Here is a 45780-nt window from a genome sequence, read left to right on the forward strand (position 1 = left end):
TTCGCAACACTCCGCCCCGCTGGATGAGATCCAGCAGGGCGGAATTAACCAACAGCGTCCGGCGGGCCCGGTCCAGGCCCTCCGCCAGCCAGGGCAGGCACTCCTCCAGCTCCCCGGCCTCGTAGCGGCCGATGGCCAGGTTGAACAGGGCCCGCAGCTCCACCGGCGCGTTGCCCGCCCGCCGGGCCAGCTCGCGGGCCTCCAGCAACCGCGCCCGGCCCTCGGGGGAGCGGCGGCCGGCCCCCTCCAGCAGGGCCAGCGAGATCAGCAAATCCGCCCGGGCGTCGGTGACCCTCAGCTCCTCGGCGACGTCCAGCGCCCGCCGGGCCACCCGCAACGCGGTGGCGGACTCGCCGATGTGACGCGCCGCCAGGACGTGCGTCGCCGCGGCCCACACCCACGTCGGTGACGGCGGATCGGCGGGGATCATCGCCAGCGCCTCGCTGCTGTAGCGGAAGGCGGCCGTGAGGCTGTCCACGCCGAGGAGGTTGCCGGCGAGCGTGTAGCGCACCCGCGCGGCGAGTTCGGAGTCGGCGTCCTGGTCGACCCCCGCGAGTGCCGCCTTGGTCAGCGCGACCGCGCGGTGCGCCTCCCCGGCGTGCGCGGCCGCCGCCGACGCGCGCAGCGTCAGCGCGATCCGGCCCGTGCACCCGCCCGACGGCCGGACGGACGCGTCCACCGCCTCCCACAGGTCCAGCACGGCCTCCAGATGCCGCAGCTCCTCCGCGGGCGCCCCGACCCGCTGGGCGTGGTCGGCGGCCTCCAGCGACGCCGCGAGGGCCTCGGCCGCGTCGTGGCTCTCGCGGTGGTGGTGGGCGCGCTCGGCCGCCGTCTCGGCACGTCGGCCCCGGCCGGCGAGCAGCCGCGCGAACGCGCCGTGCAGCCGGGCCCGTTCGCCGGGGAGGAGATCCGCGTACACCGCCTCCCGCGCGAGGGCGTGCCGGAAGGCGTAGGTGTCGCCGTCGCCGGGGACCAGCAGCTGCCGGCCGAGGGCCTCGCGCAGCGCCGACTCCAGCTCGTCCTCCGGCAGCCCGACCGCGTCCCGCAGCAGGTCGTGCTCCACGCGCCGGCCGGCGACGGCCGCGGTGCGCAGCACCTGCTGGGCGGTGTCGGACAACTGCTCCACCCGGATCAGCAGCACGTCGGCCAGTCCGCTGGGCACCCCGCCGGCCTCCGCGTCCGTCGCGGCGAGGAGTTCCTCGGCGTAGAAGGCGTTGCCCTCGGCGCGCTCCACGATCCGGCGCACCGTGGCCTCCGGCAGCGGACGGTCCTCCAGGGCGCGCACCAGACGGGTCACCTCGGCGTCCGCCAGGGGCCGCAGCTCCAGCCGCTCCACGCCCGGCAGCCGCACCAGTTCCGCGAGCAGCGGGCGCAGCGGATGCCGGCGGTGCAGGTCGTCCGCGCGGTAGGAGGCCAGCACCGCGAGGCGATGGGCGGGCGCGCCCCCCGCGGCCCGTTGCAGGACGCCCCGGGTGAGCAGGAAGCGCAGCAGGTCCCGCGAGGACTGGTCGGCCCAGTGCAGGTCCTCCAGCACGACCAGCAGCGGCGCGACGTCCGCCAGGTCGGCGAGCAGGGAGGCCATCCCCTCGAACAGCCTCAGCCGCCCGCCCACGTCCCGCGCCGCGTCGTCCGGGCCGCCGCCCAGCAGCCGGTCCACCCCGGGATGCGCCGCGAGGACCGCCGCGAACCGCTCGTCCCCGGCGAGCACCCCCAGGATCTCCGTGAACGGCAGATAAGGCAGCCCCACGTCACCGAGGTCGACGCAGTGGCCGGTGAGCACGGTCGTCCCCGCGGCCGCGGCCCGCGCCGCGACCTCGTCCAGCACCCGGGTCTTGCCCACCCCGGCGTCCCCGGCGACCAGCACCGCGCGCACCTCCCCGGGACGGGCGCGCCGCAACACGCCGCCCAGCCGGGCGACTTCCTGGTCCCGGCCGATGAACGCGGTGGCGAACGCTGTCTGTGACACGGCCCCATCCTGGCACGCGTCACCGGCAGCACGGCCCGCGACCAGGAGAGCGGCCGCGCCCGCGCGGGGCCTGCCGACAGCGGGCCGCCGTGCCCGCGTGGGTCTCAGCCGTGCAGTGAGCGCGCCCAGTCCGCCGGTACCCGGCCCGCCGGACCGGGGGCCGGCTGGTCCGCCGGGCGGCTGACCGGTGGGGCCAGCCGCGGTCCCGACTCGTACAGCTCGTCGCTGTCGTAGTCCCAGAACCACTCCTCGCCCGGTTCGAAGCTGCGCACCACCGGGTGGCCGGTGGCCTTCCAGTGCGCGGTGGCGTGCTGGGCGGGGGAGGAGTCGCAGCAGCCCACGTGGCCACAGGCCGCGCAGCGCCGCAGATGGAACCACCAGCCGCCGTCCGCGTCGCACGCGGCGCAGCCGGTACCGCTGGGCGGGACGCTCGGGTCGATGGCGGGGACGTCGGTCATACGGGCTCCTCGGCGGTGTCGGGTTCCGGAGCGGTCTCGGGGGCGGTCAGCGGCAGCAGGACCTGGAAGCGGGTGTCGCCGGGCGTGGACTCCACCTGGAGGCTGCCGTGGTGCTTGTTGACGACGATCCGCCAGGAGATGTCCAGGCCCAGGCCGGTGCCCTGACCCACCGGCTTCGTGGTGAAGAAGGGGTCGAAGATCCGGCCCCGGACGTCCGGCGGGATCCCCGGCCCCGTGTCCCGGAACTCCACCAGCAGCCGGTCGCCCTCCCGGGCGGTCCGCACGGTCAACGTGCCCTCCCCGCCGGTGCTGTTCATGGCGAAGACCGCGTTGTCGACGAGGTTCGTCCACACCTGGTTGAGCTCCGCCGGGTAGGCCGGCACGTCGGGCACCGTACGGTCGTAGTCCTTGACGACCTGGATGCGCTGCCCGATCTTCCCCGACAGCATCAGCAGCGTGCTGTCGAGGAGTTCGTGCACGTCGACGACCCGGTAGGGGGCGCGGTCGAGCTGCGAGTACTGCTTGGCGGCGTCCACGAGGTGCGAGACACGGGTGGTGGAGTCGTCGATCTCGTCCATCAACAGCTCGGTCTCGACCGTGTAGTTGAGCCACCCGATCGCCCCCGGCAGGATGTCGTCGGCGACGGACGCCGCGACCTGCTCCAGCCAGTCCACGTCCAGTCCGGCCTGCACGAACGTCGGCGCGAGCCGCCAGCCCTCCGGGATGCCGTGGTCGTCCAGCCAGTCGGTCAGCTCGTCCTCCCGGTCGGCGGCCTCCAGCGGGCTCAGCACCGTTGCCTTGCCGACCCGTTCGGCGGTGCGCTCCTGGATCTCGATGAGGTCCGCGAGGGCCTCCCGGGAATACGGGCCCTGGGCGATGACGGCCAGCTTGTGCCGCATCTTCGCCACCCGCTCCCGCAGCGTCGCCGTCGCCCGCACGGCAGCCGCCGCCGGATTGTTCAGCTCGTGCGTGAGCCCCGCCGACAACGAGCCCAGCGCCAGCAGCCGTTCCCGCTGCCCGATGGCCCGCTGGGCGTTCTTCGACCCGAAGAACAGCCCCTCCAGCAGATGGGCGGCCATCGGGAACCACTCCCGCATGATGTCCGAGAACGACTGCGCGGGCAGCACGAAGAACCGCGTCGGCTCGGTCACCCGCATCGAGTTGGTGTACACCTGCGGCACCCGGTCACCGAGGTACGCCTGCATGGCGCCCGCGTACACCCCGCGCTGCGAGGTCCGGCTGACCTCGATGTCGTCGCCGCCGACCCGGCGGTAGAGCACCACCGTGCCCTCCAGCATCACGTAGAAGCAGGTCGCCGGATCGCCCTCGGTGTACACCGGCCCCGGCTCGAACCGCTCCACCCGTCCCTCGGCGCACAGCCGCCCGAGCTGCTCGGGGGTGAGCTTCTCGAACAGGAACAGCGTGCTGATCTCCCGCGGGCTGCACGGCATCGGCCGCCCGCTCACGACTGCTCCAGATACCGGTGGACGAGCATCAGGGCCATGGCTCCCTCTCCGACGGCGGACGCGACCCGCTTGGCGGACTCGGCGCGGGCGTCGCCCGCCACGAACACACCCGGGATGTTGGTCTCGAGGTGGTACGGCGGCCGGTCCAGCTCCCAGCCGGCCGGCGGCCGACCGTCCGGGGTGAGATCGGGCCCGGCCAGGATGAAGCCGCGCTCGTCGCGCAGCACCGTGCCGTCGAGCCAGTCGGTCAGCGGGGCCGCGCCGATGAACACGAACATCCACTGGGCGTCGACGACATCGGTCTCCCCGTCGCGCACGTCCCGCAGCGTGAGCCGCTCCAGGCGCCCGTCGCCGTGCGCGGCCTCGACGACCGTGTGGCAGCGCACCGAGATGTTGGGCGCCTCCTCGATCTGCTGGATCAGGTAGTACGACATGGACGCCGACAGGTCCGCGCCGCGCACCAGCAGCGTCACCGACTTGGCGCCCCGCGCCAGGTACATCGCCGCCTGCCCGGCCGAGTTGGCACCGCCGACGATGTACACGTCCTGCCCCTGGCAGGAGGCCGCCTCGGTGAGCGCCGACCCGTAGAACACCCCGCAGCCGGTCAGGTCGTCGCAGCCGGGCGCCCCCAGCTGCCGGTACGACACCCCGGTCGCCAGGATCACGCTGTGCGCGGCGACCGCCGTACCGTCGGAGAACCGCACCACCCGCGCGGACCCGTTGACCTCCAGCCCGGTCACCTCCCGCGCGGTGAGGATCTCGGCGCCGAACTTGGCGGCCTGGCGCCGGGCCCGGTCGGTGAGCTGCGCGCCGGAGACACCGTCGGGGAAGCCCAGGTAGTTCTCGATCCGGGAGCTCTGCCCAGCCTGGCCGCCGGTCGCCGACCGCTCCACCAGCACCGTCCGCAGCCCCTCCGACGCCCCGTACACGGCCGCGCCGAGCCCGGCCGGGCCGCCGCCGATCACCACGAGGTCGTAGAAGTCCGCCGTGGGTGTCGTCGCCAGCCCCACCCGGGCCGCCAGCTCCGGCGCGTCCGGCTCCACCAGCGGCTCGCCCTGCGCGGTGATCACCAGCGGCAGCCGCTGCCCGTCCGCCCCGGCCGCGGCCAGCAGCCGCCGACCCTCGGGTTCGTCGGCGGAGTACCAGCGGTAGGGCACCTGGTTGCGGGCCAGGAACTCGCGCACCTGGGAGGAGCGCGCCGACCAGCGGTGCCCGACCACCTTCGTGCTGGGCACCGGCCGGTGGTCGCTCGTCCGCCACGCCGCCAGCAGGTCGTCCAGGACCGGGTAGAGCTTCTCCTCCGGCGGGTCCCACGGCTTGAGCAGGTAGTGGTCGAGGTCGACCACGTTGATCGCGTCGATGGCCGCGTGGGTGTCGGCGTACGCGGTCAGCAGCACGCGCCGCGCGCCCGGGTACACGTCCAGGGCCTGTTCGAGGAACTCGATGCCGTTCATCCGAGGCATGCGGTAGTCGGCCAGGATCACGGCCACCAGGTCGCCGCGCAGCTTCAGCTCGCGCAGCGCCTCCAGCGCCGACTCGCCGGATTCGGCGCGCACGATCCGGTACGAGGCGCCGTAGCGGCGCCGCAGGTCGCGGGCGACGGCGCGGGAGACCCCCGGGTCGTCGTCCACGGTCAGGATGACGGTCCGCGCTGTCTCGGCGGCCTGTGCCATACGTCTCCCACCCCGAGCGGTCAGGACTCGCGGCACGGCGGACCCGCGCCGGCTCCCGCCCATCGTAGGGTCGGCCGCCCCCGTGCGCGCCGTGACGGGGGGAACCGTGCGCCCCGGGTGCCGTCCCGGGCGCGCACGGGCAAGTCCGGCCGGCCGTCAGGCCTTGGGCGGGCTCAGCACACAGAACTCGTTGCCCTCGGGGTCGAGCAGTGTCACCCATGGATGCCCGCCCGGCCCCCCGTCCGCGTACCGCGCCCCCAGCGCCAGCAGACGCTCGACCTCCGCGCGCTGGTCGTCCGGGCGGAAGTCCGGATGAAGCCGGTTCTTGACCGTCTTGCCCTCCGGGACCGGTACGAACAGCAGGCCCGGGAGCCGGTCCGGCGACGGCCGGATCTCGTACTCGTCGGCCGTCTCGTGCACCACGACCCAGCCGAGGGCCCGCGCCCACCAACGTCCCAGCGCGACCGGGTCGGCCGCGTCGACGATCACCTGTTCCCATTCCAAGGTCATGTCGGGCAGCGTAGTGAAGACTGGGGGCGGCAAGGCACACGATGTTCAGGGAGGCGGCGGGATGACGGGCCCGATCACGGTGGGGGTCGACGGGACGGACGAGAGCCTCGCGGCGCTGGCCTGGGCGGCACGCGAGGCCGTCCGGCGGGATCTGGCGCTGCGGCTGGTGCGCGCCTGGCGGTTCCAGTCGGCAGCGGCGGCGGAGGTGGCGGACCGGGACGCCCAGGAGGGGTGGGTGCGCGACTCCGTACGGCAGGCCGTCGCACAGCTCGCCGAACGGCACCCGGGGCTGCCCGTGACCACCGACGTGCTGGAGGGGGATCCGGTCGGGACGCTGGCCGCCGCCGCGGCGGACGCGGAGATGCTGGTGCTGGGCTCGCGCGGACACGGCGCGGTCGTCGGGTTCCTGCTCGGCTCGGTCGGCCAGCAGGTGATCGCCGAGGCCGCCCGCCCGGTCGTGCTGGTCCGGGCGGGCGACAAGCCCAGCGACGAGGTGGCCGGGCACGAGATCGTCGTCGGCCAGCAGGGCGGCCCCGAGGACAGCGCCCCCGCCCTGCGGTTCGCCTTCGAGACGGCCGCCGCCCGCGGCGCCTCCGTGCGCGCGGTCCGCGCCTGGACGCTGCCGCCGGTGTTCTCCTACAGCCCCGCCTCGCTCAGGCTCCTCGACGAGGCGGGTGGTCTGGAGCCGTACGAGAAGAAGGCCCTGACGGCGGCCCTCCAGCCGTGGCGGGAGCGGTTCCCGGACGTGCCGGTGGTGGAGCACGTGGAGATCGGCAGCGCAGGACAGGTGCTGCTGTCGGTGTCCGGGCGGGCGCAGCTGATGGTCGTCGGGCGCCGCGCCCACCGCACCGCGGTCGGCGCCCGGATCGGCTCGGTGGCGCACGGCGTCCTGCACCACGCCGAATGCCCGGTCGCCGTGGTCCCGCACGCCTGACTCACTCGGGCGTGGTGGGCTCCAGGGTCTCCCGCGCCTTGGGCAGGATCTTCTCGATGTAGTCCTTGACGGCCATGTCGAGGCCGATGTCGTGCTGCGCCCGCTCCGACAGGTACCAGCGGTGTTCGAGCAGCTCGTGGTAGATCTCCGCCGGGTCCATGGAGCCGCGCAGCTCGAGGGGCACCGCCCGCACGGTGGGCCGGAACACGTCCCGCACCCAGCGGTGCGCGAGAACCTCCGGGCGGGCGGCGAGGGGGTCGCCGGGCGCGTAGTCGTCCTGGGTGGCCATCCAGCTCTCCAGGTCGTTCAGCAGCCGTCTCGCCTGGTTCTCCTCGGTGTCCAGTCCGGTCAGCCGCAGCAGCTGCCGCTGATGGTGGCCCGCGTCGACGACCTTCGGCACGAAGGTGACCGTGTCGCCGTTGGAGGAGTGCTCGATCTGCATCTCGGCCACGTCGAAGCCGAGGTCGTTGAGCCGGCGGATCCGGCGCTCGATGTAGTGGTACTTGCCCGCCGGGTAGACGGAGGTGCGGGTCAGCTCCTCCCACAGGGCCCCGTAGCGGGCGCAGATCTCCGTGCCGAACTCGATCGGGTCCACCGACGGGTGCAGCGCCCCCGACGCCTCCAGGTCGAGCAGTTCGCCGCTGATGTTGACCCGGGCCAGGTCGAGGTCGTACTCGCGCTGCCCCTTGCTCAGCCGTGGGTGCAGGTCGCCGGTCTCGGCGTCGACGAGGTAGGCGGCGTACGCGCCCGCGTCACGGCGGAAGAGCGTGTTCGACAGCGAGCAGTCGCCCCACGCGAACCCGGCCAGGTGCAGCCGCACCAGCAGCACCGCCAGGGCGTCCATCAGGCGGTGCATGGTCGCCGGGCGCATGGTCGTCTCGAACATCGACCGGTACGGCATCGAGCCGCCCAGATGCCGGGTGACCAGCACCGACTCCAGCGGTTCCGCCGTGTCGTCGGTGCGGCCGGTGACCACGGCCAGCGGGTCGACGGCCGGGATCCCGATCCGGTCCAGATCGCGCAGCAGTTCGTACTCGCGCAGCGCCGGCCGCTCGGCGAGTTCCTTGACGGCGATCACCTCGTCGCCGGCCCGGGCGTAGCGCACCACGTGCCGGGAGATACCGCGCGGCAGCGGCACGAGGACTTCCTCGGGCCACTGCTCCAGCGGCAGGTGCCAGGGCAGCTCCAGCAGGAGTGCCGGGTGCTCCGGGTTGGTGGCGCTGATCTGCAAAGCCATGGCCTGACCTTAGACGGCCCGTTCCCGCGCCCGCTGTGCGGCCTGACGTACCGAGCCCCGGTGCACCGGACCGTGACCGGGCAGCAGGACGTCCGCCTCCAGCTCTTCGATCACCTCCAGGGAGGCCACGGCGCGGGCGCGCTCGTGGTGGAACATGTCCGGCAATAGCTGCGGGCCCTGGATCCGGGAGGTGGCGTGGCCGCTGACCAGGGCGTCGCCCGAGACGACCACGCCGGTGTGCGGCAGGTGGAAGACGGTGTGGCCGTCCGTGTGCCCGGGGGTGTGCACGGGCACGGGCCGGCCGGGCAGGTCCAGCGGGCCGTCGGTGACCGGGAAGGCCTCGGGCGCGGTGACCGGGTGCTGCTCCGTGCCGCCCGAGCGCAGGGCGTGCACCATCCACGGCAGGACCCCGGGACGCCAGGCGTTCCTCAGTACCTCGCCGACGGTGACCTGCTGGAGGAAGTCCCGCCGCGCGTGCGGGACTTCCGCCTCGTGGAGGTGGACCGGGGTGCCGTATGTGGCCCGGAGGTGCTCGGCGGAGCCCAGATGGTCGTTGTGGGCGTGGGTGATCAGCACGGCCGCCACCGCCTCCGGTGAACCGCCCACCGCGGCAAGGGAGTCCAGGAGCTGCCGCCGGTCCGCCGGGTAGCCGGTGTCGATGAGGGTGAGGGCGTCGCCCTCGGTCAGGATCACCCAGTTGGTGTTGCTGCCGTGCACCAGGTAGATGCCGTCCGCCACTTGCCGTACGTCTGCCCGCATGTTCGTCCCGTGGGGGTGAGGTCCGTGCCCGACGGGGGACATCACATCAGATCGGGTGCGCGGCGCGGGCGGCGGGGCGGCGGTGGTCAGCCGGTCACGGTGACGGCCACGATGATCACGGCGAGCAGGGCGTCCAGCACGAGGCACAGCTCCGCGAACGGACGCACGACCACCCGGTCGGTCCGGTAGTGGTGGGCGTCCCAGATCGCGTGGCCGAACAGTCCGGCCGCCACCAGGTAGGCGCCCATGTCGTCGCCGGCGCCGAGCGCCAGGGCGGCCGCACCGCCGAAGGCGAGCAGCGCGGCCACCTGGAGGGGCGGCAGCCCGCCGCCGGCGCGCAGCGCGGCGGGCCGCAGCGCGTACGCCAGCAGCGGCAGGGCCAGGGCGAGCACGACCCAGGTCGGATCCACGTCACCGCCGCCCAGCAACTCGGTCGCGAAGATGACGACGAAAGACCCGAAGAACAGGGCCCACGCCGTGGCGGGCCGGCCCAGCGCGGCGGCGCCGAAGTAGACCAGCGCGGACGACGCCAGGGCGGGAGCCAGGTCGACGCCCTCGGACATGTCGAACGCGATGAGCGCGGTCAGCCCGACCGCCGCCCAGGCGGGCCAGTGGCGCAGGACGGCGGGGCGGGGCGCGACGGACGGGACGTGCTGCGGTGGATGCGTCATGGCGCCCAACGTACATACCCCAGAGGGGTATGTAAACGCGGAATGCCTGCCCCCTCTTCTGTGGTGCCGCCGCTGTGCCCACCCTGCTCCCGCGCCGGCCCTGCCGGCCGCCCTGGGGCTCGCTACTGCACGCCCCGTGGGCGGAACTGGATGCTGATCCGGGGTCCCGTGGCGCGCGTCGACTTCGGCACGGAGTGCTCCCAGGTCCGCTGGCAGGAGCCACCCATCACGATCAGGTCGCCGTGCCCGAGCGGGCGGCGCACGGTCTCGCCGCCGCCGTGCGCCGGACGCAGCAGCAGGTCGCGCGGGGAGCCCACGGAGACGATCGCGACCATCGTGTCCTCGCGGGCGCCCCGGCCGATCCGGTCGCCGTGCCAGGCGACGCTGTCCCGGCCGTCGCGGTAGTGGCACAGCCCGGCGGTGACGAAGGGTTCGCCCAGCTCGTCGGCGTAGTGCGCGCTCAGGGAGTCCCGGGCCTCCTCCAGCGCCGGGTGGGGCAGCCGTTCGCCCGGTCCGTAGAACGCCAGCAGCCGGGGGACGTCCACCACGTGGTCGTACATCTGCCGGCGCTCCGCGCGCCAGGGCACCGCGGTCACCAGGTGCTCGAACAGGGCGTCCGAGCCGCTGAGCCACCCGGGGAGGACGTCGATCCAGGCGCCCGAGCCCAGCGCGGTGCGCCGGATCCCGTCGAGGGGGCCGAGGCGCGTCTCGTCGGTCTGGTCGAAGAGGGAGCCCTGGAGGTGCCTGGTCATGGCTTCAGCCTACCCCTCAATCGAAAACTTGTTCATATATGTCGGCTCGACTCGCGGGGTCGTCCAAAGGCTTTCGATACATCGATGCATCCGATACATTCGCGTATCGAACGGAGGTCCGGCATGGGGACGCAGGAGCGAACCGGGCGCGTCACCCGACGACGCGTCCGCACCCGCGCGAACCTGCTCGACGCCGCCTTCGCGGTGTTCGCCGCGAAGGGCTTCGGCCGGGTCTCCATCGAGGAGGTCTGCGAGGCCGCCGGCTACAGCCGGGGCGCCTTCTACTCCAACTTCGCCAGCCTGGACGAACTGTTCTTCGCGCTCTACCGGCAGCGCGCCGACCTGATCGCCCGGCAGGTCGCCGACGCGCTCGCCGGCGACGGACCGGACCTGGACGTGCCCGCGTCCGTGGACCGGGTCACCGAGGTGCTCCTGCTCGACCTGGACTGGCTGCTGGTCAAGACGGACTTCCTGGTGCACGCCGCCCGCGACCCGGCCGTGGCGCGGGCCCTGCTCGAACACCGGGCCCGGCTGCGCGGCGCCATCGCCGACCGGCTCGCCCGGGCCCGCGGCCACACCGCACTGCCCGCCGTGCTCGGCGACGCCGACTCCGCCGCCCACGCGGTGGTCGCCGCGTACGACGGAGTCACCACCCGACTGCTGCTGGACAAGGACGTGGACGGAGCCCGCGCCTGGCTCAAGCAGCTGCTCACCGCGCTGCTGACCGACGGCAGCGGCACCCCCGTATGAGAAAGGGAACGGACGGCATGGACGCGGACGTCATCGTCGTCGGAGCGGGCCTCGCCGGCCTGGTCGCGGCGCACGAACTCACCAGCAGGGGCCGGCGGGTCGCCCTGGTCGACCAGGAGAACGCCGCCAACCTCGGCGGCCAGGCGTTCTGGTCCTTCGGCGGCCTGTTCCTCGTCGACTCGCCCGAGCAGCGGCGCCTCGGCATCAAGGACTCCCTCGACCTCGCCTGGAGCGACTGGCAGGGCAGCGCCCGGTTCGACCGCACCGACGACGAGGACTCCTGGGCGGTGCGCTGGGCACGCGCCTATGTGGAGTGGGCGGCGGGGGAGAAGCGCTCCTGGCTCGCCGGGCACGGGATCTCCTTCGTGCCGACCGTCGGCTGGGCCGAGCGCGGCGACCTGCGTGCCGACGGCCACGGCAACTCCGTCCCCCGCTTCCACGTCGCCTGGGGCACCGGCACCGGCGTCGTCGAACCCTTCGCCCGCTACGCCAAGCAGGCCGCCCGGGACGGACTGCTCACCTTCCACCACCGCCACCGCGTCGACGAAGTGGTCGTCGAGGACGGCGCCGCCCGCGGGGTGCGCGGCACGGTCCTCGCGCCCGACGACTCCCCGCGCGGTGTCGCCTCCAACCGCGACCCGATCGGCGACTTCGAACTGACCGCCCGGGCCGTGATCGTCACCAGCGGCGGCATCGGCGCCAACCACGACATGGTCCGCCGCTTCTGGCCCGAACGCCTCGGCACCCCGCCCGCCGAGATGATCACGGGCGTCCCCGCCTACGTCGACGGCCGCATGCTCGACATCAGCGCCGAAGCCGGGGCCCGCCTGGTCAACCGCGACCGCATGTGGCACTACACCGAGGGCGTCCAGAACTGGAACTCCATCTGGCCCGGCCACGGCATCCGCATCCTGCCCGGCCCGTCCTCGATGTGGTTCGACGCCCTCGGCCGCCGACTGCCCGACCCGTGCCTGCCGGGCTACGACACCCTCAACACCCTCAAGTACCTGCGCACCACCGACGACATCGCCGGACACGACCACTCCTGGTTCGTGCTCACCCGGAAGATCGTCGAGAAGGAGTTCGCGCTGTCGGGCTCCGAGCAGAACCCCGACATCACCGCCAAGGACCGCAAGGCCGTGCTGCGCGACCGGCTCCTGGGCAAGGGAGCGCCCGCACCCGTGCAGGCGTTCCTCGACAAGGGCGTGGACTTCGTCGTCGCCGACACCCTCGACCGGCTCGTCGAGAAGATGAACGCGCTGACCGACAAGCCCCTCCTCGACGCGGACACCCTGCGCCGCCAGATCCGGGCCCGCGACCTCCAGATCGCCAACCCGTACGCCAAGGACGCCCAGGTGCAGGGCATCCGCAACGCGCGCCGCTACATCGGCGACCGCCTCGGCCGGGTCGCCACCCCGCACCGCCTCCTCGACCCCGAGGCCGGACCGCTGATCGCCGTCAAGCTGCACGTCCTCACCCGCAAGACCCTCGGCGGCATCCAGACCGACCTCGACTCGCGCGCCCTCGGCACCGACGGCACCCCGGTCGAGGGCCTGTACGCGGCGGGCGAGGTGGCCGGCTTCGGCGGCGGAGGCGTCCACGGCTACAACGCCCTCGAGGGCACCTTCCTCGGCGGCTGCCTCTTCTCCGGGCGCGCGGCCGGCCGCGCCGCGGCCCGGCAGACCGGCTGAGCCCGCCTCAGCCCAGGAGCCGGAGCAGCACCGCCGCGTGACTGCGCTCCGGCTCCTTCGCCGAGGTCAACAGCGTCACCGGCCCCTTGCGGGCCGACTCACGGACCTCCTCCAGGAGTTCGGCCGCCTCCGGTTCGGCCAGCTCGGCCTCGTAGCGGCGGGCGAACTCCTCGTACGAGCCCTCACCCGCGTGGTACCAGCGGCGCAGCTCGGTGGACGGCGTGAGGGCCTTCGGCCACTCGTCGACCCGCGCCGCGTCCTTGGCCAGTCCGCGCGGCCACAGCCGGTCGACCAGCACCCGCACGCCGTCGTCCGGCTCGGGCGGTTCGTAGACACGGCGCACGCGGACACTCATGGGGCGGCCTCTCCACGCGGTGGGCGGATCGTGCCGAGCGTAAGCCCGCACCGCCCGCCCACGCTCCGGGAGGTGACCTGAACGAGGGGGCACGCGAGCGCGAAACCTGACGAGTTCCTCACACCTGTCCGCCAAGGTCGACCCATGATCAGGTACCGCACCCACGCCGCGCTGCTCGCCGCGTCCCTCGCGCTCACCGGATGCGGCGGCACGGCGGCCTCCTCCGCCCCGACGACGACCGCGACCCCGGCGTCGTCCGCGTCGCCGGGCGCACCGGCGCCCCGGACCTCCGCACCCGCGGCACCGCGCGAGATACCCGGCCTCGGACCGAGGACCCGGGCCGCCGTGCCGGCCGCCGCCCGCCAGGCGGTCGTGGTCACGGGCCGGGGACGCGACTCCCCGCTCTCCACCGTCGTGCTGTACCGGCGCACCGGCACCGGCTGGAGCGCCGGGCCGGCCTGGCCCGCGCACAACGCGCTGCGCGGCTGGACCGACCACCATGTGCTCGGCGACCTGCGCACCCCCATCGGCGTCTTCGGCCTCTCCGACGCCGGCGGCCGGCTGCGCGACCCCGGCACCCGCCTGCCGTACGACCGCTCCAGCGGATTCACCGCGCGCGGCACCGGATTCCGGGGCGAGCCACTGGCCGGGTCCTTCGACTACGTCATCGCCATCGACTACAACCGCCGGCCGGGCACCTCGCCGCTGGACTGGACCCGTCCGCTGGGCTCCGGGCGCGGTGGCGGCATCTGGCTCCACGTCGACCACGGCGGCCCCACCCAAGGATGCGTGAGCATCGCCGAACAGCACATGAAGGAACTGCTCCGCGCCCTCGACCCCGCCCTCCACCCGGTCGTCGTCATGGGCGACCATGCCTCTCTGGCCCGTTGACCGAAGGGGAACCACCGCGTGTGCGCACACGTACTCGTCGCCGAGGACGACGCGATGCAGGCCGAGCTCATCCGCCGCTCCCTGCTCGCCGAGGGCCACACCGCCACCGTCGTCCACGACGGCTCCGCCGCGCTGGACGCGGTCCGCAGGGAACGGCCGGACCTCGTGGTCCTCGACCTCATGCTGCCGGTCGTCGACGGCTTCGGCGTGTGCCGGGTCCTGCGCCGGGACGACGACATCCCCGTGCTGATGCTGACCGCCCGCGCCGCCGAGGACGACGTGCTGCTCGGCCTGGAACTGGGCGCCGACGACTACATGACCAAGCCGTACAGCCCGCGCGAGCTGATGGCACGCATCCGCACGGTCCTGCGGCGCAGCGGACGGGCGGGCGGCGAGCGCCGGGAGGACCCCGTCGTACGGGCCGCGGGGATCGCCGTCGACCCGCAGCGGCACGAGGTGCGGTGCGACGGGGCGGCCGTGGAGTGCACACCCGCCGAGTTCCAGATCCTGCTCGCCCTGGCCGGCGAACCCGAACGGGTCTTCACCCGGCGGCAGTTGCTCCAGTGCACCCGGGGCTTCGACCGCTCCTCCACCGAACGCGCCGTCGACGTGCACATCATGAACCTCCGCCGCAAGATCGAGGCCGATCCACGCAGGCCCGTACGGCTGCTGACCGTCTACGGCGTCGGCTACAAACTCAGCGGCGGCCGCGCGTGAACCGCGCCCGCATCCCCCTGCGCAAACGCCTGCTGGTGCGCCTCCTGATCGCCTCGGCACTGATCGCGGTCTGCTCGGTGGCCGCGACGGCCTGGCTCGCGGTGACGACCACCACCCGCGCGCTGCGCGAGGAACAGGGCCAGGCCCTCGCCGACGACATGGACATCCTCGCGCAACTCAGCGGCTACGCCGCCACCCACCCCGACTGGACGGGCGTCCAGGCCACCGTGCGCGCCCTGTCCGCGAAGACCGGCCGGCGCATCGCCCTGACCACCACCGACCGCACCCCGCTCGCCGACTCCGCCCCGCGCGGCACGTCCCTGCCCCCGCGCGCCGCCGCCACCGTCGACCCGCTGCGCACCGACACCTCCACCGAGCGCGGCGCCCAGCTCAGCGGCACCGACCCGCGCGTGGTCGGCCCCTACCGGCTCACGGCGGCGGAACGCGCCAGGCTCGACGCCCTGGCCCGCAAACGCCAGGGCTGCTTCGCCAGGCACGGGGTCGACACGACCGTTACCCGCACCCCGAGCGGTCGCCCGGTCGTCACCGCCGCAGGGGGCACCACCGAGCCCGGCTATGTGCCCGAGCCGTGCGCCGACGGGGCGCTCAACACCCCGACGCCGACGGAGGAGAGGGCACTCGCCGCGCTCCGGCAGGGGGCCCGCGGCTGCCTGACCCGGGCGGGGCTGGACCCCGCCACCCCGCTGTCCCTGGGCGTCGACCTCACCGGCGCGGACCCGCGCGGCCCCTCCGTCGCGCCCGGCTTCCTCATGAAGGGCGACGCCAAGACCGTGCGCGCGGCCCAGACCTGCCTGGCCGAGGCCCGGCGCGCCCAGCTCGACCCTTACGTCGCCCCCGTCGCCGAGCTGTTCCTCGGCGGCGGGGACCAGGGCGCCGCGCCCCGGTGGGACCTGTCCCCGGCCAACAAGGCCAAGGTCGTGGGCGCGGCCGGGCTGGTGCTCGCGGTCACCTTCGCCGTGACCGCCGTCGTCGCCACCCGCCTGGTCAGGCCGCTGCGCGCCCTCACCGAGGCCGCCCAGCAGCCCCCCGAGCGGCACGCGCGCGTGCCCGTCACCACCCGGGACGAGACCGGCATCCTGGCGGAGGCCTTCAACGACCTCGCCGAGCGCCGTGAGCGCCTGGAGGCCCAGCGCAAGGCCCTGGTCAGCGATGTCGCCCACGAGCTGCGCAGCCCGCTCACCAACATCCGCGGCTGGCTGGAGGTCACCCGCGACGGCCTCGTCGAGCCCGACACCGAGCTGCTCGCCGCCCTGCACGAGGAGGCCCTCGTCCTTCAGCGGGTCATCGACGACCTCCGCGACCTCGCGGCCGCCGACGCGGGCACCCTGCGCCTGCACCGCGAGCCGGTGGCCGCCGACGACCTGCTCGCCCAGGTCGCCGCCGCCCACCGTGTCGCCGCCGCCACCGCGGGCGTCACCCTGCGCACCGGGACCGACGGCACGCCATGGCTGGACGCCGACCCGGTGCGGCTGCGCCAGGCGCTCGGCAACCTCGTCACCAACGCCGTACGCCACACGCCGTCCGGCGGCGCGGTCACGCTGACCGCCCGGCGCGAGGGCGAGCAGGTCGTCCTGGAGGTCGCCGACACCGGCAGCGGCATCACGGCCGAGGACCTGCCGCACGTCTTCGAGCGGTTCTGGCGCGCCGAGAAGTCGCGCAGCCGCCGGACCGGCGGCAGCGGCCTCGGTCTGCCGATCGTCCGCCACCTGACGGCCGCGCACGGCGGCACGGCCGAGGCGGCGAGCACGCCCGGGGCGGGCAGCGTCTTCACCCTGCGGCTGCCCGCCGGCGCCGCACCGCGGGACGGCTGAGGCAGCAGGGGCTGATTCCGTCGCGGCGCTGCGGGTACCCCGTTGGCTTGACGGCGAAGAGGGAGGTCACGCCATGAGTTCGTCGGACGACCTGCCGGTAGCGCACGCCCTGACGGAACTGGCCGACCTGACCGAGCGGGAACAGGGTCTGTACGTCCGCTGGTCGCGCGGACCGGAGACCGACCTGGGCTCGGTGTCCAGCACGGACGACCTCACCGGCGTCCCCATGCCCGGCCTGTCGGCCAACTCCCTCGACATCGAGGACTGGTGGCAGGACCGCTCCCGCATCCTGTGGGTGGCCCGCCGGCTCTACGACTACGCGCACCTGCCGCACGACAAGGGCCCCGGGGTGCGCCCCTGGGTCCTCACGGGCCGGGAGACGGGCCGCGGCCCGGACAACGAGCCGCTCGTGGCCGACGTACGGCCGCTGTGCTGGATCGACCCGGAGGTGATCGAGGAGGCGCGGGCAGAGGTTGCCCGGCAGGAGGCGGAGTGGGGGCCGCTGCGGCGCGGAGGCCGGTGAGACACACCGGCCCCGCGCCGCTCGCGGATCCTGTTCCGGGTCACGAACTGTGTCGCGCCCTGATGCGCCGCTTCATCGCCCGTCGCTCGCTCTCACTCGTCCCGCCCCAGACCCCGAGGGTCTGGTCGGTCTCCATCGCCCATTCCAGGCACGGTTCCCGCACCGGGCAGCGACGGCAGACCGCCTTCGCCTGTTCCGTCTGCATCAGTGCCGGCCCGGAGGTACCGATCGGGAAGAAGAGTTCCGGGTCCTCGTGGCGGCACGCGGCGCGCTGTCGCCAGTCGTCCATCGAAGTCACCTGCGATCGAAGTCGTACGTGCTTTTCCGGATGAGTTGCTCCCGGTCGGGTCACCGGAGGGACGGCGGTGAAACCGCCCCGGACAGGACTGCGTTCACTGCTCCCGCATCCCCCCGCCGGCCACCCCGCGCCCCGGCCGGCTCGGCCGGGCGGGTGGTCACCAGGGGCGCAGGTTTTCGGCCGCGGTCGCCGTCACGGCCGCGGCGACCGCGGCCAGGGCCGGGGAGTCGAGCTTCCACTGCTGCCAGTACAGGGGGACGTCCAGGGGGCGATCCGGCGCCAGGGACACCAGGCGTCCGTCCGCCAGCAGCGGTCCCGCCTGCACCTCCGGCACCATGCCCCAGCCGAGCCCGGCGGCGACGGCGTCGAGGAAGCCCTCCGAGGCCGGGACGGCATGGCGCACCGGGCCGGCGCCGGCCTTGTCCTGCCGCAGCCCGCGCACGAAGGCGTCCTGGAGGTCGTCCTTGCGGTCGAAGGTCACCAAGGGGGCGCGGGTGAGGGACTCCGGCAGCGGGTCGTCGTCGAGATGGCGGGCGACGAAGGTGGGGCTCGCCGCGGCGAGGTAGCGCATCCTGCCCAGGGGACGCAACGAGCACCCCGTCACCGCGTCGGGCGAGGAGGTGACGGCTGCCATCACCAGCCCCTCCCGCAGCAGTTCCGCCGTTCGCGTCTCGTCCTCGCGGTGCAGCTCGAAGGCGAGCATCGGCTCCTGCGGGACGCGGGTCAGGGCCGGCAGGAACCACGTGGCCAGCGAGTCCGCGTTCACCGCGACGGTCACGCGGGTCGGTTCGTCGGCGCCGCTCATGCCCAGCTCGGACCGCGTGTCGCGCTCCAGCCGCAGCAGCTGCCGGGCGAACCGCACGACGATCTCCCCGGACTCCGTCGGCCGCACCGGCTTGGTGCGCAGCAGCAGGACCCGGCCGGTGCGCAGTTCCAGCGCCTTCACCCGCTGGCTGACCGCCGACGGCGTCACATGCAGGGCGGCCGCCGCCGCGTCGAAGGTGCCCTCGTCGACCACCGCCAGAAGGGTGCGGACATGGTCGAGCGGCAGATCAGTCATCACGAAAGCTAATGATACTTAAGAATCTTTAGCTGTACGCGCGGTGATCGGTTCCCTAGCGTGGACGGCATGTCGAACGCCCTCGCCGCCGCGGCCGCCGGATTCGGTACCGGCCTGTCACTCATCGTCGCCATCGGAGCCCAGAACGCCTTCGTCCTGCGTCAGGGGATCCGCCGGGACGCCGTCCTCGCCGTCGTCGGCATCTGCGCCCTGTCCGACGCGGCGCTCATCGCCCTCGGCGTGGGCGGAGTCGGCGCGCTGGTGGTCGCGTGGCCGGACGTGCTGACCGCGGTCGGCTGGATCGGCGGCGCCTTCCTGCTGGGCTACGGCGCGCTCGCCGCCCGCCGGGTGCTGCGGCCGGGCGAGGAAGCGCTGCGGACGGACGGCGAGGCGGCGGGGTCACTGCGGCGGGCCGTGCTCACCTGCCTGGCGCTGACCTGGCTCAACCCGCACGTCTACCTCGACACCGTCTTCCTGCTCGGTTCCATCGCCGCCGACCGCGGCCCGCTGCGCTGGACCTTCGGTCTCGGCGCGGCCTTCGCGAGCCTGTGCTGGTTCGCCGCGCTGGGCTTCGGGGCCCGGCTGCTCGGGCGGTTCCTGACCCGGCCGGCCGCCTGGCGCGTGCTGGACGGATTGGTCGCCGTCACCATGATCGCCCTCGGCGTCATGCTCATCGTGGGGGCCTGAGTGTCCGAAGACTGAGACGGAGTGTCCATCGGGGCCGCGAGACCGCAGGGGGTGCTGCGATAGTGACCCCCGGACACGAAAGATGTAACGAGCAACCAGGAACCCCGTGGACACCAGCGAGAGCAGCACCGCATCCGAGGCCGACGCCGATCCGAGCCCGCCCGGGCGCCCCCGGCGCGGCTGGCGCCGCTGGGCGATGGACACCCGCCCGTTGCGCCGGCCCGCCTACCGGCGCCTGTGGTCGTCGACGATCGTCACGGCCGTCGGCAGCCAGCTCACCGCCGTCGCGGTGCCCAAACAGGTCTACGACATCACCGGCTCCTCCGCCTGGGTCGGCTACGCCAGCCTCGCCGGACTGCTGCCGATGGTGGTGTTCGCGCTGTGGGGCGGCGCGGTCGCCGACACCATGGACCGGCGCCGGCTGCTGTTGATCACCAACAGCGGCATCGCCGTCACCTCGGTGCTGTTCTGGCTCCAGGCCGCCGCCGGGCTCGACTCGGTGCCCGTGCTGATGGTGCTGCTGGCGACCCAACAGGCCTTCTTCGGTCTGAACGCGCCCGCCCGCAACGCCTCCGTGGCCCGGCTCGTCCCCGCGGAGGAACTGGCCGCGGCCGGTGCCCTCGGTTCCACCGTCATGCAGACCGGCCTGGTCGCGGGACCGCTGCTCGCGGGCGCCCTGATCCCGGTGGTGGGCCTGCCCGAGCTGTACCTCATCGACGCGCTCGCCCTGTGCGTGACCCTGTGGGCCGTCGTCCGTCTGCCCCCGCTGCCGCCGTCGGCCGGCACGGGCGTCCGCCGCGCCGGGGTGCGGCAGATCGCGGAGGGTTTCCGCTACATCGCCGGACACAAAGTGCTGCTGCTGTCCCTCCTCGCCGACATCATCGCCATGGTCCTCGGCATGCCCCGGGCCCTCTTCCCGCAGCTCGCCGCCGAGACCTACGCCCCCTACGGCGAAGGGCTCGCCCTCGGCCTGCTGTTCGCGGCGATCCCCATCGGCGCGGTGCTGGGCGGGCTGTTCTCCGGCACGTTCTCCCGGGCCCGCCGGCACGGCTGGATGGTGATCGGCGCGGTCGTCGCCTGGGGCGCGGCGATCACCGGATTCGGGCTGAGCACCAGCCTGTGGCTCGCCGTCGTCTTCCTCGTGGCCGCCGGGGTCGCCGACATGGTCTCCATGGTCTTCCGCGGCGCGATACTGCTCTCCGCCGCCACCGACGAGATGCGCGGCCGCATGCAGGGGGTGTTCACCGTCGTCGTCGCCGGCGGCCCGCGCCTGGCCGACGCCCTCCACGGCACGGCGGGCGCCGCCTTCGGCCCCCGTACGGCGGTCGCGGGCGGCGGGCTCCTGGTCGTCGCGGCGATGCTGGCCCTGGCGGCGGCGGTCCCGGCGCTGCGACGCTACACCGTGGACTCCGCCCGGGCGGGCGGCTAGATCGCCCCGCGCCGGTTCACGCCGTACTGCTCCAGCAGTCTCACCCGGGTCGTCTCCAGCCGGTGGGCGAGGATCTCGGCCACGATGCGGACCAGGGAGAGGCCCAGCGCCGGGTCCTCCTCGCAGAGCTTGAGCACCGGCTGCGCTTCGAACTCGTAGGCGCGTACGGGGCTGAAGGCCTCCGCGCCGAAGTCCCACTGGTACGGCGGGAACAGCCAGGACCAGCCGAGCATGTCACCGGCGCCGAGGCCGGCGACGGTGACCCGCCGCACGGCGGTGACCTGCTGGGTGAGCGAGACCGCCCCGGAGCGGATGACCCAGAAGCGGTCGGCCGTGCCACCGGCCTCGAAGATCCGGGTGTCCTCCGGGAAGGCCACCTCCCGGGCGAGAGTCATCAGACGCTGGCGCTGGGGCGGGGGCAGGGCGGTCAGCAGTTTCGTCGCTCTGGTCATGGCGCGGGGCTCCTCGCCGGCGAAGGTTCCCAGGTTTTCCCTATGCCCATTTCAGCCGCTGCGGGCCGCCCGGGCACCTCGGCGGACGGAAATTCCCGTGACGGCATGAGAAAGCCCTGGCTGGACGGGGGAAGCCAGCCAGGGCCGCTCAAGTGGTGCGCGGGGGAGCAGGCTCGACCCCGCCACCACGTATGAATGAATCGTAAACCATTCCCGGAGTTTCAGTGTGGTCGAAACGTGGTCACGTGACCAGTTTCACGCCGATGCCGGCCTCGGCCGCCCGGCTCACTCCGCCTCCCGTGTCACGACCCTGATCGTCCGGAACTCCGGATCGGTCACGTCGGGCAGGTTCATCCCGGCCTCCAGACCGCTGCGCAGATACCGCAGCACCGGCTCGGTCAGCCGCTCGCCCGGCAGCACCGCGGGAATCCCCGGCGGATACGGCGTGACCATCTCGGCGGCCACCCGTCCGCCCGCCTCGGCCACCGGCACATGCTCGGCCGGACCGAAGAACGCGTCCCGCGGCAGCAGCCCCTGCGCCATCCGCAGCTCGGCGGGCGCGGGCACCTCCATCCGCGGCGTCGGCCGCAGACCGGGCGCGGCGTGCGCGAGGTCCTTGAGCGCGGCGAGCAGCTCCCCGGTCGTCTCCCGGTCGTCCCCGTGGGTGATCTGGGCGCCGATGCGGCGATGGTCGGACAGATGCATGTCGATCGCCCGGTGCTCCCGCAGCCAGTCGGCGGCCCGGAAACCCGAGACGCCCAGCCCGTCGAGGTCGATGACGACCGGCAGCGGGTCGAAGTCGTCGGCGAGACCCGGCCCGCAGAAGTCGTCCCGGTCGTCGACGTGCATCCCGTCGATCTGCTCGATGGCGGCCCGCGCCTCGGCCGCCAGCTCCAGGGCGCCTCCCATCAGCTCCCGGCCGTGCAGCGCCATCTGCCGCCGCCAGCCGTCCAGCCCCGCGTACAGCAGCACCGAGGGGCTGGTGGTGCTCAGCAGGTCCGAGCGCATCTTCAGCAGCTCCGCCGGAACCAGGTCCCCCTGGAGGTGGAAGACGGAACCCTGCTCCAGGCCGCTGCCCATCTTGTGGATGCTCGTCACACAGATGTCGGCGCCCGCGTCCATCGCCCAGGACGGCAGGTCCGGATGGAAGGGCAGATGCGCCCCCCACGCCTCGTCCACGATGAGCGGCACCGAGCGGCGGTGGCAGACCTCGGCGATCGCCCGCAGGTCCGCGCAGGCCCCGTACGGCGTCGGACTCGTCACCAGCGCGCCCTTGGCGTCGGGATGGACCTCGAAGGCCTTCTCGAACTTCTCCGCCGACGGGGGATGGGCCAGATGCCGCTCGGTGTCCCACCGCGGCTCCACCCAGACCGGCTCGATCCCGGACAGGATCAGCCCCGACACCACCGACTTGTGCGCGTCCCGCCCGATCAGCAGCTTCTCGTGCGGTCCGGCCACCGCCAGCATCGCCGCCTTGACCGACAGGGAACTCCCGCACGTCGAGAAGAAGGTGTGGTCCGCGTGGACCGCGGCCGCCATCAGCTCCTCGGCGCGCTCCAGGACCCGCCCCCGGGTGAGCCGGTCGTCCAGCCCGCCCGACGCCAGCACGTCCCCCAAGAAGACCGCGTCGCCCAGCACCGCCCGCACCTCGGGATCGGCGCCGCGCGCCTGCTTGTGCCCCGGCGGCGAGAAGGCCAGCCGCCCCTGGCGGTGATGGTCGACGAGGGCTTCGAGCACGGGTGCGCTGGTGTGATCGACTGACATGGCACCCCGGGTTCCCCGCGAGCCCGCCCGCATTCCGGTCCGTGGCGACGGGCCTGGTCAGGACGGTTCCGTGCGGTGGCCCGGCGTCACGATCTCGTCCAGCACCCCGAGCACCGCCTCGTACGCCAGGCCCCGTACATGCGCCTCCCGCGCCGCGTCCGGGTCGGTCCGGGTCAGGTCCTCGCTCTTCCTCCGCCAGGTGCGCAGCTCCTCGCGCGCGCAGGCCCTGGCGCGCTGGATCCGGCGCAGCAGTTCGTCCGAGTCCACGACATCCGTCATGTCCTCCGCGTACCCCGGTGCGCGCCGATGACCCTCGGTGCCCGACGGCAGGTTTGGCCCGGTTCCAGAGGGCCAGCCGGACTGTAGGAAGGCCGCGCCGTCCGGCAGGGGAGAGGGCCGGGCGCGGCGGCGGAGCCGGCTGCCGCCGGCCCCACATATCGTCCGCACAGCCGGGAGACGGCCGGCCGGGGAGACACCCGCCGGGCGGCCTCTCGGCGCCCGACCGGCTGCGAACGCCAGGGGAGCGAAAGGATGCGTACCAATCACTCGACCCACGCCATGGGCGCGCCGGACCACCGGACCCGCAGCGGGGCAGGGCCGTGCCGCCCGGCCGACGTGCGGGGCGCGGTCCGGCGCGCGGTGGCCGGGCGCTGCGGCGCTACCGGCTGTCCGTACGACGAGGACGCCCTCTCCGACGCCCTCCTCGTCGCCTCGGAGCTCACCACCAACGCCATCCTCCACGGCGGCGGCGTCACCGGGTTCGACGTCGACGTCGAGGGACGGGCCGTCCGGGTCTCCGTCAGCGACCGCAGCGACCGGATGCCGGTGGCCGCCGACCCGCTGGACGCGGAGGGACGGCAGCGGACCGGTGGCCGGGGCTGGCCGATCGTGTGCCGGCTCTCCCGTGACGTGCGGGTGTCCGACCTTCCCTCGGGCGGGAAGCGGATCACCGCCGTCGTGCCCGTGTTCTGAGACCTCTCGCACCACCTGCCCGAAGCTCCGCGCGGACGGCTCCCGCGGGCCTGCGAGCACCCCGGGCCGGATGGTCCGCATGGCTTTCCGGCAGGCGGAGTTTGTTCCTCCGGGCGCAGGGCAGACGGAGGTTCGTGCTTCGGACCGGAGGCGCGCCAGCGGGAGACGTGTGACCGACCGCTCCGGGCGCTCCCGATGCCCCGGACGGCGGTGAACCTCCCGAGGTCAGTCCCTGAAACCACCGTTCAGGAGCGATTCCGCATGCTCATCGACATGTCGACAAGCCGTTCTGTCTCCTCTGCCCCCGCCACTGCGCAGTCGCGACGGACCCACGACGACGCTCCCGACACCGCCAGTCTGTTCGTCCGGCTCTCCACCCTGGAGGAAGGACCCGAGCGTGACGCCGTGCGCGACGAGATCGTCACGGCCTGGCTGCCCATGGCCCACCGCATCGCCGGCCGGTTCCGCGACCGGGGCGAGGCGATCGAGGACCTTCGGCAGGTCGCGGCCCTCGGCCTGGTGAAGGCCGTCGACCGCTTCGACCCCGAACGCGGGGCCTTCGAGAGCTACGCCGTGCCCACCATCACCGGCGAGATCAAGCGGCACTTCCGGGACCGGATGTGGGCCCTGCGCGTGCCCCGCCGGGTGCAGGAACTGCGCAACAAGGTGCGGGTCGCCCGCCGCGAGCTCGCCCAGAGCCCGGGCGCCCCCGAACCCTCAGTCGCCGACATCGCCGCCCACGCGGGACTCACCGAGGACGAGGTCAGCGCCGGCCTGGAGGCCCTGGAGAGCTTCAGCACCCTCTCGCTGGACGCCGAGCTACCGGCCGGCGACGACGGCTACAGCCTCGTGGACACCCTCGGCGGCCCCGACGCCTCCTACGACGTCGTCGTCGACCGCGAGTCCGCCAAGGAAAGCCTGCGCCGGCTGCCGGAACGCGAGCGGGCCATCCTCTACATGCGCTTCTTCGAGGACATGACACAGAGCCGCATCGCCGACCGCCTGGGCATCTCCCAGATGCACGTCTCCCGGCTGATCAGCCGTAGCTGCGCCCAGGTGCGCGAGGAGGCCCTCGGACGCCAGGACGGCCGCCGCTGAGCCGGCACCGGCGATCCGCGCACGCACCCATCCCGTTACGGACAAGGAGCAGACCGCATGCTGATGCCCCACCCCGCCGTCCTGCGCACCCTCGTCGACGAGTACGAGGCGGTGACGAGCACCGGCTCCGTCGCGGAGAGCGCGCGGGCGCAGGACCTCGCCTACACGCTGTGTGTCTCCACCGGGACCCGCGAGGTCACGCTCGCCCTGGAGACGGCACGCCGCTGGCTCGCCGCCGCCTCGGCCGCCGACGCGGGCACAGGTGGCGCTGCGCGCCCGCGCAGCGGTGAGGGGCCGCACGTCTACGCGTGACGGCCGGCGCGCGGCGGCGGTCCGCGACACCACCACGGCGCAGCCCGGGACGCCCGGGCTGCGCCCGCGTGTGCGGGGCCGCGGCCGGGGCATCCGGATGGCCGGAGCTCCGGACGTCGAAGCCCCGCATCCCCAAGTCCCCAAGTCCCCAATCACCGAAGCCTTATGGAGGTCGAGATGGACGCAGGCGCTGTGGTGCGCCACGGCAGGGTCGGGGCCGAGCGCGCGGCACGCGGTTCGGCCACCCAGGGGGCCGCGCGGGCCGGGCTGGCCGCACGCGGGGTCATCTACCTGCTCGTCGGGGCGCTGGCCCTGCAGATCGCCTTCGGCGAGAACAAGAACCAGCAGGCGGACCGGCAGGGCGCGCTCGCCGAGCTCTCCGACAAGCCCTTCGGCTCCGTCCTGCTGTGGGCCCTCGGCATCGGTCTGGTCGGCATGGCGCTGTGGCGGCTGTCCGAGGTCGTCTTCGGCTCGGTCGGACCCGAGGGCCGCTCGGCCCGCAAACGGCTGCTGGCGCTGGCCCGGTGCGCCTTCTACGGCTTCGTCGCCTACTCCGTCCTCGCGTTCGCCGCCGGCTCCGGCGGTGGGGGCGGGTCGAGCGACGAACAGTCCCGGGACGTCACCGCCCGTCTGCTGGAGATGCCCGCCGGGCAGTGGATCGTCGGCGCGGCCGGCGCGGCGGTCGTCGTCGCGGGCGTGTGGATCGGTGCCCGGGCACTGCTGCGCAAGTACCGCGACAAGATGCGGATGGGGGAGATGTCGCCGGCCGTCCGCCGGCTGGTGGACGTCACCGGCGTGGCCGGCGGCGCGGCCCGCGGACTGGTGTTCGCCGCCGCGGGCGCCTTCGCGGTGCGCGCCGCGGTCGACTACCAGCCCGACCAGGCCAAGGGCCTCGACGACACCCTGCGGTCCTTCGCCGACACCCCCGTCGGACCGGGCCTGCTGGCCTGCGTCGCGGCCGGGCTCGTCCTCTTCGGGGTGTTCTCCTTCGCCATGGCCCGCTGGCGCAAGGTCTGAATCCCCGGCGGCCGGGGAACCCGGGGGGAATGAACGAATCCGAGTTCCCGCCGGACGGACGGCCCGTGGACATGTACCTCGACCTCCTGCGCGTCCGCATGGACAGCGAGGACTTCGAGATGCTGCTCAAGGTCGTCGCGCCAGCCCTGCGCGCCCTCGACGAACAAGCCCCCGACACCCTCGACTTCGCACTGGATCCGCAGGACACCGAGGACCTGCCCCAGGAGATCCGCGACGAGGCCGCCCTGGTCATCGCCACCGCGGTCACCGGCCGGCTGGACAACCAGCTGGTGGAGATCAACGTCGACGGAACCGGTCCGGTGCGGGTGGTGACCGACGCGGTCACCGCCTCCGACCCGGCGCGGCTGGCCGAGATCGCCGGCTGTATCCGCCGCCGCCAGAGCGACACCGAGGAGCTGCGCGGCATCGCCGCCGCGAGCGGCCTGCCGACGGACTTCTGACCACACCGCCGCCGGACGGCCGACCCCGCAGCGCGCCGCCGCCGGACGGCCGACCCCGCAGCGCGGCGCCGCCGGACGGCCGACCCCGCAGCGCGACGAACGCGTACGGCCTTGCCGCGCGGCGATCGTGGCACGGTCGGCCTGGCCGGCGGCGGACGCGGTACGGCGGGCCTCGTGGTGCGGCGATCGTGGCACGGCCGGCCTGGCCGGCGGCTGACGCGGTAGGGCGGGCTTCGCCACGCGGCGAACGCGGTACGGCGGGCCTCGCGGTGTGGCGAGCGTGGCACGGCCGGCGGCGCGCGGGGTACGGCGGGCCTCGCGGGGCTGACGCGGTACAACGGGCCTCGCGGTACGACGGGCCTCGCCGCACGGCGAACACGGCATGGTCGGCCCCGCGATGCGGCGATCTTGGCACGGCTGGCCTCGCCCGGCGAACACGGCACGGTCGGCCCCGCGCCGCGGTGAGTGCGGCACGGTCGGCCCCGCCGCGCAGCGGATCTGGCACGGCCGTCCCCGTCGGCGGTGAACGCGGTACGGCCGCTCCCGCCGCGCGACCAAGCGCGGAGTGTCACCGCCCCGCCGCGCGACGAGCGAGGGGACGTCACTGCCCCGGCGGTGCCACCGCGACCCCCAGCGGCCGTGCCAGGCCGACCACCGCCTCGTCGAGACGTTGCAGGTGGCGCAGCACCCGGTCGGTCACCCGGCCGTAGCGGGGGGTGCCGGGTACTCCCGGCTTCAGTTGGGCGGCGATGCTCGGGCCGGTCAGTACCCGGGCCTCGGCAGCCTCGTCCTGGACGCGCGCGGCGATGGCGCCGACATTGTGCAGGATGCGCCGGCCCGCTCCGCGCAGCCGGGGGTCCGCCGCGATCGACGGGTGCGTGGGCAGCAGCTCCGCCGTCGCCGCCAGGGACCGCGCGTGGTAGGCGCAGGTCTCCAGCAGTGCGACGACATAGCGGGCCGTGTCCCGCCGGGTCCGCAGCGGCGTGACCGGATGCGTCAGCGGCTGCGTGGCCGCCCTCAGGTCGGCCAGCGCCTGGTCCAGGTCGCGGGCCCGGTCCAGCAGATCGGCCGGCGGACCGCCGCTGAGCTGTTCCACGGCCCCTTCGGTGACATCGGTCAGCCGGTCCAGCACGGTCGTCAGCAGCTCGTTGGTCCGGCGGTCCGTCCCCACCGGCAGCACCAGCGCCGCCGCGACCACCCCGCACGCCGCCCCCAGCGCCGTCTCCTCCACCCGCAGCACCAGCACCGACAGGCTGTAGGTGTGCAGCAACGTGTACAGCACACCCAGCGCGGCGGTCACGAAGAACGACATCAGCGTGTACGACAACGGCGCCGTGTAGAACATCGCGAACACGCACAGCAGCACCACCGCGAACGCCGTCCACGTGTGGTGCCCGACCAGCCCCGCCAGCGCGATGCCCGCGATCACCCCGAGCACCGTGCCCAGCAGCCGCCGGTACCCCTTCACCAGGATCTCCCCGGTCGACGCGGTGTTCAGGAACACGATCCAGCAGGTCAGCACCGCCCAGTACCAGCGGTGCTCGGAGAGCAGCTCCCCGCCGACGATCGCCAGCGACGACCCGACCGCGACCTGCACGGCCGCCCGGGTGGTCGGCCGGCGCAGCCCGGTGGCCTCCTCCGCCTCGTCCCCCTCCTCCTGCGCCCCGCCGATGGCGGCGTCCTCCGCGTCCAGCTCCTCCCGGGACCGGGCCGTCTCGGGGCTGTCGTCCGACTCGTCCTGCGGGCCGTCGAGCGCGATCCGCAGCCCCAGCACCGCGCGCGCCGCCTCACCGATACCGCGGAACACCTCCTGCGCGGCGGGCGAGGCCCGCGGCAGGTTCTCCTCCTCCCGGTACCCCAGCAGCCGGTTGCGGACCTGCGCCGGCCCGGTCCCCGTCACCTCGGCGACGGGAAGCCGTACCAGCAGCCGGAGCGCGCCCAGGTCGCGGCGCAGGGTGTCCGTCGCCTCGTCGTGCACCGGCAGGCGCCCGGACCCGGGGACCGTGGCGCCCGGCAGATGCAGGGCCAGCGTGTCCGCCCGCTCGGCGCTGCGCGCCGTCAGCACCAGCAAACCCAGCCGCTCGGCGGTGATCTCCGCGTCCGCGATCCGGCGCTGCACCAGCCGGGCCGTCGACTCGTCCGGGGTGCCCTCCTCCAGCCGGCTCTGGATCATCATCGCCGTCTCGTGCAGCCGCGCGGTGCCCTCCCGGACCTGCGCGAGCGCCTTCTCCGCGTCGTCCGGGCCGGCGTCGAGCAGCTCCAGCTGGGCGCCCAGCAGCTGCGCGAGCCGCGCGCGGAAGGCCACCCGCAGCCGGTGCAGGATCCCCGCCGGCGTCTGCGGCACCAGCACGAACCGCGCCACCGCCGCGCACCCGAACGCCACGGCGATCGCCGCGCACAGGCCCGGCAGGGCGGCGCTCGTCGCCCCGACGAACAGGGACAGGAAGTAGACCTGGAAGCCGATCAGACCGAGCGCGGTGCCCCGGTCGCCGAACCGGCGGCCGTAGACGGCGCAGAAGATCAGGGCGACGAAGAAGAGGTCACCCGCCACCCGGTGGGAGCTGAGCAGCGACGCCACGGACACCGAGGCCAGGGCGACCGGCAGCCCCAGTGCCAGCGTCACCGCCTGTTTCCCGCGCTGCTTCTCGCGGACCGCGAAGGTCGCGACCATCGCCGCGACGGCCCCCGCCACCAGATGCTTCACGTCCGCGCCCAGCGGCGAGAGCACGGCCAGCGTCAGAGCGATCGCGCCGACCGTCCGCAGCCCCGCGGCCAGCCGCAGCAGCCCCGGGTCGGACGCCGCGACCCGATCCCGCCACCGCGTCCCCCACGACCGTGCCCGCGCTCCCACGCCGCCGTGCTCTCTCCCGTCTCACCTCACGCGGACCCGGGGCCCGCGTCGTCCGCAGCTCCCGCGCCGCCCTCCACGCGCGCCCGCACCTGCTCCGGCGTCAGATAGCTGTCGGTGTACTCGAAGTCCTTCAGCTTGGCGGCCCGGCGCGCCTGGAAGCCGGTGCGCACGAAGTCGTCGCCCGCGAGCGCGTTCAGCGTCCAGTTCGTCAGCACCCGGGCCTTGGCCACCCCGGTACGCAGCGCCGACCAGTGGTAGCCGCGCGCCACCGCCTGCGCGGGCAGACCGCGCAGCTCGACGCCCAGCGGCTTGGACACGGCGTCCGTGCCGCCGAGATCGACGACCAGCCCCAGGTCCTTGTGCACATACGGCTTCATCGGCTGCCCCCGCAGCGTCGCCAGCACGTTGTCCGCGACGGCCTTGCCCTGCCGCATCGCGTGCTGGGCGGTCGGCGGGCAGACCGCGCCCTCCTCGCCCTTGGCCTCGTCCGGCACGGCGGCGGCGTCACCGAGCGCGAACACCCCGTCGTGGCCCGGCAGGCACATCTCGGAGGTGACGGCCAGCCGCCCGCGCACCGTCTCCGCGCCGAGCGTGCCGATCAGCGGGCTCGCCACCACGCCGGCGGTCCAGATCAGCGTGCGGGTCGGCACCACCCGCCCGTCGGTGAAGGTGACCTCGTCCGGGCCCGCCTTGGCGATGGACACCCCGAGCGAGATGTCGATCCCGCGCCGGCGCAGTACCTCCTGCGCGCTGCGGCCGAGCTTCTCGCCCAGCTCCGGCATCAGCTTCGGCGCGATGTCGATCAGATGCCACTTGATCAGGTTCGGGTCGAGCCGGGGGTAGCGCTTGACCGCGTTGTGCGTGAGCAGTTGCAGACAGGCGGCGGTCTCCGTGCCGGCGTATCCGCCGCCGACCACCACGAACTGCAGCCGCGCGGCCCGCTCGGCGGGGTCGTGGCTGGCGTCGGCGAGGTCGAGCTGGGAGATGACGTGGTCGCGGATGTAGGCGGCCTCGGCGAGCGTCTTCATGCCGAAGGCGTGATCGGTCAGCCCGGGGATGTCGAAGGTCCGGGTGACGCTGCCGGGCGCCAGCACGATGTAGTCGTACGGTTCGTCGACGATCTCGTCGGTGATGGTCCGGATGACGCAGACCTTCGCCTTCAGGTCCACGCCGATGGCGCCGCCGGGGATGATCCGCGTGCGGTACTTGCGGCTGCGGCGCAACGACAGGGCGATCGACTGGGGCGTCAGCACCCCGGAGGCGACCTGCGGCAGCAGCGGCAGATAGAGCTGGTAGCTGAACGGCGTCACCAGGGTGATCTCGGCCTCGCCGGGGGAGAGCTTGCGTTCCAGACGGCGCACGCACCCCACTCCCGCGAAGCCCGCGCCCACCACCAGGATCCTGGGTCGTGTCACGATGTCCATCCCTTTCTGCGGCTCCAGGCGGTCTGCCTCGACGTCATGCGCGTGCCCGCCGAACGGCTCTTCGCACCTCATCGATCCCACCGCGCGCCCAGCGGTTCCGCCAGTCGGGCGGCGCGTCAGACGAACGTTTCTCCTGTTTCTCCTGAGGCCGGCTTTTCTCCTGAGGCCACGGTCGTACCCGCCCGACGGCCCGTGTACGCCCGGGTCCTTCGGGTAGGCCGACGTACATGACAAGTGTGGTGGCCGGAGAGTAAGGACGTGGTGTGCGCGGAGGGCTCCGACGACGGCCGGCGGGAGGGCCGGGAGGCGACGGCCCGACGGGTCGCGGACGCGGTGGAGAGCCTGGTGACCTGCTGGCTGGCGGCGGCCGAGGAGACCGCACCCCGGTTGCCCGCCCGGCAGCTGCTCGCCCTGCGGACCGTGCGCCACCGTCCGCGGCTCAACCTCACTGCCCTCGCCGACCATCTCGGCGTCGGCCTGCCCACCGCGAGCCGGCTCTGCGACCGGCTGGAGGCCGCCGGGCTGCTGGAGCGGACCGTCCAGCCCCGCAACCGGCGTGAGGTGCAGCTCCTCCTCACCGCCGACGGGCGGCGCGTCCTCGCCGAGGTCACCGACCGGCGCGTGCACCGGCTGGCGGCCGTGCTGGAGACCATGACCCCGCGGCAGCGCACCGCCCTGGAAGAGGGCCTCTTCGGCTTCCTCCAGGCAACGCACACGACGGCCACCGGACGCACCGGCCGACACGATTGACGCGGCCCCGCGCCTACGGCCACCGCCGGCGGCACCGGCCCGGACGACCGACCGCGGCCGGGAGGCCGGCGTCCGCACCGGCCCCGACCGCTGACGGTGGCCCGGGGCCGGCGTACCGCCACCGCCGGACGCGCCGCGCGGACGACCGACCGTCGGTCAGGACACCGGTGTACCGCTGTCGACATGGCACAGCAGCAGGCAGACGTCGTCGTCGCGCTCGGAGTCGCTCAGCATCGGGTCCAGGATGGCCTCCGCCGAACCGTCCAGGTCGCCGTCCAGCTCCTCGGTGCGGAACGCGCCGAGCGCCGCCGCGAGCCGCTCGATGCCCGGGTCTATCCCCTGGGCCCGCCGCTCGACCAGACCGTCCGTGTACAGCGCCAGCGTCGAACCGGGCTCCAGGGGCACCGTGTGGTCGGCGATCTGCTGACGCAGCGGGATGCCGAGCATCGCCCCCGGCTTGGCGTCCAGAGTGCGCACCCGCCCGTCCGGGCCCCGCAGCACCGGCGGCGGATGCCCGGCGGCCGCCCACGTCAGCACCGGCTCGCCCGGCTGGAAGCGGGCGATCACGGCCGTCGCGTACAGGTCGGGCTGGAGGTGGTGCAGGAAGGTGTGCAGCCGGGTCAGCAGCACCCCCGGACTGCCGCCGTCGACCGCGTACGCGCGCAGCGCCGTGCGCAGCTGGCTCATCATCACCGCCGCGTGCAGCCCGTGCCCGGTCACGTCACCGACGACGGTGATCAGGCTGCCGTCGGGCTGGCGGAAGGCGTCGTACCAGTCGCCGCCGATGTTCAGCCCGTACGTCGCCGGCAGATAGCGGGCGGCCAGGTTCAGGCCCGGCGGAGTCGGCAGGTCGGTCAGCAGGGCCCGCTGGAGGGTCTCGGCGATGTCCCGGTTGTGCTCGAACCGCCGTGCGTTGTCCAGGGCGATGCTCGCCCGCCGGGTCAGCTCGATCAGCATGACCGCGTCGTCCGGGTCCCAGCGCTCGCCGGGCGGGGCCAGCGTCAGCACGCCCAGTGACGCGCGCCGCGTCGACAGCGGCACGCACAGCAGCGGCCGGGTCGGGTGGAGCGCCGACAGGGGGTGGTCGTCCACGCCCGGGAGCCCGCCGGGATGGTCGGCCGCGTACTGGGGCCGCCCGGTGCGCGCGGCGACCACCGCGGCCGCCGGGTGGGGCGCGGGCGGACGCCGGTCGTCGTCGGCTTCGAAGAGCCAGACGTCGACCGTGCGGGCGTACTCCGGCACCAGCAGCTCGGGCAGCCGGCGCACGATCTCCTCGTGGTTCAGGGACGCCGTCAGCACCGCGCTGGCGTCGGCCAGGAACGTCAGCCGGCGCCGGGCGCTCTCCGCCTCCTGCCGGGCCGCCCGTTCCGCCGCGAAGGCCTCCCGCTGGGCCCGCCCGGCCGCGTCCAGCTCGGCGTGCAGCGCCAGGACGCCCTGGTTGGTCTGGTGCAGCTCCTCCCGGTGGAAGGCGACCAGCTCCTCCTGCTCGGCGAGCTTGTCCAGGACGAGGGCGGTGTCCTCGTCGGCGCCGAGCAGGGCTTCCGCGAGGAGCCCCGGCTCGTCGGCCACCGCGGCGAGGGCGGCGGCGTCCGCCGGCTCGGGACAGGGCACGGCGACGCGCCACGGCGGTTCCGCGGCGCCGGGGGAGGGCGCCACCTCGGTGTGCAGGTGCCCGTCGGCCGTCTCCAGGGTGAGCCGCCAGGTGCCGCCCTTCGTCAGGCACTGACGCAGCCGCCCGCTGAGGGCGCTCGCCAGCCGCGTCCGCTCCAGCGGCGCGACGCCGTACGCGGCGGCCAGCCGGGCGGTGGCGATCCGGGCGCCCGCCGCTTCGGTGACGGTGGTGATCTGCCAGGTGCGCTTCATGGGCGGTCCGGCGGGGTCGGGGACAGGACGGCGACGGTGGTGTCGTCACGCACCGGGCGCGCGGGACTGCTGGTGTCGCGCACGGTCACGGCGGCCGTGACCGCCGGGTCGGACCCCGGCAGCCGGGGGTCGGCGGGCGGCACCCAGCGGCTGGGCAGACCGTCGCTGTGCAGCACCAGCAGACGGTCCGGCCCCCACGGCAGCACGGTCTCGGGAAGCGAGGCGGGCCGGTGCACGCCCACTATGCCGGGCCGCGACAGCAGATGACGCCAGGAGTCGCCCTCGCGCAGCCGCGCCCCCACGTTCCCCACCCCGATGAACAGCAGCTGTTCGGCCCGTATGTCGAGCTGCGCCAGCGCGACCGCCGCGCCCCGGGTGCCGCGCAGCACGCCGTCCAGACGGCGCAGGATGTCGGCGGGCCGCAGCCGCGCCGAGCGGTGCACCTCCTCGACGGCCGCGGTCGAGGCACGGGCCGCCTCCGGGCCGTGGCCGAGGCCGTCGGCCAGCATCAGCGTCATCCGGTCCTCGGCGCGGACCCAGGTCCACACGTCCCCGGAGACGTCGGCGCCCGCGAACGGGATGTTCACCCCGCCGGCCCGCGCGGGCGCCGGAGCCGCCGGACCGGCCGACCCGGGCGCGCCGACGCGGGCCAGGGCGACCGTGCCGCGCCCGGGCACGCTGTGCAGGCCGAAGTCGTCGGCGACCCGCCGGCAGGTGCCGAGCCCGGCGCCGAGCGAGCCGGCCGTGGAGAACCCGTCGCCCAGCGCGGCCGTGACGTCGGCCATGCCCGGACCGTGGTCGACGGCGGCGATCTGCACCACCGGCGGCCCCGGCCGCCCGGACGGCGGGGCGACCGCCTCCACCAGGAGCTGGCCGCCGCGCGCGTGCTTGAGGAGGTTGGTGGCCAGTTCCGTCGCCACCAGCGCGGCGGCCGCCGTACGCGACGCGTCGAGGCCCGCGAGCGCCGCGGCCTCCTCCGCGGCCACGCGCGCGTCGCGCACCCGCGTCGAGTCGTGCACCGGGACGTCCCACACGCGCGGCATCAGGACTCCTCACGCTGGCGGGGCGGCCGGGCCGCCCACGAGGTCACCCGGACCGTCGTCCCCTGCCCGGGCGTGCTGTCGATGACGAAGTCGTGCACCAGCCGCCGGGCCCCGCCCAGCCCCATCCCCAGCCCGTCGCCGGAGGTGTAGCCGTCGCACAGCGCCTGCTCCACGTCGGCGATGCCCGGCCCCTGGTTGGTGAAGGTCAGCCGCAGCCCCTGCGTCCGTCCCTCGGACACGCGCGCGGTCTCCACCTCCCCGCCGCCGCCGTACACGAGTGTGTTGCGGGCCAGTTCGCTGGCCGCGGTGACCAGCTTCGTCTGCTCCACCAGGCCGAACCCGAGGGCGGCGGCCGCCTGGCGCACATGCTGGCGCACCCACACCAGGTCCAGCTCGGAGCGGATCGGCAGGCGGGCCTCGACGCCCGCGGCCGTCCCGCTCACCGCGGCTCCCGGCGTGGGCCGCGGGGGGTCGTGTCCGGCTGTCCGAGGAGTCGCAGGGCCGCCTCGGTGCTCAGCGCGGTCCGCAGCCCCGGCAGCGTCAGCCCCAGCTCCACCAGGGTGATCGCCACCGCCGGCCGCATGCCGGCCACCACGGTCTGCGCGGCCAGCAGCCGGGCGTTCGCCGCGATCTCGGCCAGCACACGTCCGAGGAAGGAGTCCACGATCTCCACCCCGGAGATGTCGATGACCACCCCGGTGACCCGGCTGTGGGCGATCGCCTCCACGATGTCCTGCTGGAGCTGTTCCGCCGTGCCGTCGTGCAGGTCGCCCTGCAAGGTGACCAGCAGCACCTCGCCCAGCCTGAGCACCGGCACGGGAGCGGCCCCGCCGGTGAAGGAGAAGTCGTCGTTCACCGTGGACCCGCACCGCCGGGCGTCGCCTGGACGATGTCGGTGCCCAGCCCCTGGAGGGCGTACGCCAGGGCGTCGGCGAGGCCGGCCCGGGTGACCACGGTGCCCAGGTCCAGACCGAGGTGCACGATGGTCTGCGCGATCGCCGGCCGGATGCCCGAGACGACGCACTCCGCGCCCATCAGCCGGACGGCCGCGACGGTCTTCATCAGGTGCTGCGCGACCAGCGAGTCGACGGTCGGCACGCCGGTGATGTCCAGGATCGCGTACTGGGCCTGCTGGTCGACGACCGCCTGGAGCAGCGTCTCCATCACGACCTGGCTGCGGGCGCTGTCGAGGGTCCCGATGAGCGGCACCGCGACGACGCCGTCCCACAGTTTGATGACGGGTGTGGCGACCTCCAGCAGCTGCATCTGCTGCCGGTCGATGAGGGCCTGCACCTCGCTCAGCGCGGTCTCCATGACCACCAGCCGCAGGGTGCCCATCAGGACCGCCAGCGTCGTCGTGCACTCCCTGACGTGATCGGGCGGCGCGTCCGGCAGGTCGGCGACCAGCAGGTTGACCACGGGCGCCCGCAGGGCGTCCACCTCGCTGGAGACCTGAGCGGTGCTCAGACCGGAACGGGAGCGGGCGGCCGTCATCCGGGCCAACTGCTCGCGCACCACGGTGAATCCGGCGCTGTCGGAGTCCTCCACCCGTCCGGAGGCGGCGACTTGGGCGAGGGCGTCCACGACGCTGCGGCCCGCCTCCACCGCCTCGTCCCGCGAGACGGTGAACACCGAGCGGAACAGGGGGTCGTCGGCCCACCGCTGGGCGATCTGCTCACGACGGCGGCTCAGGAAGGCCCCGACCTCGTCCGTCGGTGCTGTGGGCTGCGCGGCCGCTTCGTGCTCCGGCACTGCTTTCACTCCTCCATCTGCGTCCTGCGCCGTGACCCCGCCGCGGGTGGCGGGACGGCTCTGTGACCCTTGCCGGTCGACAACCCTAACCACGGGCCGATCTCGGACGACACCCCGCTTCGCACGGGCAACCCGCTCGTGCGGCCGCCTGGGGACGGGTGTCCGAAGCGGCGACCGGTGTTCGACTCCCGGCCTCCCGGACCGGCGTTCCGGGGCTGAGTCTGCCCGCGGGCGGCTGGGCCGTGAGGAACGCACGGTTGTCGAACGGCAAGTGTCAGGCCGCCGCCGGCGGCCCCTCCGCGTCGTCCCCGCGGGGCGCGGCGAAGGCGCCGGTCAGGCCTCCTCGTCCTGCGGCGCCCGCTGCGGACGGTCGATGAGCGCCAGGGCCTCGTCGACCTTCTCGGAGACCGGCACGGTGATGCTGACTCCGGTGAGGTCGAGGACCCGGCGCACGGCGGGCGTCGGATTGATGACGTGCACGCTGCCGGGCAGACCACGGGCCTCCTGATACACCCGCAGGATGATGTTCATACCGGAGGAGTCCATGAAGGGCACCGCCGAGAGGTCCAGGAGGAAGTGCCGCCTGCCGTGATGGAGCTGGTTCGCCAGATGGGCCTGGAACTCGGTCGCGGTGTCGAGGTCCAGATGACCCTCGACCGTGACGAGGGCCACGTCCTCACGGGGCAGGGTGACCTCGACGGACAGCGGGTTCTGGGCGATGGACACGGATACCTCCGAAGACTGACGGTCCGGGCTGCGTTCCCCGGCGGGCGGCTGCGGCGGGAGGCGGGAGCGGCTCAACGCGGGGGCGTCCGACCGGCCCCGATCCTGCGACGCCCCCTTTCACCTGCGGTTCCCGGCCTCGCGCCGCGCCCCCCGGATACCCCCCGACCCGCACTCCATGCACACCGGCCCCGGGCCGTCGCGGCGCGGGCGGAGCAGCCCGCGGTCCACGCGCCCCGAGGCTCGGCCGGCCGGCGGCCTGACACGGACGCAACTCCCCGGCCGATCACGCCAGTTCGACCCGTCGGCGCCATACGTGGAAGGCCCTGGGCCGCATGCGGGCGTGGCGGCAGGGTATGCGTGCTGGGGACGGGAGAAGGGAGCAGCGTGACCACCGACGGAATCTGGTCCTACGCGCCGCACAGCGGACACGCCGAAGGGCAGGACCTGACGGGGTACACGGTCGTGGCGGCGGACCGCACCATCGGCCATGTCGAACGCGAGGCCGGTCACCACGGGATGCGGCACCTGGTCGTCGACACCGGCGTCTGGCTGTTCGGTCGCAGTGCCGTCGTCCCGGTGGGTGTCGTCACCGCCGTCGACGTGGCGGACCGCAAGGTGTCCCTGAGCTGCACCGGCGACGAGGTCAAGGAGGCCCCCCGGTTCCGCACCGACAGCGAGACGAGGGACCCGGCGTACCTCACGGCCGTCGGCGAGCACTACCGCCGGCTCATCCCTGGCGGGACCACGACGGCCTGAGCGGCCGGCCGCGGTCACCGGAGCGGCCTGGGACGGGGCGTCACCAGGGCAGGAAGACGTGCACCTCCTTGCCGTCGTCGTGCCGGACCACGCTGACCTGGGTGCACAAAGTGTGGATCAGGTGCCAGCCGATGCCCCCGCCCCCGCTGTCGGGGCGGAAGGGGCGCGGTGACGGCACCGTGGTGCTGGTGTCGTGCAGCGTGACGTGCACCCCGTCGAAAGTGGGCCGCAGACGCAGCTCGAAGGGGCCCGGCGCGTACTGGACCGCGTTGGAGGACAGCTCCGTGACGATCAGCACGATGTCGTGCCAGCACTCCGGAGCAGAGGGCGGTGACGCCCGGGTGAGGTCGCGGAGGAACTCCTCCGCGGCCAGGCGCGCACCCGTCACATCCTGCGGTTCGCCCGCGAACCGGGCGGTGCGGCTCGGAATCGCCCAGGAGGCCAGTGAGTCGTTACCACGGGGCTCGGTTGCCATGTCGTCGTGCGGCCCGCCTGGGCCGTCGTCCTTTCTCGTGCGGCTCTCTCGCGTCGCCACTCTCCAGGGTTCCCGGGGCCGCGCGGCCTACGCGTCCGGTCTGCCGAGGTCACAGGGCGGATACGCCGAGTAGTCGTCGAGTGACGGAAGGTGTCCGGGTCGGCCCGTACCGTCAAGGGCGGCGGGACGGGCCGCCGCCCCGCTCCTCACCGGAACACGTCGTCCGCGTCGTCCCAGCTCAGCACCTCGTCCGGGGTGCCCTGCCGCGGCAGCCGCGCCCGGGACTGGTACATGGCGTCGATCTCGGCCGCGTAGTGCGCCACGATCGAGTCGCGGCGCAGCTTCATCGACGGCGTCAGCAACCCGTTGGCCTGGTCGAACGGCTCCGGCACCACGCGGAAGACCCGGATGGACTCCGAACGGGACACCGCGCTGTTGGCCGCGGCCACCGCCCGCCCGATCTCCTCCCGCAGCGCGTTCTCCTCACGCATCTCCCGACTCGGTGTGTCGCCCTGGATGGACAGACCGCCGCGCCAGTGCGTCAGGAAGTCGGGGTCCAGCGTGATCAGCGCGCCCACGCAGGGCCGGTTGTCGCCCACCACCACCGCCTGGTGGACCAGCGGATGCAACCGCAGCCGCTGCTCCAGACCGTACGGCGCCACGCTCTTGCCGCTGCTGGTGATGATGACGTCCTTCTTGCGGCCCGTGAGGGTGAGGTAGCCGTCGGAGTCGAGGGACCCGAGGTCGCCCGTGGCCAGCCAGCCGCCCCGCAGCGCGGCCCGGGTGGCGGCGTCGTCGTTGACGTAGCCCTGGAACACCGACGGGCCGCGCACCAGGATCTCCCCGTCGTCCGCCACCTGGATCTCCGTGCCCGGCAGGGCCCGCCCGACGGTGCCCGACTTCTCCCGGCCCAGCGGCTGCATGGTCACACCGCCGCCGGTCTCCGTCAGCCCGTACCCGTCGTGCACGTAGATGCCGATGCCCTCGAAGAACAGGGACAGGTCACGGTGGAGCGGTGAGCCGCCCGAGGTGGCGCGGTGCACCCGCCCGCCCAGGGAGGCCCGCAGCTTGCGGTACACCGTGCGCTCGAACAGGGCGTGCTGGAGCCGCAGGTCGAAACCGGGCCCCGACCCCCGGCCCAGCCGCCGGCGTTCGACGGCCGCCGCGAAGTCCCGGGCCGTCTCCGCGGCCCGCTCGAACAGCGCGCCCCGGCCCGCCTCCTGGGCCGCGCGCAGGAAGTTCTTGTAGATCTTCTCGAACACCGACGGCACCGCGTAGAGGTACGTCGGCCGGAAGGACCGCAGGGCCTCGGCGAGCGCGGTCGCCCCGAGGTCGGGCTGATGGCCCATGAGGATGCCGCCCCGCAGGCACAGGCCCTGGATCATCAGGCCGTACACATGGGAGAACGGCAGGAAGGCGAGGACCGACGGCTGCTGTCCGGGCGGAGCGGCCGTGTGGCCCCAGCCGGCCAGCAGGGTGTCACAGGGGGAGGCCAGGCTGCGGTGGCTCAGGGCGCAGCCCAGCGGCCGGCCCGAGGTGCCCGAGGTGTAGGCGATCACCGCGGTCGAGTCCGGCAGCACGATCCGGCGCAGCGAGTCCACCGTGGTGACCGGCACCGACTCGCCGAGGTGCGCGAGGTCCTCCAGCGCCCCGGCGTCCAGCTGCCAGACGTGCCGCAGCGCCGGCAGGCTCGCGCACACCGAGCCGACCGTCATGACGCTCTGCTCGTCCTCCACGACCACGCCCACACAGCCCGAGTCCCGCAGGATCCACTCGACCTGGTCGCGCGAGGACGTCGGATAGACGGGGACCACCTCGGCGCCCACCGCCCACAGCGCGTAGCACAGGACGGTCCACTCGTAGCGGGTGCGTGCCATGATCGCCACCCGGTGACCGGGCGAGACCCCGGACGCCACCAGCCCCTTGGCGAGATCGACGACCTCGTCGCGCAGCTCGACGGCCGTCACCTCCTCCCAGGCGCCGGAGCCGGCGCTCCGACGGGCGAGGGCCGGACGGGTGGGGGTGCGGGCGGCTGTCTCGAAGACGCTGTCGGCGAGCCCTCCGGTCAGGGGCGATGCGGCTGGGGGAGCGAAGGCGACATCGCGCATGCGCTGCTCCTGACATGTACGGGGTGTGACTCCGCCGATGAGAACTGTTATCGACGGTGGTCGAATGTAGCCCAGGTGAGACCGGTTGGGGCCGCGAACGGTCAAGGAAGTCCGTGCCGATGATCTCGGAAGTCCGTGCGGATGATCTCGGCGGGATTGTTGCGGTCCTCGGCGGGAGGGGGACTCGGGGGACATGAGCCACATCAACCCCGACCCCGAACCTGAACGCAGTACCGGTCTGGAACCGGGCGGCGGCGTTCCGCCCGGCGAGACCCCGCCGGCGGAGAGCAGCATGCCCGGGGCCGGACCTCAGGAGACCCACAATCCTCCCAAGGGCTGGGCCAAGGGCCCGCTCACCCTGATCATCCTCCTCACCGTGCTGGTCGCGGCCTTCTTCCTGGTGTACGCCCTGGTCCTCCTGCTCTGAGCGGGAGGGCGGGGGCTCAGCTCTGGGTGTGCCGCACACAGGCGGTGACGACCTCGCGCAGACTTCCGGTGCGCTCCCACACCTCCCGCTGCACCCGGGCCCCGTTGCCGTCGCGCAGCAGCTCGGCACAGGAGGTGCGGGCCCGCTCCAGGTCACCGTTGTCGGCCAGCGCGTCGCGCACATGGTCGAGCAGGGCCCGCACCACCGTCCCGACCGGAGCGCGCCGCATGGTCGCCGGGTGCAGCAGCTCCCCGGTCAGCCCGGAGCGGGCGGCCTGCCAGTCGGCCAGCCGCAGCAGGCTCACACTGTGGTCCACCGGCTCCTCGCCCGCCTTCCACTCCCGGGCGGCCGTCTCGACGAGCCCGCGCACGAGCGTGGCGACGAGGACGGCGGTGTCCGCGTGCAGACACACGTCCGCGACCCGCACCTCCACCGTCGGATACCGTGCGGACAGCCGGGCGTCGAAGTAGACCATGGCCTCGTCGAGGATGGTGCCCGTGGCCACCATGTCCGCCACCCGCTGGTGGTAGCGCTCGGCCGAACCGAACAGCTCGGTCGGACCGGCCGACGGCCAGCGCTGCCACACCCGGCTGCGGTAACTGTCGTATCCCGTCTCCTTGCCCTGCCAGAACGGTGAGTTGGCGCTCAGCGCCGACAGCACCGGCAGCCAGGGGCGGATCCGGTCGACGACCCCGACGCCCTCCTCGTCCGACTCCACGGACACATGCACATGACACCCGCACACCAGCTGCTCACGGGTCGCGATGCCGTAGTGCTCCGCCATCCACTGGTAGCGCCGGTTCATGCCGACCGAGGGCCGCACCGGCAGCGGGGAGGTGGCGAGCGCCGCGACCGTGCACCCGATCTCCCCGGCGTGCCGGGCCGCCTGCCCACGGATGCGGACGATCTCCTCGGCGAGCTCGTCCATGCCCGACTGCGGGTGGGTGGCGAACTCCAGCATCTGGTTGTGCAGTTCCTTCTCGAAGACGTCCTGGTCGGCCGGTTCCCGCGTGGCGCGGGCGAGAACCGCGGCGGACAGTGCCCTCGGCTCCCCGGTCTCCGGGTCGACCAGGAGGAGTTCCTCCTCCACTCCGACGGTGCGCACGGTATGCAGCCTTTCTCTGGCAGGTGGTACGCACCCGACTGCCCCGTCGGGCCTTCTTCACACGGAGTAAGGCGTCAGCCACACCGTGGCCAGCGGCGGCAGGGTGAAGGCGATCTCGCCGTTCTCCGGTTTGACCGCCTCCGGCAGGGTGACGTCGCCGCCGCCGTAGCGGGCGGCGTCGGTGTTGAGCGCCTCGTACCAGACGGGGACGTCGTCGGGGACGCCGAGGCGGTAGTCCTGGCGGACGACCGGGGAGAAGTTGCTGACGGCGAGGAGGGGTGTGCCGTGGGCGTCGTACCGCAGGAACGCGAAGACGTTGTCGTCGGCGGCGTCACAGAGCACCCACCGGAAGCCGGCCGGGTCGCTGTCGCGCTGCCACAGGGCGGGGGTCGCCCGGTAGCGGGCGTTGAGGTCGCGGACCAGGTCCTGCACGCCCCGGTGGTCGGCCGCGGCGCAGTAACCGGGGTCCAGCAGCCACCACTCCGGGCCGTGCGCCTCCGACCACTCCGCGCCCTGTGCGAACTCCTGTCCCATGAACAGCAGTTGCTTGCCGGGGTGGGCCCACATGAACCCGAGGTAGGCGCGATGGTTGGCGCGCCGCTGCCACCAGTCGCCCGGCATCTTCGACACCAGCGCCCGCTTGCCGTGCACGACCTCGTCGTGGGAGATCGGCAGGACGTAGTTCTCGCTGTAGGCGTAGATCATCGAGAACGTCATCTCGTGGTGGTGGTACTTGCGGTGCACCGGCTCCTTGGCGATGTACTCCAGCGAGTCGTGCATCCAGCCCATGTTCCACTTCAGCCCGAACCCCAGACCGCCGCAGTCGGTCGGCCGGGTCACCCCGCCCCAGGCCGTCGACTCCTCCGCGATGGTGACCACTCCCGGGTTCCTGCGGTACACGGTCGCGTTCATCTCCTGGAGGAACGCCATCGCGGCCAGGTCCTCCCGGCCGCCGTACGCGTTCGGCGACCACTGGCCGGACTCCCGCGAGTAGTCGAGGTACAGCATCGAGGCCACGGCGTCCACCCGCAGCCCGTCGATGTGGAACTCCTCGCACCAGTACACGGCGTTGGCGACGAGGAAGTTGCGCACTTCGGTCCGCCCGTAGTCGAACTCGAACGTCCCCCAGTCGGGGTGCTCGGCCCGCTGGGAGTTCCCGGGTTCGTACAGCGGGTCCCCGTCGAACCGGGCCAACGCCCAGTCGTCCTTGGGGAAGTGGGCCGGAACCCAGTCCATGATCACGCCGATCCCGGCCCGGTGCAGGCGGTCCACGAGGTACTTGAAATCATCAGGGGTGCCGAGTCGCGAGGTCGGAGCGTAGAAACCGGTGATCTGATAACCCCAGGAGCCCGCGAAGGGGTGCTGGGCGACCGGCATGAACTCCACGTGGGTGAAGCCCAGGTCGGCGACATAGGCCGGCAGCTCCTCGGCCAACTGGCGGTACGTCAGCCCGGGCCGCCAGGAGGGCAGATGCACCTCGTACACCGAGAACGGCGCCACGTGCACGGGAACGTCACCCCGCCGCGCCATCCACTCCTGGTCGCCCCACTCGTAGTGCGAGGCGTGCACGATCGACGCCGTGTCCGGCGGGACCTCCGCGTACCGCGCCATCGGGTCCGCCTTGAGGAAACGGTGGCCGTAGCGGGAGGTGATCTCGAACTTGTACCGGGTGCCCTCGCCGACCCCGGGCAGGAACAGCTCCCACACCCCGGACGCGCCGAGCGAACGCATCGGGAAGGCGGTCCCGTCCCAGTACGTGAAGTCAGCGGCCAGACGCACCCCCTGGGCGTTCGGCGCCCACACCGTGAAGCGGGTGCCGGTCACGCCCTGGTGGGTCATCGGCTCGGCGCCGAGCGCCTTCCACAGCTCCTCGTGCCGCCCCTCCCGGATCAGGTGCAGATCGAGCTCGCCCAGGGCGGGCAGGAAGCGGTACGGGTCGTGCACCTCCCGCTCGTCCGCCCCGTCGTCCTCGTACGCCACCGTCAGGGTGTAGGCGGGGATCGCGTCGAGCGGCAGGACGGTCGAGAAGAGGCCGTCGCCCTCCGACCCGAGCGGGGTGCGCTCGCCGTCCACCACGACGGCGACCGACCGGGCGAAGGGGCGCAGCGCCCGGAAGGCGACCCCGCCCGGCACCGGGTGCGTCCCCAGCAGGGCGTGCGGGTCGTGGTGGGTGCCCGCCAGCAGACGCCCGCGGTCGGCCGGGTCGAGCGGGGGCGCCACGGGCGGGCGGGGACCGGCCGACTCGGGCAGAGGGGTGTCGCGCAGAGCCATGGGTCAGCCTCCTCGGACGGCGAGTCGTTCGATCGCCGCCATCGGTACGGGGAGCCAGTCGGGTCGGTGCCGTGCCTCGTACAGCACCTCGTAGACGGCCCGGTCGGTTTCGTAGGCACGCAGCAGCGCGTGCTTCTTGCGGGGGTCCCAGCCGGCCCCGGCCGCGTAGCCGGCGCAGAACGCCTCCCGGCAGCGGCGCGCCCACTCCGGGCGCCAGGGCCGCCGCTGGCGGGCGGCGTAGTCGAAGGACCGCAGCATGCCGGCGATGTCACGGACCGGGGAGTGCGCACTGCACCGCTCGGCCAGCGGGCGGGAGGGCTCGCCCTCGAAGTCGATGACGAACCATTCCCGTCCGGCGCGCAGCACTTGCCCCAGGTGCAGGTCGCCGTGGATGCGCTGGGCGGACGGGCCCGGATCGCAGGCCGCGAGCGCGTCGAAGGCGGTGGTCAGGCCCGGGACGTACGGGCGCAGGGCCGCCACATGGTGCGCGGCGGCCTCCAGTCGCTCGGTCATGGCGGCCGCGGTCCGCGTGTTGTCGGCGCGCGGGGCGGCCGGGAAGGCCGCGGCGAGCGCCGTGTGCACCTCGGCGGTGGCCCGGCCCAGCGCCTCGGCCTCCACCGTGAAGTCGTCCCCGTGGGCCAGGGCCTCCAACGCCAGGGTCCAGCCGTCCGAGGCGTCGGGCAGGAACGGCTGGAGCACGCCGAGCGTCGCCTGCTGGGGATGGGTCGTGCTGAACCAGGCCACCGGGGCCGGCACCCGGCCGCAGCCCTGCCCGGCCAGCGCGACCGGGACCTCCAGATCGGGGTTCACCCCGGGCTGGATGCGCCGGAACACCTTCAGGATGAAGGCGTCGCCGTACACGAGGGACGTGTTGGACTGCTCCGCCTCCAGCAGCCGCGGCGCGAGGCCGGCCGGTACCGGCACGGACGGGTCGGACGCGAAGCACAGCGGCCCGAGCGTGCCCGGATGCCGCATGCGCTCCAGCAGCAGATGGGCCGAGCGGGGGTCCTGCAACGCGTCGTGCACCGCGAGACCGGCAAGCGGCCCCTCCTCCACCCTGCCGATCAGAGCCCGGCCCAGCCGCGGCGACAGATGCTTCTGGATGCCGAGGAGCAGCTGGTAGCAGTCGCCGGGCGGGGGAGTGCCGCCGGGTGCGGGCACGCCGTTCTGGCCGGTCTGCACCAGCAGGTGCAGACAGCCCGGATACAGCTCCGTCATCGACAGCAGACGCAGGTCGTTCAGGGGCCGGTCCTTGCCCGCGAACCAGCGCTGCCGCGGCAGCCACTCGCGCAGCAGCGCGCCGAGCGTCCCGCCGGAGCGGACGCCGACGGCACTGCCCGGGCTCAGAGATGCGGTCTTCGGCATGGTGACGCGTCCTTTCCTCGGCGCACGCTCACAGGCGCCGGCCGACGCGGGATGCGGCTCGGGCGAGCCGGAACCAGTAGAAACCGTGGCCTGCGAGGGTGAGCAGGTAGGGCAGTTCGCCGATCGCGG

The 45780-nt window shown here is 73.7% G+C and carries 45 protein-coding genes; 17 read left to right on the forward strand and 28 right to left on the reverse strand.

The annotated features are described in order from the left end of the window. The 5 genes from ALMP_RS10780 to ALMP_RS10800 all read right to left on the reverse strand — a co-directional run. On the reverse strand, positions 1–1966 hold a 1966-nt coding region (locus ALMP_RS10780; RefSeq protein ID WP_264926410.1), incomplete at its 3' end, for an AAA family ATPase. A gap of 104 nt (positions 1967–2070) precedes the next feature. After that, the gene (locus ALMP_RS10785; RefSeq protein WP_264926412.1) at positions 2071–2424 is read right to left on the reverse strand and encodes a UBP-type zinc finger domain-containing protein; all 354 of its coding nucleotides are present in this window, start codon (positions 2422–2424) and stop codon (positions 2071–2073) included. Then, positions 2421–3875 (reverse strand): ATP-binding protein, encoded by a 1455-nt coding sequence (locus tag ALMP_RS10790; RefSeq protein WP_375803468.1) that lies wholly within the window; start codon positions 3873–3875, stop codon positions 2421–2423. The genes ALMP_RS10785 and ALMP_RS10790 overlap by 4 nt, the downstream gene beginning before the upstream one ends. An 11-nt stretch (positions 3876–3886) precedes the next feature. Beyond that, on the reverse strand, positions 3887–5563 hold the full coding sequence (locus tag ALMP_RS10795; protein ID WP_264926414.1) for an FAD-dependent oxidoreductase: 1677 nt from the start codon (positions 5561–5563) through the stop codon (positions 3887–3889). Positions 5564–5719: 156 nt separating this feature from the next. Beyond that, positions 5720–6073 (reverse strand): VOC family protein, encoded by a 354-nt coding sequence (locus ALMP_RS10800; RefSeq protein WP_264926415.1) that lies wholly within the window; start codon positions 6071–6073, stop codon positions 5720–5722. Positions 6074–6134: 61 nt separating this feature from the next. On the opposite strand from ALMP_RS10800, the gene ALMP_RS10805 reads away from it, so the two are divergent. Further along, positions 6135–7007, forward strand: coding sequence for a universal stress protein (locus tag ALMP_RS10805; RefSeq protein ID WP_264926417.1), 873 nt, complete (start codon positions 6135–6137; stop codon positions 7005–7007). 1 nt (position 7008) lies between these two features. On the opposite strand, the gene ALMP_RS10810 is transcribed toward ALMP_RS10805, so the two are convergent. The 4 genes from ALMP_RS10810 to ALMP_RS10825 form a co-directional block, all read right to left on the reverse strand. Then, positions 7009–8244, reverse strand: coding sequence for a DUF4032 domain-containing protein (locus tag ALMP_RS10810; RefSeq protein ID WP_264926419.1), 1236 nt, complete (start codon positions 8242–8244; stop codon positions 7009–7011). A 9-nt stretch (positions 8245–8253) separates the two neighbouring features. After that, a complete protein-coding gene (locus tag ALMP_RS10815; RefSeq protein ID WP_264926421.1) occupies positions 8254–9003 on the reverse strand; it encodes an MBL fold metallo-hydrolase in 750 nt (249 codons plus the stop codon). 86 nt (positions 9004–9089) lie between these two features. After that, a complete protein-coding gene (locus ALMP_RS10820; RefSeq protein ID WP_264926423.1) occupies positions 9090–9674 on the reverse strand; it encodes a hypothetical protein in 585 nt (194 codons plus the stop codon). 122 nt (positions 9675–9796) lie between these two features. Continuing rightward, on the reverse strand, positions 9797–10426 hold the full coding sequence (locus tag ALMP_RS10825) for an alpha-ketoglutarate-dependent dioxygenase AlkB (protein ID WP_264926425.1): 630 nt from the start codon (positions 10424–10426) through the stop codon (positions 9797–9799). 123 nt (positions 10427–10549) lie between these two features. On the opposite strand from ALMP_RS10825, the gene ALMP_RS10830 reads away from it, so the two are divergent. Together ALMP_RS10830 and ALMP_RS10835 are read left to right on the forward strand one after the other, a co-directional pair. Continuing rightward, positions 10550–11176, forward strand: coding sequence for a TetR/AcrR family transcriptional regulator (locus tag ALMP_RS10830; protein ID WP_264926427.1), 627 nt, complete (start codon positions 10550–10552; stop codon positions 11174–11176). Between the two features lie 17 nt (positions 11177–11193). Beyond that, positions 11194–12867, forward strand: a complete 1674-nt coding sequence (locus ALMP_RS10835) for an FAD-binding dehydrogenase (RefSeq protein WP_264926429.1) — start codon at positions 11194–11196, stop codon at positions 12865–12867. A gap of 7 nt (positions 12868–12874) precedes the next feature. Here ALMP_RS10835 and ALMP_RS10840 read toward each other — a convergent pair whose 3' ends face one another. Continuing rightward, positions 12875–13222 carry a DUF488 domain-containing protein gene (locus tag ALMP_RS10840; RefSeq protein ID WP_264926431.1) on the reverse strand — a complete coding sequence of 116 codons (348 nt, stop codon included), beginning with the start codon at positions 13220–13222 and terminating at the stop codon, positions 12875–12877. 144 nt (positions 13223–13366) lie between these two features. On the opposite strand from ALMP_RS10840, the gene ALMP_RS10845 reads away from it, so the two are divergent. From ALMP_RS10845 to ALMP_RS10860, 4 genes are all read left to right on the forward strand, one after another. Beyond that, on the forward strand, positions 13367–14113 hold the full coding sequence (locus tag ALMP_RS10845; RefSeq protein ID WP_264926433.1) for a L,D-transpeptidase family protein: 747 nt from the start codon (positions 13367–13369) through the stop codon (positions 14111–14113). Between the two features lie 18 nt (positions 14114–14131). After that, positions 14132–14830: a response regulator transcription factor gene (locus tag ALMP_RS10850; protein WP_264926434.1), complete on the forward strand. Its 699-nt coding sequence runs from the start codon at positions 14132–14134 to the stop codon at positions 14828–14830. Beyond that, positions 14827–16662 carry a cell wall metabolism sensor histidine kinase WalK gene (locus tag ALMP_RS10855; protein ID WP_264926436.1) on the forward strand — a complete coding sequence of 612 codons (1836 nt, stop codon included), beginning with the start codon at positions 14827–14829 and terminating at the stop codon, positions 16660–16662. Before ALMP_RS10850 ends, ALMP_RS10855 begins: the two co-directional genes overlap by 4 nt. A 73-nt stretch (positions 16663–16735) precedes the next feature. Then, on the forward strand, positions 16736–17185 hold the full coding sequence (locus ALMP_RS10860; RefSeq protein WP_264926438.1) for a DUF6098 family protein: 450 nt from the start codon (positions 16736–16738) through the stop codon (positions 17183–17185). Between the two features lie 40 nt (positions 17186–17225). Here the strand turns inward: ALMP_RS10860 and ALMP_RS10865 are convergent, their stop codons facing one another. Both ALMP_RS10865 and ALMP_RS10870 read right to left on the reverse strand, forming a co-directional pair. After that, positions 17226–17474 carry a WhiB family transcriptional regulator gene (locus tag ALMP_RS10865; RefSeq protein WP_264926440.1) on the reverse strand — a complete coding sequence of 83 codons (249 nt, stop codon included), beginning with the start codon at positions 17472–17474 and terminating at the stop codon, positions 17226–17228. 166 nt (positions 17475–17640) lie between these two features. Continuing rightward, on the reverse strand, positions 17641–18546 hold the full coding sequence (locus ALMP_RS10870) for a LysR family transcriptional regulator ArgP (RefSeq protein ID WP_264926442.1): 906 nt from the start codon (positions 18544–18546) through the stop codon (positions 17641–17643). A gap of 66 nt (positions 18547–18612) precedes the next feature. On the opposite strand from ALMP_RS10870, the gene ALMP_RS10875 reads away from it, so the two are divergent. Together ALMP_RS10875 and ALMP_RS10880 are read left to right on the forward strand one after the other, a co-directional pair. After that, positions 18613–19230, forward strand: coding sequence for a LysE/ArgO family amino acid transporter (locus ALMP_RS10875; protein ID WP_264926444.1), 618 nt, complete (start codon positions 18613–18615; stop codon positions 19228–19230). 106 nt (positions 19231–19336) lie between these two features. Continuing rightward, the gene (locus ALMP_RS10880) at positions 19337–20659 is read left to right on the forward strand and encodes an MFS transporter (protein ID WP_264926446.1); all 1323 of its coding nucleotides are present in this window, start codon (positions 19337–19339) and stop codon (positions 20657–20659) included. Here ALMP_RS10880 and ALMP_RS10885 read toward each other — a convergent pair. The 3 genes from ALMP_RS10885 to ALMP_RS10895 form a co-directional block, all read right to left on the reverse strand. After that, a complete protein-coding gene (locus tag ALMP_RS10885) occupies positions 20656–21111 on the reverse strand; it encodes a Crp/Fnr family transcriptional regulator (protein ID WP_264926448.1) in 456 nt (151 codons plus the stop codon). The two genes, ALMP_RS10880 and ALMP_RS10885, sit on opposite strands and share 4 nt — an antisense overlap. Positions 21112–21396: 285 nt before the next feature. Beyond that, positions 21397–22875, reverse strand: coding sequence for an aminotransferase class I/II-fold pyridoxal phosphate-dependent enzyme (locus tag ALMP_RS10890; RefSeq protein ID WP_264926450.1), 1479 nt, complete (start codon positions 22873–22875; stop codon positions 21397–21399). A gap of 57 nt (positions 22876–22932) precedes the next feature. Then, positions 22933–23154 carry a hypothetical protein gene (locus ALMP_RS10895; RefSeq protein ID WP_264926452.1) on the reverse strand — a complete coding sequence of 74 codons (222 nt, stop codon included), beginning with the start codon at positions 23152–23154 and terminating at the stop codon, positions 22933–22935. Between the two features lie 252 nt (positions 23155–23406). Here ALMP_RS10895 and ALMP_RS10900 point away from each other — a divergent pair, with 252 nt between their 5' ends. The 5 genes from ALMP_RS10900 to ALMP_RS10920 all read left to right on the forward strand — a co-directional run bounded on the left by ALMP_RS10900 (position 23407) and on the right by ALMP_RS10920 (position 26735). Further along, the gene (locus ALMP_RS10900) at positions 23407–23847 is read left to right on the forward strand and encodes an ATP-binding protein (protein WP_375803467.1); all 441 of its coding nucleotides are present in this window, start codon (positions 23407–23409) and stop codon (positions 23845–23847) included. 261 nt (positions 23848–24108) lie between these two features. Further along, positions 24109–24945, forward strand: a complete 837-nt coding sequence (locus ALMP_RS10905) for a SigB/SigF/SigG family RNA polymerase sigma factor (protein ID WP_264926454.1) — start codon at positions 24109–24111, stop codon at positions 24943–24945. Positions 24946–25002: 57 nt separating this feature from the next. Further along, on the forward strand, positions 25003–25257 hold the full coding sequence (locus tag ALMP_RS10910) for a DUF5133 domain-containing protein (RefSeq protein WP_264926456.1): 255 nt from the start codon (positions 25003–25005) through the stop codon (positions 25255–25257). A gap of 177 nt (positions 25258–25434) precedes the next feature. After that, positions 25435–26274: a DUF1206 domain-containing protein gene (locus ALMP_RS10915; RefSeq protein ID WP_264926459.1), complete on the forward strand. Its 840-nt coding sequence runs from the start codon at positions 25435–25437 to the stop codon at positions 26272–26274. A 29-nt stretch (positions 26275–26303) separates the two neighbouring features. Then, positions 26304–26735, forward strand: a complete 432-nt coding sequence (locus tag ALMP_RS10920; RefSeq protein WP_264926461.1) for a hypothetical protein — start codon at positions 26304–26306, stop codon at positions 26733–26735. Between the two features lie 601 nt (positions 26736–27336). Here the strand turns inward: ALMP_RS10920 and ALMP_RS10925 are convergent. Together ALMP_RS10925 and ALMP_RS10930 are read right to left on the reverse strand one after the other, a co-directional pair. Next, positions 27337–29586: an FUSC family protein gene (locus tag ALMP_RS10925; protein WP_264926463.1), complete on the reverse strand. Its 2250-nt coding sequence runs from the start codon at positions 29584–29586 to the stop codon at positions 27337–27339. A 26-nt stretch (positions 29587–29612) separates the two neighbouring features. Then, the gene (locus ALMP_RS10930; RefSeq protein WP_264926465.1) at positions 29613–31010 is read right to left on the reverse strand and encodes an NAD(P)/FAD-dependent oxidoreductase; all 1398 of its coding nucleotides are present in this window, start codon (positions 31008–31010) and stop codon (positions 29613–29615) included. Positions 31011–31268: 258 nt separating this feature from the next. On the opposite strand from ALMP_RS10930, the gene ALMP_RS10935 reads away from it, so the two are divergent. Continuing rightward, positions 31269–31760, forward strand: a complete 492-nt coding sequence (locus tag ALMP_RS10935; protein WP_264926468.1) for a MarR family winged helix-turn-helix transcriptional regulator — start codon at positions 31269–31271, stop codon at positions 31758–31760. Between the two features lie 156 nt (positions 31761–31916). Here the strand turns inward: ALMP_RS10935 and ALMP_RS10940 are convergent, their stop codons facing one another. The 6 genes from ALMP_RS10940 to ALMP_RS10965 form a co-directional block, all read right to left on the reverse strand. Further along, complete coding sequence (locus tag ALMP_RS10940; protein ID WP_264926471.1) at positions 31917–33623, reverse strand: PP2C family protein-serine/threonine phosphatase; 1707 nt, start codon at positions 33621–33623, stop codon at positions 31917–31919. After that, complete coding sequence (locus ALMP_RS10945) at positions 33620–34666, reverse strand: ATP-binding SpoIIE family protein phosphatase (protein WP_264926473.1); 1047 nt, start codon at positions 34664–34666, stop codon at positions 33620–33622. The genes ALMP_RS10940 and ALMP_RS10945 overlap by 4 nt, the downstream gene beginning before the upstream one ends. Next, the gene (locus ALMP_RS10950; protein WP_264926475.1) at positions 34666–35109 is read right to left on the reverse strand and encodes an anti-sigma regulatory factor; all 444 of its coding nucleotides are present in this window, start codon (positions 35107–35109) and stop codon (positions 34666–34668) included. Before ALMP_RS10950 ends, ALMP_RS10945 begins: the two co-directional genes overlap by 1 nt. After that, a complete protein-coding gene (locus tag ALMP_RS10955; protein ID WP_264926478.1) occupies positions 35106–35522 on the reverse strand; it encodes an STAS domain-containing protein in 417 nt (138 codons plus the stop codon). Before ALMP_RS10955 ends, ALMP_RS10950 begins: the two co-directional genes overlap by 4 nt. Beyond that, positions 35519–36418, reverse strand: a complete 900-nt coding sequence (locus tag ALMP_RS10960) for an STAS domain-containing protein (protein ID WP_264926479.1) — start codon at positions 36416–36418, stop codon at positions 35519–35521. Before ALMP_RS10960 ends, ALMP_RS10955 begins: the two co-directional genes overlap by 4 nt. 333 nt (positions 36419–36751) lie before the next feature. Then, positions 36752–37144, reverse strand: coding sequence for an STAS domain-containing protein (locus tag ALMP_RS10965; RefSeq protein ID WP_264926481.1), 393 nt, complete (start codon positions 37142–37144; stop codon positions 36752–36754). Positions 37145–37528: 384 nt separating this feature from the next. Here ALMP_RS10965 and ALMP_RS10970 point away from each other — a divergent pair, with 384 nt between their 5' ends. After that, complete coding sequence (locus ALMP_RS10970) at positions 37529–37900, forward strand: PRC-barrel domain containing protein (protein ID WP_264926483.1); 372 nt, start codon at positions 37529–37531, stop codon at positions 37898–37900. Between the two features lie 40 nt (positions 37901–37940). On the opposite strand, the gene ALMP_RS10975 is transcribed toward ALMP_RS10970, so the two are convergent. Next, positions 37941–38375 (reverse strand): ATP-binding protein, encoded by a 435-nt coding sequence (locus tag ALMP_RS10975; protein WP_264926486.1) that lies wholly within the window; start codon positions 38373–38375, stop codon positions 37941–37943. A 206-nt stretch (positions 38376–38581) separates the two neighbouring features. Beyond that, the gene (locus ALMP_RS10980) at positions 38582–40483 is read right to left on the reverse strand and encodes a long-chain fatty acid--CoA ligase (protein WP_264926488.1); all 1902 of its coding nucleotides are present in this window, start codon (positions 40481–40483) and stop codon (positions 38582–38584) included. Between the two features lie 193 nt (positions 40484–40676). Here ALMP_RS10980 and ALMP_RS10985 point away from each other — a divergent pair, with 193 nt between their 5' ends. Then, positions 40677–40910 carry a DUF6480 family protein gene (locus ALMP_RS10985; RefSeq protein ID WP_264926490.1) on the forward strand — a complete coding sequence of 78 codons (234 nt, stop codon included), beginning with the start codon at positions 40677–40679 and terminating at the stop codon, positions 40908–40910. Positions 40911–40926: 16 nt separating this feature from the next. On the opposite strand, the gene ALMP_RS10990 is transcribed toward ALMP_RS10985, so the two are convergent. From ALMP_RS10990 to ALMP_RS11000, 3 genes are read right to left on the reverse strand one after another with little or no spacing between them, the layout of a single operon-like run. Beyond that, positions 40927–42015 carry a glutamate--cysteine ligase gene (locus ALMP_RS10990; RefSeq protein ID WP_264926492.1) on the reverse strand — a complete coding sequence of 363 codons (1089 nt, stop codon included), beginning with the start codon at positions 42013–42015 and terminating at the stop codon, positions 40927–40929. A gap of 57 nt (positions 42016–42072) precedes the next feature. Next, positions 42073–44286 carry a 1,4-alpha-glucan branching enzyme gene (glgB, locus tag ALMP_RS10995; RefSeq protein WP_264926496.1) on the reverse strand — a complete coding sequence of 738 codons (2214 nt, stop codon included), beginning with the start codon at positions 44284–44286 and terminating at the stop codon, positions 42073–42075. Between the two features lie 3 nt (positions 44287–44289). Beyond that, entirely contained in the window at positions 44290–45651 is a 1362-nt protein-coding gene (locus tag ALMP_RS11000) for a maltokinase (RefSeq protein ID WP_264926498.1), read from the reverse strand. Between the last annotated feature and the right edge of the window lie 129 nt (positions 45652–45780).

It is taken from the genome of Streptomyces sp. A012304, from assembly GCF_026008495.1.
Taxonomy (GTDB): domain Bacteria; phylum Actinomycetota; class Actinomycetes; order Streptomycetales; family Streptomycetaceae; genus Streptomyces.

Excerpts from the sequence above, each read along its gene's own strand:
- glgB (WP_264926496.1), bottom strand. The coding sequence starts at position 44,286 with ATGGCTCTGCGCGACACCCCTCTGCCCGAGTCGGCCGGTCCCCGCCCG.
- ALMP_RS11000 (WP_264926498.1), bottom strand. The coding sequence starts at position 45,651 with ATGCCGAAGACCGCATCTCTGAGCCCGGGCAGTGCCGTCGGCGTCCGC.
- ALMP_RS10945 (WP_264926473.1), bottom strand. The coding sequence starts at position 34,666 with ATGCCGCGCGTGTGGGACGTCCCGGTGCACGACTCGACGCGGGTGCGC.
- ALMP_RS10980 (WP_264926488.1), bottom strand. The coding sequence starts at position 40,483 with ATGCGCGATGTCGCCTTCGCTCCCCCAGCCGCATCGCCCCTGACCGGA.
- ALMP_RS10795 (WP_264926414.1), bottom strand. The coding sequence starts at position 5,563 with ATGGCACAGGCCGCCGAGACAGCGCGGACCGTCATCCTGACCGTGGAC.
- ALMP_RS10875 (WP_264926444.1), top strand. The coding sequence starts at position 18,613 with ATGTCGAACGCCCTCGCCGCCGCGGCCGCCGGATTCGGTACCGGCCTG.
- ALMP_RS10860 (WP_264926438.1), top strand. The coding sequence starts at position 16,736 with ATGAGTTCGTCGGACGACCTGCCGGTAGCGCACGCCCTGACGGAACTG.
- ALMP_RS10975 (WP_264926486.1), bottom strand. The coding sequence starts at position 38,375 with ATGGCAACCGAGCCCCGTGGTAACGACTCACTGGCCTCCTGGGCGATT.
- ALMP_RS10910 (WP_264926456.1), top strand. The coding sequence starts at position 25,003 with ATGCTGATGCCCCACCCCGCCGTCCTGCGCACCCTCGTCGACGAGTAC.
- ALMP_RS10840 (WP_264926431.1), bottom strand. The coding sequence starts at position 13,222 with ATGAGTGTCCGCGTGCGCCGTGTCTACGAACCGCCCGAGCCGGACGAC.
- ALMP_RS10830 (WP_264926427.1), top strand. The coding sequence starts at position 10,550 with ATGGGGACGCAGGAGCGAACCGGGCGCGTCACCCGACGACGCGTCCGC.
- ALMP_RS10920 (WP_264926461.1), top strand. The coding sequence starts at position 26,304 with ATGAACGAATCCGAGTTCCCGCCGGACGGACGGCCCGTGGACATGTAC.
- ALMP_RS10985 (WP_264926490.1), top strand. The coding sequence starts at position 40,677 with ATGAGCCACATCAACCCCGACCCCGAACCTGAACGCAGTACCGGTCTG.
- ALMP_RS10820 (WP_264926423.1), bottom strand. The coding sequence starts at position 9,674 with ATGACGCATCCACCGCAGCACGTCCCGTCCGTCGCGCCCCGCCCCGCC.
- ALMP_RS10810 (WP_264926419.1), bottom strand. The coding sequence starts at position 8,244 with ATGGCTTTGCAGATCAGCGCCACCAACCCGGAGCACCCGGCACTCCTG.
- ALMP_RS10915 (WP_264926459.1), top strand. The coding sequence starts at position 25,435 with ATGGACGCAGGCGCTGTGGTGCGCCACGGCAGGGTCGGGGCCGAGCGC.
- ALMP_RS10905 (WP_264926454.1), top strand. The coding sequence starts at position 24,109 with ATGCTCATCGACATGTCGACAAGCCGTTCTGTCTCCTCTGCCCCCGCC.
- ALMP_RS10890 (WP_264926450.1), bottom strand. The coding sequence starts at position 22,875 with ATGTCAGTCGATCACACCAGCGCACCCGTGCTCGAAGCCCTCGTCGAC.
- ALMP_RS10835 (WP_264926429.1), top strand. The coding sequence starts at position 11,194 with ATGGACGCGGACGTCATCGTCGTCGGAGCGGGCCTCGCCGGCCTGGTC.
- ALMP_RS10805 (WP_264926417.1), top strand. The coding sequence starts at position 6,135 with ATGACGGGCCCGATCACGGTGGGGGTCGACGGGACGGACGAGAGCCTC.
- ALMP_RS10930 (WP_264926465.1), bottom strand. The coding sequence starts at position 31,010 with ATGGACATCGTGACACGACCCAGGATCCTGGTGGTGGGCGCGGGCTTC.
- ALMP_RS10800 (WP_264926415.1), bottom strand. The coding sequence starts at position 6,073 with ATGACCTTGGAATGGGAACAGGTGATCGTCGACGCGGCCGACCCGGTC.
- ALMP_RS10815 (WP_264926421.1), bottom strand. The coding sequence starts at position 9,003 with ATGCGGGCAGACGTACGGCAAGTGGCGGACGGCATCTACCTGGTGCAC.
- ALMP_RS10785 (WP_264926412.1), bottom strand. The coding sequence starts at position 2,424 with ATGACCGACGTCCCCGCCATCGACCCGAGCGTCCCGCCCAGCGGTACC.
- ALMP_RS10790 (WP_375803468.1), bottom strand. The coding sequence starts at position 3,875 with ATGCCGTGCAGCCCGCGGGAGATCAGCACGCTGTTCCTGTTCGAGAAG.
- ALMP_RS10845 (WP_264926433.1), top strand. The coding sequence starts at position 13,367 with ATGATCAGGTACCGCACCCACGCCGCGCTGCTCGCCGCGTCCCTCGCG.
- ALMP_RS10885 (WP_264926448.1), bottom strand. The coding sequence starts at position 21,111 with ATGACCAGAGCGACGAAACTGCTGACCGCCCTGCCCCCGCCCCAGCGC.
- ALMP_RS10895 (WP_264926452.1), bottom strand. The coding sequence starts at position 23,154 with ATGACGGATGTCGTGGACTCGGACGAACTGCTGCGCCGGATCCAGCGC.
- ALMP_RS10825 (WP_264926425.1), bottom strand. The coding sequence starts at position 10,426 with ATGACCAGGCACCTCCAGGGCTCCCTCTTCGACCAGACCGACGAGACG.
- ALMP_RS10900 (WP_375803467.1), top strand. The coding sequence starts at position 23,407 with ATGCGTACCAATCACTCGACCCACGCCATGGGCGCGCCGGACCACCGG.
- ALMP_RS10940 (WP_264926471.1), bottom strand. The coding sequence starts at position 33,623 with ATGAAGCGCACCTGGCAGATCACCACCGTCACCGAAGCGGCGGGCGCC.
- ALMP_RS10865 (WP_264926440.1), bottom strand. The coding sequence starts at position 17,474 with ATGGACGACTGGCGACAGCGCGCCGCGTGCCGCCACGAGGACCCGGAA.